This is a genomic window from Paenibacillus sp. MER 180 (assembly GCF_023713665.1).
GTDB classification, from domain to species: Bacteria; Bacillota; Bacilli; order Paenibacillales; family Paenibacillaceae; genus Paenibacillus_B; species Paenibacillus_B suaedae.
Genome location: NZ_JAMAVT010000017.1, coordinates 1 through 57671, shown reverse-complemented (window position 1 = coordinate 57671; position 57671 = coordinate 1). Strand labels below are relative to the sequence as shown.

Annotated in this window: 71 protein-coding genes and 1 pseudogene (1 of these 72 running past the window's edge); 2 read left to right on the top strand and 70 right to left on the bottom strand. The window is 43.4% G+C overall.

Annotated elements, in window-relative coordinates; genetic code table 11:
• From M3661_RS23405 to M3661_RS23340, 14 genes are all read right to left on the bottom strand, one after another.
• Positions 1 to 487 carry the 5' end (the start) of an S-layer homology domain-containing protein gene (locus tag M3661_RS23405; protein ID WP_251489107.1) on the bottom strand. It extends 2297 nt beyond the left edge of the window, so only the first 487 of its 2784 coding nucleotides appear in the window; the start codon lies at positions 485 to 487; its stop codon lies off the left edge, out of view.
• A gap of 190 nt (positions 488 to 677) precedes the next feature.
• Entirely contained in the window at positions 678 to 1205 is a 528-nt protein-coding gene (locus tag M3661_RS23400; protein WP_174808750.1) for a GNAT family N-acetyltransferase, read from the bottom strand.
• Between the two features lie 406 nt (positions 1206 to 1611).
• On the bottom strand, positions 1612 to 2274 hold the full coding sequence (locus M3661_RS23395) for a helix-turn-helix transcriptional regulator (RefSeq protein ID WP_251489105.1): 663 nt from the start codon (positions 2272 to 2274) through the stop codon (positions 1612 to 1614).
• Positions 2275 to 2404: 130 nt separating this feature from the next.
• On the bottom strand, positions 2405 to 3019 hold the full coding sequence (locus M3661_RS23390; protein WP_251489104.1) for a superoxide dismutase: 615 nt from the start codon (positions 3017 to 3019) through the stop codon (positions 2405 to 2407).
• A 280-nt stretch (positions 3020 to 3299) separates the two neighbouring features.
• Positions 3300 to 3797: a DinB family protein gene (locus M3661_RS23385; protein ID WP_251489169.1), complete on the bottom strand. Its 498-nt coding sequence runs from the start codon at positions 3795 to 3797 to the stop codon at positions 3300 to 3302.
• A gap of 140 nt (positions 3798 to 3937) precedes the next feature.
• Complete coding sequence (locus tag M3661_RS23380) at positions 3938 to 4510, bottom strand: cysteine hydrolase family protein (RefSeq protein ID WP_251489102.1); 573 nt, start codon at positions 4508 to 4510, stop codon at positions 3938 to 3940.
• A gap of 619 nt (positions 4511 to 5129) precedes the next feature.
• Entirely contained in the window at positions 5130 to 5669 is a 540-nt protein-coding gene (locus tag M3661_RS23375) for a histidine phosphatase family protein (RefSeq protein WP_251489101.1), read from the bottom strand.
• A 3-nt stretch (positions 5670 to 5672) separates the two neighbouring features.
• Positions 5673 to 6227, bottom strand: coding sequence for a GNAT family N-acetyltransferase (locus tag M3661_RS23370; RefSeq protein WP_065292904.1), 555 nt, complete (start codon positions 6225 to 6227; stop codon positions 5673 to 5675).
• A gap of 242 nt (positions 6228 to 6469) precedes the next feature.
• Positions 6470 to 6640 (bottom strand): hypothetical protein, encoded by a 171-nt coding sequence (locus tag M3661_RS23365; protein WP_251489173.1) that lies wholly within the window; start codon positions 6638 to 6640, stop codon positions 6470 to 6472.
• A 297-nt stretch (positions 6641 to 6937) separates the two neighbouring features.
• A complete protein-coding gene (locus M3661_RS23360; RefSeq protein WP_251489098.1) occupies positions 6938 to 7492 on the bottom strand; it encodes a TetR/AcrR family transcriptional regulator in 555 nt (184 codons plus the stop codon).
• Complete coding sequence (locus M3661_RS23355; protein ID WP_251489096.1) at positions 7485 to 7886, bottom strand: DUF5360 family protein; 402 nt, start codon at positions 7884 to 7886, stop codon at positions 7485 to 7487. The genes M3661_RS23360 and M3661_RS23355 overlap by 8 nt, the downstream gene beginning before the upstream one ends.
• Positions 7887 to 8127: 241 nt before the next feature.
• A complete protein-coding gene (locus M3661_RS23350) occupies positions 8128 to 8556 on the bottom strand; it encodes a GNAT family N-acetyltransferase (RefSeq protein ID WP_065292901.1) in 429 nt (142 codons plus the stop codon).
• A 75-nt stretch (positions 8557 to 8631) separates the two neighbouring features.
• Complete coding sequence (locus tag M3661_RS23345; RefSeq protein WP_397376547.1) at positions 8632 to 9147, bottom strand: DinB family protein; 516 nt, start codon at positions 9145 to 9147, stop codon at positions 8632 to 8634.
• Positions 9148 to 9238: 91 nt separating this feature from the next.
• On the bottom strand, positions 9239 to 10351 hold the full coding sequence (locus M3661_RS23340) for a Gfo/Idh/MocA family protein (RefSeq protein ID WP_251489093.1): 1113 nt from the start codon (positions 10349 to 10351) through the stop codon (positions 9239 to 9241).
• A 170-nt stretch (positions 10352 to 10521) separates the two neighbouring features.
• Here M3661_RS23340 and M3661_RS30570 point away from each other — a divergent pair.
• Positions 10522 to 10620: pseudogene (locus M3661_RS30570) on the top strand (exosporium protein C); the annotation flags it as partial.
• A 422-nt stretch (positions 10621 to 11042) separates the two neighbouring features.
• Here the strand turns inward: M3661_RS30570 and M3661_RS23330 are convergent.
• The 9 genes from M3661_RS23330 to M3661_RS23290 all read right to left on the bottom strand — a co-directional run bounded on the left by M3661_RS23330 (position 11043) and on the right by M3661_RS23290 (position 18884).
• Positions 11043 to 11579 (bottom strand): GNAT family N-acetyltransferase, encoded by a 537-nt coding sequence (locus tag M3661_RS23330; RefSeq protein WP_251489090.1) that lies wholly within the window; start codon positions 11577 to 11579, stop codon positions 11043 to 11045.
• Positions 11580 to 11671: 92 nt separating this feature from the next.
• On the bottom strand, positions 11672 to 12097 hold the full coding sequence (locus tag M3661_RS23325) for a GNAT family N-acetyltransferase (protein ID WP_065292695.1): 426 nt from the start codon (positions 12095 to 12097) through the stop codon (positions 11672 to 11674).
• A 173-nt stretch (positions 12098 to 12270) separates the two neighbouring features.
• Positions 12271 to 12837, bottom strand: coding sequence for a GNAT family N-acetyltransferase (locus M3661_RS23320; protein ID WP_251489088.1), 567 nt, complete (start codon positions 12835 to 12837; stop codon positions 12271 to 12273).
• A gap of 473 nt (positions 12838 to 13310) precedes the next feature.
• Complete coding sequence (locus tag M3661_RS23315) at positions 13311 to 16211, bottom strand: polysaccharide lyase family 8 super-sandwich domain-containing protein (RefSeq protein WP_251489086.1); 2901 nt, start codon at positions 16209 to 16211, stop codon at positions 13311 to 13313.
• A gap of 391 nt (positions 16212 to 16602) precedes the next feature.
• A complete protein-coding gene (locus M3661_RS23310) occupies positions 16603 to 16992 on the bottom strand; it encodes a nuclear transport factor 2 family protein (RefSeq protein ID WP_251489167.1) in 390 nt (129 codons plus the stop codon).
• Positions 16993 to 17106: 114 nt separating this feature from the next.
• On the bottom strand, positions 17107 to 17568 hold the full coding sequence (locus M3661_RS23305) for a GNAT family N-acetyltransferase (RefSeq protein WP_251489084.1): 462 nt from the start codon (positions 17566 to 17568) through the stop codon (positions 17107 to 17109).
• 16 nt (positions 17569 to 17584) lie between these two features.
• A complete protein-coding gene (locus M3661_RS23300) occupies positions 17585 to 17830 on the bottom strand; it encodes a class I SAM-dependent methyltransferase (protein WP_065292699.1) in 246 nt (81 codons plus the stop codon).
• A gap of 5 nt (positions 17831 to 17835) precedes the next feature.
• A complete protein-coding gene (locus tag M3661_RS23295; protein WP_065292700.1) occupies positions 17836 to 18132 on the bottom strand; it encodes an antibiotic biosynthesis monooxygenase family protein in 297 nt (98 codons plus the stop codon).
• 26 nt (positions 18133 to 18158) lie between these two features.
• Positions 18159 to 18884, bottom strand: coding sequence for a GNAT family N-acetyltransferase (locus M3661_RS23290; protein ID WP_251489081.1), 726 nt, complete (start codon positions 18882 to 18884; stop codon positions 18159 to 18161).
• Between the two features lie 228 nt (positions 18885 to 19112).
• Between M3661_RS23290 and M3661_RS30565 the strand changes: the two genes are divergently transcribed.
• The gene (locus M3661_RS30565; protein WP_251489079.1) at positions 19113 to 19910 is read left to right on the top strand and encodes a CPBP family intramembrane glutamic endopeptidase; all 798 of its coding nucleotides are present in this window, start codon (positions 19113 to 19115) and stop codon (positions 19908 to 19910) included.
• A 123-nt stretch (positions 19911 to 20033) separates the two neighbouring features.
• Here the strand turns inward: M3661_RS30565 and M3661_RS23280 are convergent, their stop codons facing one another.
• From M3661_RS23280 to M3661_RS23050, 47 genes are all read right to left on the bottom strand, one after another.
• On the bottom strand, positions 20034 to 21263 hold the full coding sequence (locus M3661_RS23280) for an MFS transporter (RefSeq protein ID WP_311279626.1): 1230 nt from the start codon (positions 21261 to 21263) through the stop codon (positions 20034 to 20036).
• 28 nt (positions 21264 to 21291) lie between these two features.
• Complete coding sequence (locus tag M3661_RS23275; RefSeq protein WP_251489075.1) at positions 21292 to 22107, bottom strand: MerR family transcriptional regulator; 816 nt, start codon at positions 22105 to 22107, stop codon at positions 21292 to 21294.
• Between the two features lie 298 nt (positions 22108 to 22405).
• Positions 22406 to 22996: a chloramphenicol phosphotransferase CPT family protein gene (locus tag M3661_RS23270; RefSeq protein WP_065292704.1), complete on the bottom strand. Its 591-nt coding sequence runs from the start codon at positions 22994 to 22996 to the stop codon at positions 22406 to 22408.
• Between the two features lie 125 nt (positions 22997 to 23121).
• Positions 23122 to 23586 carry an NUDIX domain-containing protein gene (locus M3661_RS23265; RefSeq protein WP_065292705.1) on the bottom strand — a complete coding sequence of 155 codons (465 nt, stop codon included), beginning with the start codon at positions 23584 to 23586 and terminating at the stop codon, positions 23122 to 23124.
• 97 nt (positions 23587 to 23683) lie between these two features.
• Entirely contained in the window at positions 23684 to 24124 is a 441-nt protein-coding gene (locus tag M3661_RS23260) for a histidine phosphatase family protein (RefSeq protein ID WP_083189387.1), read from the bottom strand.
• A gap of 4 nt (positions 24125 to 24128) precedes the next feature.
• Entirely contained in the window at positions 24129 to 24584 is a 456-nt protein-coding gene (locus tag M3661_RS23255) for an 8-oxo-dGTP diphosphatase (protein ID WP_065292707.1), read from the bottom strand.
• A 73-nt stretch (positions 24585 to 24657) separates the two neighbouring features.
• Positions 24658 to 25314, bottom strand: a complete 657-nt coding sequence (locus M3661_RS23250; RefSeq protein WP_251489073.1) for a 3'-5' exonuclease — start codon at positions 25312 to 25314, stop codon at positions 24658 to 24660.
• 230 nt (positions 25315 to 25544) lie between these two features.
• Positions 25545 to 27089 (bottom strand): SAM-dependent methyltransferase, encoded by a 1545-nt coding sequence (locus tag M3661_RS23245; protein WP_251489071.1) that lies wholly within the window; start codon positions 27087 to 27089, stop codon positions 25545 to 25547.
• 199 nt (positions 27090 to 27288) lie between these two features.
• Positions 27289 to 28110 (bottom strand): Cof-type HAD-IIB family hydrolase, encoded by an 822-nt coding sequence (locus M3661_RS23240; protein WP_251489069.1) that lies wholly within the window; start codon positions 28108 to 28110, stop codon positions 27289 to 27291.
• A gap of 86 nt (positions 28111 to 28196) precedes the next feature.
• Positions 28197 to 28673: a GyrI-like domain-containing protein gene (locus tag M3661_RS23235; RefSeq protein ID WP_251489067.1), complete on the bottom strand. Its 477-nt coding sequence runs from the start codon at positions 28671 to 28673 to the stop codon at positions 28197 to 28199.
• A gap of 100 nt (positions 28674 to 28773) precedes the next feature.
• Positions 28774 to 29268: a GNAT family N-acetyltransferase gene (locus tag M3661_RS23230; protein WP_251489065.1), complete on the bottom strand. Its 495-nt coding sequence runs from the start codon at positions 29266 to 29268 to the stop codon at positions 28774 to 28776.
• 106 nt (positions 29269 to 29374) lie between these two features.
• Positions 29375 to 29788 (bottom strand): NUDIX hydrolase, encoded by a 414-nt coding sequence (locus M3661_RS23225; protein ID WP_065292713.1) that lies wholly within the window; start codon positions 29786 to 29788, stop codon positions 29375 to 29377.
• Positions 29789 to 30187: 399 nt separating this feature from the next.
• Entirely contained in the window at positions 30188 to 30625 is a 438-nt protein-coding gene (locus tag M3661_RS23220; protein ID WP_251489063.1) for a GNAT family N-acetyltransferase, read from the bottom strand.
• A gap of 220 nt (positions 30626 to 30845) precedes the next feature.
• A complete protein-coding gene (locus M3661_RS30560; protein WP_251489061.1) occupies positions 30846 to 31727 on the bottom strand; it encodes a GNAT family N-acetyltransferase in 882 nt (293 codons plus the stop codon).
• Between the two features lie 207 nt (positions 31728 to 31934).
• Entirely contained in the window at positions 31935 to 32528 is a 594-nt protein-coding gene (locus M3661_RS23210; RefSeq protein WP_065292716.1) for a histidine phosphatase family protein, read from the bottom strand.
• A 52-nt stretch (positions 32529 to 32580) separates the two neighbouring features.
• Positions 32581 to 33432, bottom strand: a complete 852-nt coding sequence (locus M3661_RS23205) for a DMT family transporter (RefSeq protein ID WP_251489059.1) — start codon at positions 33430 to 33432, stop codon at positions 32581 to 32583.
• Between the two features lie 89 nt (positions 33433 to 33521).
• Positions 33522 to 34199: a formylglycine-generating enzyme family protein gene (locus tag M3661_RS23200; RefSeq protein ID WP_251489056.1), complete on the bottom strand. Its 678-nt coding sequence runs from the start codon at positions 34197 to 34199 to the stop codon at positions 33522 to 33524.
• Positions 34200 to 34249: 50 nt separating this feature from the next.
• Complete coding sequence (locus M3661_RS23195) at positions 34250 to 34471, bottom strand: DinB family protein (RefSeq protein ID WP_397376545.1); 222 nt, start codon at positions 34469 to 34471, stop codon at positions 34250 to 34252.
• A gap of 118 nt (positions 34472 to 34589) precedes the next feature.
• On the bottom strand, positions 34590 to 35072 hold the full coding sequence (locus M3661_RS23190) for a GNAT family N-acetyltransferase (RefSeq protein WP_251489049.1): 483 nt from the start codon (positions 35070 to 35072) through the stop codon (positions 34590 to 34592).
• Positions 35073 to 35159: 87 nt separating this feature from the next.
• Entirely contained in the window at positions 35160 to 35615 is a 456-nt protein-coding gene (locus M3661_RS23185; protein ID WP_251489046.1) for a hypothetical protein, read from the bottom strand.
• A 275-nt stretch (positions 35616 to 35890) separates the two neighbouring features.
• On the bottom strand, positions 35891 to 36760 hold the full coding sequence (locus tag M3661_RS23180; RefSeq protein ID WP_065292720.1) for a hypothetical protein: 870 nt from the start codon (positions 36758 to 36760) through the stop codon (positions 35891 to 35893).
• Between the two features lie 19 nt (positions 36761 to 36779).
• The gene (locus tag M3661_RS23175; RefSeq protein WP_311279620.1) at positions 36780 to 38024 is read right to left on the bottom strand and encodes an alpha-helical endospore appendage domain-containing protein; all 1245 of its coding nucleotides are present in this window, start codon (positions 38022 to 38024) and stop codon (positions 36780 to 36782) included.
• 34 nt (positions 38025 to 38058) lie between these two features.
• Complete coding sequence (locus M3661_RS23170) at positions 38059 to 39294, bottom strand: alpha-helical endospore appendage domain-containing protein (protein ID WP_285853226.1); 1236 nt, start codon at positions 39292 to 39294, stop codon at positions 38059 to 38061.
• A 94-nt stretch (positions 39295 to 39388) separates the two neighbouring features.
• On the bottom strand, positions 39389 to 40627 hold the full coding sequence (locus M3661_RS23165; RefSeq protein WP_251489044.1) for a collagen-like triple helix repeat-containing protein: 1239 nt from the start codon (positions 40625 to 40627) through the stop codon (positions 39389 to 39391).
• 323 nt (positions 40628 to 40950) lie between these two features.
• The gene (locus tag M3661_RS23160; protein WP_065292722.1) at positions 40951 to 41760 is read right to left on the bottom strand and encodes a class I SAM-dependent methyltransferase; all 810 of its coding nucleotides are present in this window, start codon (positions 41758 to 41760) and stop codon (positions 40951 to 40953) included.
• A gap of 10 nt (positions 41761 to 41770) precedes the next feature.
• Positions 41771 to 42052: a hypothetical protein gene (locus tag M3661_RS23155; protein WP_251489041.1), complete on the bottom strand. Its 282-nt coding sequence runs from the start codon at positions 42050 to 42052 to the stop codon at positions 41771 to 41773.
• 169 nt (positions 42053 to 42221) lie between these two features.
• Positions 42222 to 42755: a YfiT family bacillithiol transferase gene (locus M3661_RS23150; protein ID WP_021256427.1), complete on the bottom strand. Its 534-nt coding sequence runs from the start codon at positions 42753 to 42755 to the stop codon at positions 42222 to 42224.
• 114 nt (positions 42756 to 42869) lie between these two features.
• The gene (locus tag M3661_RS23145) at positions 42870 to 43043 is read right to left on the bottom strand and encodes a GNAT family N-acetyltransferase (RefSeq protein WP_251489038.1); all 174 of its coding nucleotides are present in this window, start codon (positions 43041 to 43043) and stop codon (positions 42870 to 42872) included.
• Positions 43044 to 43058: 15 nt separating this feature from the next.
• Positions 43059 to 43691, bottom strand: a complete 633-nt coding sequence (locus tag M3661_RS23140; RefSeq protein WP_251489035.1) for a CPBP family glutamic-type intramembrane protease — start codon at positions 43689 to 43691, stop codon at positions 43059 to 43061.
• A 103-nt stretch (positions 43692 to 43794) separates the two neighbouring features.
• A complete protein-coding gene (locus tag M3661_RS23135; RefSeq protein ID WP_251489033.1) occupies positions 43795 to 44301 on the bottom strand; it encodes a GNAT family N-acetyltransferase in 507 nt (168 codons plus the stop codon).
• 80 nt (positions 44302 to 44381) lie between these two features.
• Entirely contained in the window at positions 44382 to 44855 is a 474-nt protein-coding gene (locus M3661_RS23130) for a GNAT family N-acetyltransferase (RefSeq protein WP_251489031.1), read from the bottom strand.
• A gap of 11 nt (positions 44856 to 44866) precedes the next feature.
• Complete coding sequence (locus M3661_RS23125; protein ID WP_251489029.1) at positions 44867 to 45283, bottom strand: VOC family protein; 417 nt, start codon at positions 45281 to 45283, stop codon at positions 44867 to 44869.
• Positions 45280 to 45945, bottom strand: a complete 666-nt coding sequence (locus M3661_RS23120) for a hypothetical protein (RefSeq protein ID WP_251489027.1) — start codon at positions 45943 to 45945, stop codon at positions 45280 to 45282. Before M3661_RS23120 ends, M3661_RS23125 begins: the two co-directional genes overlap by 4 nt.
• Positions 45946 to 46262: 317 nt before the next feature.
• On the bottom strand, positions 46263 to 46691 hold the full coding sequence (locus tag M3661_RS23115) for a VOC family protein (protein ID WP_251489025.1): 429 nt from the start codon (positions 46689 to 46691) through the stop codon (positions 46263 to 46265).
• 1132 nt (positions 46692 to 47823) lie between these two features.
• Positions 47824 to 48207, bottom strand: coding sequence for a cysteine hydrolase family protein (locus tag M3661_RS23110; protein ID WP_251489023.1), 384 nt, complete (start codon positions 48205 to 48207; stop codon positions 47824 to 47826).
• Positions 48208 to 48420: 213 nt separating this feature from the next.
• On the bottom strand, positions 48421 to 48843 hold the full coding sequence (locus M3661_RS23105) for an NUDIX hydrolase (RefSeq protein WP_251489021.1): 423 nt from the start codon (positions 48841 to 48843) through the stop codon (positions 48421 to 48423).
• A gap of 35 nt (positions 48844 to 48878) precedes the next feature.
• The gene (locus M3661_RS23100; protein ID WP_251489006.1) at positions 48879 to 49406 is read right to left on the bottom strand and encodes a hypothetical protein; all 528 of its coding nucleotides are present in this window, start codon (positions 49404 to 49406) and stop codon (positions 48879 to 48881) included.
• Positions 49407 to 49635: 229 nt separating this feature from the next.
• Positions 49636 to 50559, bottom strand: a complete 924-nt coding sequence (locus M3661_RS23095; protein WP_251489001.1) for a DUF7638 domain-containing protein — start codon at positions 50557 to 50559, stop codon at positions 49636 to 49638.
• 338 nt (positions 50560 to 50897) lie between these two features.
• Positions 50898 to 51350 (bottom strand): YhfM domain-containing protein, encoded by a 453-nt coding sequence (locus M3661_RS23090; RefSeq protein WP_251488984.1) that lies wholly within the window; start codon positions 51348 to 51350, stop codon positions 50898 to 50900.
• A gap of 65 nt (positions 51351 to 51415) precedes the next feature.
• Positions 51416 to 52390, bottom strand: a complete 975-nt coding sequence (locus M3661_RS23085) for a phosphotransferase family protein (protein WP_251488982.1) — start codon at positions 52388 to 52390, stop codon at positions 51416 to 51418.
• Positions 52391 to 52446: 56 nt separating this feature from the next.
• Positions 52447 to 52923, bottom strand: coding sequence for a hypothetical protein (locus tag M3661_RS23080; RefSeq protein ID WP_251488980.1), 477 nt, complete (start codon positions 52921 to 52923; stop codon positions 52447 to 52449).
• Between the two features lie 60 nt (positions 52924 to 52983).
• Positions 52984 to 53292, bottom strand: a complete 309-nt coding sequence (locus M3661_RS23075; RefSeq protein WP_251488978.1) for a hypothetical protein — start codon at positions 53290 to 53292, stop codon at positions 52984 to 52986.
• A 193-nt stretch (positions 53293 to 53485) separates the two neighbouring features.
• The gene (locus M3661_RS23070; protein WP_251488976.1) at positions 53486 to 54328 is read right to left on the bottom strand and encodes an aminoglycoside phosphotransferase family protein; all 843 of its coding nucleotides are present in this window, start codon (positions 54326 to 54328) and stop codon (positions 53486 to 53488) included.
• A 203-nt stretch (positions 54329 to 54531) separates the two neighbouring features.
• Positions 54532 to 55164, bottom strand: coding sequence for a hypothetical protein (locus M3661_RS23065; protein WP_251488974.1), 633 nt, complete (start codon positions 55162 to 55164; stop codon positions 54532 to 54534).
• A 428-nt stretch (positions 55165 to 55592) separates the two neighbouring features.
• Entirely contained in the window at positions 55593 to 56135 is a 543-nt protein-coding gene (locus M3661_RS23060; protein WP_251488972.1) for a GrpB family protein, read from the bottom strand.
• Positions 56136 to 56219: 84 nt separating this feature from the next.
• Positions 56220 to 56642 (bottom strand): hypothetical protein, encoded by a 423-nt coding sequence (locus tag M3661_RS23055; RefSeq protein ID WP_251488970.1) that lies wholly within the window; start codon positions 56640 to 56642, stop codon positions 56220 to 56222.
• Positions 56643 to 56718: 76 nt separating this feature from the next.
• A complete protein-coding gene (locus tag M3661_RS23050) occupies positions 56719 to 57153 on the bottom strand; it encodes a GNAT family N-acetyltransferase (protein ID WP_065294491.1) in 435 nt (144 codons plus the stop codon).
• Between the last annotated feature and the right edge of the window lie 518 nt (positions 57154 to 57671).

Sequence of the window (57671 nt, the reverse complement as noted above, 5' to 3'; positions counted from 1 at the left end):
TAGAACTGTCGAAGAAATCGGCGACGATTGAAGTTACGTTATCCAAATCTTTGATGGGCGACGGAGTATTCATAGGGCTATGTATAATAGTGGCGTCGGCTTCGCCAGTTTTGGAGTCCCAATACCATACGGTTCCGTCCTTTTTTAACGCAACGTAGTTAATAATATCTCTACCGTCTATCTCACGCGATTTGTACCTAAATTGCTTCACATCCTGCAAGCCCGGAATGTGGTACATTTCACCTACATAGAAATCTAAAGTTTCTAAATAATCTTTGTTCAAGACCCAAGTCCAAATGCTACCGTCCTTTTTGTCCAGTAACACATTCTCGTCAAGTATGTCGTAATCCTCGCCGATACGTGTATATTGCTGTTCGCTAACGACACTTCCATTATTCCCTTTGGCTTGAACCGAACCTGAATGAGCTGTAAGGACTAACATAAGGCATAGCAACACTGACATTAATCGTTTCATTGTCGAATTCAATTTCGTTTCCCCCTCTTTTTCTATATTCCCTTACTTTCACTTTCATTTCATTTCATATTATCGGTTAAAAGCTACTTCGATTTCACGTTCGGCTACATTGTTCATATAAATACGAAAACTTACAAATACAAAAGTGCTGGCAAATTGCGCCAGCACTTCATCGTACAATCCTATCTAAGTAACATAACTTCTAAAGCGTAATCAGCATATGGATATCTTTCGGCTCTTTTTGGAAGAGCTCAGGATCTACTTCATCCGTCAACTGGCTGCCATTGCTCTTGTAAAAGGATACCGCCGAGCGAGTTTCCGTTGAAGAAACATAGAGGTGCTTTGCGCCCCTTCTTCTCGCTTCTTCCGCCAGCTCATTCATAATGCGCGATCCGATCCCTTGTCTGCGATGAGTCCGAGATACATACATGAGATCAACTTGAAGCTGGTCGTGCTGCTCCCCGCGCCATTGATGAGCCAATACGCCGAAGCCTACTAAGGTGTCTCCATCGAAAGCACCGACGGCCATTCCGCCGTTCTGCAGTTCGTATACATATCGTGCTTCCATTTCCTGCAGCTGCTCGATGTCCCAATTCGGACATTCGTGGTTCGCATGGATTTCCGTCATCTTGCCGTCATGCATCTCATAAATCAGCTCAATATGCTCCGAGCGATCGATTTCCTTCAATTTGTCCACTTGAGCTTCCGTCATTACTTGATAGTTTATCATTGTACTTCCTCCTATTTTTGCGTGAATGTGTCATTCCAAATCGCTTTTCATCAGCTGGTATAACCAACTGCGACTTATCATGCGGCATTCAGGCAAAATGCAGGACGGGCAGCCATTAGAATCCTGATTCTACAATTATGGATTACCCTTTCACCTCCCTCTTAGATGCTAATCTATTATTGCAATGACGCATTAATGCAATTGTTCTACTACTTGGATGCAGATTGGCCGCAAAAGGTTTCCGCAAAACATCATCCATTATTATACATCCATTCATACGCTAACGATAGTGTCATAATTCGAAACATGCCGATGTTATGAGTTAAATGTGAAGATAACAAAAAAGCATGCTCGAAAAGCCTGTTAGGGAAGCTTTATTGAACATGCTCCAATATTGATTTTACATTTACGAATCTTGCATAATGTGATAACTGCACACACTTCCACCTTCAGCCATGCATGCTGTACGCTCTACTTGGACTTGGAGCAAGGAACGAAATAATTGCAGCTCGCAGCGGCAGGCATGGCCGTACCTGCACGCCACTTTGGCAATCGGACAGTTCTTCTCTTCGAAGGAAAAGGAGCCATCTGCATTCGGATGCACGTTTGCCATGTAGCCTTGTTCATTTTGCACTCGAACGAGCGCCTCCAACCGATCCTCTAGCGTTTCTCCAGTAACTGTATCTTCATATCGTCGTTTCAGCTTAGTGCTTCTCTGTTCGAAGAACAAAGCCACACCCGTTTCCCCGTACAGCGCCTCAAGCTCATCGAACAGTTCAGTCGCTAGTTCATCATATTGACGTGGATACAGCTCTAATGCAGAATCAGTCAGTTGATAATAATGCGTTGGTCTGCCAACCTGATGGCGCTGCACCTTCGTTACGATGTGCCCCTCTTCTTGCAGTTCCGTTATATATCGCCGAATTGCAACGCCTGTCACATCCATCCGATCAATCAGATCCTGAACTGTGACTGTACCGAGCTTTTTCAGCCAGAACAATACTTTTTCTCTGGAGGTGCTGTCTTGGCCGGAAAGATTTACTACACTCCTATTTAGGCTCATACTCATGCGCATGCTCCTTTCCCTAATCATTCAATGCTCCAAGCGCCGTATATTCCATCGCTGTGATGCAGATGCAGCCCACACCTTGCAAAAGCAGCGTCCTGCTTCCGCAAAGTTTACGCACATCGTATTGTTGTTAACGTGCGGCTTCATTGTAGCGACGGTTCACTTCTTCCCAATCCACTACATTCCACCAGGAGGACACGAAGTCCGGTCTCCGATTCTGGTACTGCAGATAGTAAGCATGCTCCCACACATCCACCACCAGAATAGGCGTTTTGTTCTCCATTAGCGGTGTGTCCTGATTCGGTGTACTCATCACCTCAAGCTTATCTCCGTTCACGACGAGCCAGCCCCAGCCAGATCCGAATCGGCTGATTGCCGCCTTCGTCAGCTCATCCTTCATCTGTTCGAAGCTGCCGAAGTGCTTCTCGATCCCTTTAGCGATGTCTCCATATGGATTGCCCCCGCCTGTCGGACTCATAATCGACCAATATAAGCTGTGCCCGTAATGTCCCCCGCCTTGGTTGCGAACCGCAGCACGTATTTCTTCCGGTACATCGTTCAAGTTGCTGATTAATTCTTCAACCGAAGCATTTGCAAATTGCCTCTGACCTTCCAACGCCTTATTTAAATTAGCCACATAAGTAGCATGATGCTTCCCATGGTGGATTTCCATCGTACTTGCATCCAGATGAGGCTCTAGCTCATCGTATGCATACGGAAGTTCTGGCAATGTAAATACGTTCATGCGATCATCTCCTTCTTGGTTCGTATATCCGGATATACCTCTAATTATATATTTACCCAAAACTTTTGTATATAGTAAATTATTTTTCCTTAGGGAAACATTTGAGGAGAGATACATGGTTCACGTATTTCAATAAAAAAAAGACGCACCCTTCGAACGCCTCGAATGGATTGTCTTCACTCAACTACCTATTTTGTTGACATGCAATAGCTTCGTACAATAGAACAGGCTGGAAACCGGCTGTTCTTTCTTCGTCCCATTGCTGTAGGTAACATATCTATTACAAATGATCTGCGGTCATGTTTGGTTGAATAAGGTTTTTTCGAATCATATTAGCCGACACTGGCTGCTTCCCGACTTCTCTTGCCCAGACCGATAACTGACCGATATGGTGAATGTGATGGGAAATAGTATGCCGTATCACTTCTCCCCATGCATACACAAGTACAGTACCATCTGGACGATGATCATAAAAAGGACGTGTCTCCATGCTGTCATTCCATGAGCAAACAAATTCTTCTACTTCAGGCCGAAACTGTTCATCTAGCTGAATGATTTTCTCAAGCGTATTGTACTTCTCAAATCCTTCTTCAAAGTCCTTCTTTCCTTGCAGTACACGAATCCAGCTCCACTCCACGTCAACCACATGGAACAGCGTGGGCAAGATTCCACCGACTCCACCTATTCGCGGACGAACCAGTTCCTCGTAGGGGATATCTTTACACCATTGATACCATTGTTCTCGAACCGTCCAGTTATAACGGACAAAGGTCTGCAGGGCGATCCCTCCATATTCAATGTTAGGTCATTTGGAACACAGACATTTACGATCTGTCCTGTTTCATTGTCATTCGAATCATTTCCATATTGCATTTCATACTTCTTCTCCTGTTCGAAGCCGCTCCGTTCTATACGCCCCTAAGTCTCCCTTGACACCGAAGAATCTACTGACTCCGACTCCAAATTCGATCCGAAGGCATACTTGCTTTCTTTCACATCTGCAAATAATCGAAGTACAGCATTGTGGTGCGCAATGATCTGATCTGCGGTCAGCCCGCTGCTCGGCCATGTACGATGGGCGTCGCTCAATAGCGTAATCTTGTATCCATGGCTGTACGCACAGCGGCATGTCGTATCCACGCATACATCGGTCTGCATGCCTGCAATGATTAATTCACGAATGCCTCTATCATCCAGTTCCTGCTTCAATGTTGTCCCATAGAAGGAATCTGGCTTCCTCTTCTGAATCACAATATCATGAGCTTTCGGTTTAATGGCATGATGGATGTCCCATCCTGGTTGACCAGGCTCCAGTGGTGCGCCTTCGTTTTCATTATGCTGTACGTAAATAACAGGAACTCCTGCAGCACGCGCTTCCGCAAGCACACGACAGAGTATCTCTATTAGCCCCTCACCATCATGTACCGGATCAGATTCGTCGAACATTGCCATTTGAACATCAATGATAAGTAACGCTTTGTCTTTACTCACCTTTTTTCCTCCTTGGCTATTTCTAATCCGATGCATTAATCCGCGCTAACCACTATCTCGGTTTCTTGTATGTTTCTCGCGATTATTTCCTAGGTAATGATCAAAGATTACGATTCACATATTTTTTGTAGTATCCTCTGAACATCTGATAAATTGGATTCATGGCATCAATATCACTTCTGAATTTCTCAACTACTCCGAACAATTGGTGTTTTTCTAGTTCACTGCTATATTCCGATCTTTCAAAATCATTCAATAAATCATAAAAATACTCACATGGTTCCTTTACGCTTCCTGTCCCATCCGAATACTCCCCTGATTTGCATAAGAAAGAAGCCCATGATAATTCGTTTCTTGCATATCTGAGATATAAACATGCAATACTTATAACTAATGAATCTACTTTCCAACATCACACTTAATTTATATGCAAATGGTTTATCCAAAACGAGATCTCTTAAGGTAACTTCCTCATTCGGCACAGCGTATCCCCTTATTATTATGATACTTTCATCCTTACCAAGGATAACCTAATTGATCGCGCTTGATCCAATCTTGCATGTATCTTCATTACTGCATTTCAAGAACAAGACGACGCTTCTACTGCTTCCAATCTTCCCTAACCCTTCACATATAGATACATTTTCCCGTTTTGAGGCTTCCAATCTCCTTTGCCCTTGTAATCCCTTCGTATGAGCTCTTTATGCATAACCTTCATCAATGCTCCATGACATACGATCAGCACATTCGATTGATTTTCTTCCTCAATCCAATCAATTACTTTGCTAACCCTAGTTAATGTTTGCTGCTTCGTCTCCTCTTGTGATGGATGAGAGCATAGCCACGCCAATCGTGACAAAATCATCCATACAATGTGCGGCAGCTTGACATTCGATTGCAACACGGAACGCATTCCAATCTCTCGAAGACGGTGAGTTGTGATAATTCTGCCTTTATAAATATGCTCGGCGGTTGTCACTGTTCTTGATAAATCACTAGACACGCATAGATCCCACGCCGTGTTGTCATGAAGAGGATCGCCAAGAACAACCTTCGCTTGATCATACTGCTCAACCCAATGATTGAAATCCGCGGAGCTCATCCACTTCTTCTCCGGTTTGCACTGAACGGGAAAATGTCTCACTAGCCCAATCTTCATTCCCTACTCCATCTCCTCATTCAACAACACCATATGGATGTGGTCTTCCCATTTCCCATTAATTTTAAGATATTTCTTGGCTAATCCCTCGAATTGAAATCCCTGCTTCTCCACTACTCTAAGTGAAGCCTTGTTATGCGGCATGATGTTGGCTTCGATACGATGGAGCTCCAAATCACGAAATGCGATTTCAATCATCACGGTCAACGCCTCAGATATGTACCCTCTTCCTTGCAAATCCTTATCCAGCTTATAACCTAGATGGCAGGATTGAAATGCCCCTCTAATGATATTACTAAGTGCTATAGAACCAATAATTCGCTCCGTATCGTCTAGTTCATATATCCATAATTTGAACAAGTACCCTCTCTCATATTGAATGCGTTCTTCTCGCAGTACTTTTGTTTGCCACTCCATCGTATAGAAGGCTGGCTCTCTCTTAATCTCCCACGCTGACAGAAATTCTCGATTTCGCACCATGTAGTCTACCACCTGCTCGGCATGGACTTCATCAATTTGCTTCATGACTAAGCTCTCGGTTTGAAAAATGGTTGACATCTCACGCCTCCATTTCCATCTTGATTTGTACTTTCTCTGCTGCTTGATATGAAGTATGTTGAGTTATGAAAAAAAGAAAACCTTCACGAGTAGAGACAATGGCTTCTGTTCCCATTCATGAAGGCTGCATCGTTTTTCGAAACGAATTATGATATGTATAATTGAGAGGAAAATAGTTCTCTATATGCGATGGGATTTCGTAGTTTCGTATTCGTGTTCATGATCGGATCAAATGTAGACGTCTAAGAATTCTTCTTCTCAGATATGACGATAAAGAATGTTGCCAAAGGCCCAATCAGCAAGGAGATCAAAAACCAATTCAACCCTCTTCTATTTTTCGTTTGTGCCAATCCTGCATTAATCAGGGCCAACGTCCCCCATCCAAGTGTATATCCGCCATACATATTACTCACTGCTCGTAACACCTCAGTATCGTATTTTACATGAATGAGCCATGCTGAGCACCATATGCAGTCATTGCTGCTGCCTTTCCTGCTGCATTACAATAGGCCGGAGAAAGCTAACTCATACTACCATTAAGTATAACGCAAGTTCATTATATTGGAAACGACTGTGCAAGACGCTTCTTTACTCAAACCAACGAGTAATAAGCAGCAAACATGAATATGAGTGAAACAACTTATAATAAAGCAGCCTTTCACAGTTCGACGTGTTCAACGTCCTCCTGCAAGAGCTGCCTGGTCTCCGCTTTATTTCACTATCACTCCGTACATGAGCATATCTACGGTTCTTCGCAGCGCCCCGTCTAATGACAACTGATTTCCTTCCCTTGTCCTGCGATCCATCAATTGATATAGCGCGCCTATGTACATGTCAATGAATAACTCCATATCGAATGGACGAATGACTTGCGCTTGGATGCCCTCTTCTATTAGTAATCGAATATTATCCCAACCTTCTTGGACATAGGCATCTACAAGCTTCCATTGTTCAGGATACAGCTTCTTCAACTCGTCCAATGTACGGATGTCCGTAAACGCAAACGCGCTCGGAAGCATCATCAGGGCTTGCTCAAGCTTTTGTACAATCGATAAGGATTCATCTCGCATCATGCGCGCTTCAGAATCTCTCATCTCTTGAATCGATCGCTCAATTAAGCACGTAATGAGTTGTTCCTTGGATTCAAAATGCTGATACAATGTCTTCGTGCTAATTCCAAGTCTGCTTGCTACATCGCGGATGGCAAACTTCAAGCCTCGAATTTTAATCTCCTCAATCGCAGCTCCTGCGATACGATTATGCATAACAATTGCGCTCCCTTTTCATTACTTTCGCCAAAAAGAATAGTGGATAGAAGAGAAGAAACAGGTTCGGTGTCCACCACATCATATCGAAATCTTGCCGAATTGACCAGAATGCGATGGCTTGTAACCCCGAACAGGAAGTAAGCAGCAATGATGTGAAGCACAGCGCTGACCAAGCTGGCTTTTTCTTGTGATAATAGTAAATACTTAAAATCCCCGTCACCGATATGAACAAGTCCAACGGAATGAAAGACATATTCCATGCTACGAGCAGTTCATTGCTGTAATCTTGATAGAGATACTCCTTCGGAATCCATCCTATGAACGTAATCGTCCAATAGACAATAAACCCAATATCCGTGAACAGCATAAGACCTTTCAATGTTTTCCCCATTCTACTCTCTCCTTGAAAATGATGTAAAGAAATCGGCGTGGAAAACATTTAAAACATTACGTTTTCCGTGATTTCCATCATATCCTTCTCCGCATCATGAATCAAGAGGAAACGAAAAAAAAGATATCCGAAGGGAGAATGAACTACACCTAGCTCTTACACTCATAAGCCGAAAGTGGGGTTCGGATAGGAATGCGCATAAAAAAAACATGCCCTCACTTCAGGGCATGTTTGTCTATTATTATTGCAACTTGCGATTGTGAATCACGCCGAACATCCCAGTCATCCCATCATGGTTATGGAAGCCGTATTGCTCGTAGAAATTTTCTTTACCTTTCGAAGCAAATAATCCAACGAACGATTTATCTGGTGCCGCTTCTTCCAGATAGGCTTTGATCGTCTCCATAATCAGTTTACCGACTCCATTACCCTGATGCTCAGGAGCTACAGCGATATCCTGGATATAAAAATAAATCTGTCCGTCCCCTACAACTCTTCCCATCCCCACAATCTCTTCTTGATCACGCACAACGACGCCAAACAGAGAATTGCGAAGCGATTCCTCGACCACATCAAAGTTCATATACTCTTTCCATCCGACTGCACTGCATATTTTTTCATACTCAAGTACAGTAGGTATTCTTAGCTCGATTGTATAATTGCTGCTCATGTATGACTCTCCAATCATTAGATCTCCCTGCAAGTAGAAGATTTACTTCAGGATCATATACGTGATCGCTGCCAGCTACAAATTCTGAGGGAGTCTCTTTTTTATGAATCTCATCTGCCCGCGGTGATTTATTTCATCCTCAAACACATGGAACCATTTGAAATAGTTGTTCGCAGGTTTGCCATGCCAGAAAGGAGCCGCTTCATGCAGCCACTCATCATTTCTGCTCTTGAATCCATCGAGTGTACGCTGTCTAACTTCGTCCAACAACGTTATATAGAAGTTCAGATCATGCCCATGAATCATCTGCTGGCCTTTTTCCCCTAACTCTAATGCGGCTCCCCACGTTAACAGTTCCTGCTCGCTTAATTCACGATTCTCGAATGTAAATGCTTGATACGCATATTCAACAGCAGCCATATGGTATAGCAACGCTCCAATGGAATTGCTGTGTGGATCCATCACGTAATCCAATTGTGCCTGACTTAATCCCTCTACCGTCTTCATTGTTGTGTAGCGCGCATAATTCATCATCGAGATGAGCCTGCTCATTTCCGGAGTAAAGCCTGCCTTATCGGTGATCAGATACAAATCTTCCATATCCATTGTCTTCTTCCCCCTTTTATTGGTATACAGCCCGCTCCGCAGGATACTAATTCAACCTTTGTTTCCGTAAGGATATTTACAAATAACCGCGGCGAGTATCGAATATTGCAAAATCCAATTGACTCCACGGAGTAAAGGTTGTAGTCAACGGATACCGCTGTCCGGATTCTGCAGAACGATAAGCCCCGAACATAATCTCGTGGACATGCAACTGCTGCTTCGTGGATTGAATAGGCTGTTCTCCTGTACGAAGGCAATGAGCAAAGTAACCGATTACATTTTCACTTTGATGCAGTGCGAATTCGTCTCGTGGGAGATAACAATTCTCAAGTCCTCGCCAGCTTACTCGCTCCGCACCTCGAATTACTTGATCAGGCGAATGAATCACAAGCGGATAGCCACTATCATTCAATGCTATCGTCCCCTTGCGGCCGTAAATGATCGTGTTGTTCTGCTTAAATGCCATCCCCCATAAGGAGCGAATAACCGCATGCTGTCCTCCGGCAAATTGCAGGATCAGCGTCACATTGTCATCTACATCACTGGACACCTTCTTGCCATCACCGACGATTCGATTTGGTATCAGTGTATTCACTTCTGCCATAACACTGACGGCAGGCCCTAATAGGCCGACTAGGCGGCTAAGTGGATATACCAAACAATCCAGAACCGCTCCGCCATGCGCGACAGATTTATCATAATACCAGTTGTCTCTCCATGGCCCCGACAGAGACAACTGCGCCTCCGCACCGGTAATCTTCCCAATATATCGTTCATTCACATAATCGGCAGCCGTCAGATACACGGGATGCAAATCATACGGCAAGTTCACTAATATCACTTGTTTCTCTTCAGCTAGAGCAACCATACGCCGACATTCTTCCAGCGAGGTTGCCATTGGCTTCTCATTGAGCACATGAAGCCCTCTTTCAAGTGCAGCGAGCACGGGTTCCGCATGTATCGAATGAGGGGTTGTGACGACGACGCCATCCAACTGCTCCTTGTCCATCATTTCACGATAATCATCATACCAGCTAGGAACTCCATATTCTTCTGCTTTTCTCTCTGCATTGTACAGATTTCTGGAATAAGTAGCGACAAATTGCACGCCTTCCAGCCCAGCTGCTTGTTCAAAATAGCGGTTGCTCACATGCCCGCTGCCAATCATGCCTAGCTTAATCGTTCTCATGTGATATCTCCTCAAATGATATCATTTCACCAAATCCATGACATGAATTCCTCGTATTCTTCCAAACCGCACACAAAATTGTCCAAGCATTCGCTCTTAGTTCAGCATATCTTACTACTATCAAACAAATGGAGTTGATAGGTTTGGCACGTATTCTCGATAAAGCTGCCGTTCATACGGTCACAGCAGAAAACCGTACTGCAAATACAAGAGCCGATATCGTTGGGCCAATATCGTTTAGTGGTTTAGCTGTTAAAACAAGAAACTAATAGATATTTTTCTATATCTTCAATAGGATCGTTATATTCCTAAGGTTGTATTTGGATCTTATTTCTAATCTAAGCATACCGCATCATGATAAACACTAGCAATTGCATTATTCCAGCACTCAATCCTATTCAATCAATCTTATAAGAACTCACAAGCCAGCATATCGAACAGGATAAATTGAATAGTGGCGATGGCCTTGTATTACTTTTCATAAAAAACGGCATTCTGCTCTCATAAAACAGGGAGACAGATTGCCGCTTCAGCTCTATGTTAGCATGTCGAAGTGCCACCCATAGGGCTCATAACTTGTTGCGAATGGCCGAACAGGCGGAACGAAGGAGTCCGATACGCTCTCAGCTCAATTCGTAATGCTGCCAACCTTGCATTCATATCCGCAACCTAGCTCAGGAGGGATTCGTATTTATGATGATAGATGATACTCCAGCTGCATATCTCTCGGGTCGCTTTCATACAGCTTTTCATTTACTTCCGCTGCTTCCTTACATCCCAATGCGCAGTAGAATGCGATTGTATCCTCTGCAGAGCCGGCGCAAATATAAATTTTATCTGCTCCCCATTCTCTCGCTGTTTCGGCACAAGTCCGGAATAATACTTTGCCGATCCCCTTATTGCGATACTCTAAAGAAATAAATAAAGAGTCTAGCAGTACATACTTGTATGCTTGCCCAAACATCTCTCGATTGATCGTTCCGAACCCGACCAATTTTCCCGTATCCTCAAATACGCCAACCGCACAGCCATCCTGATTGATGGTTTGTTTCAATTTCGAGAGGTAATGCTCATAGCCATCAGGCCAATCATTCTCTTGATAATTGATTTCGATTAGTTGACGTACACCATCAACTTCCCGCCATGCCCTTTTGATGTACTGAGACGGATTAATTTCTTGGATTCGTTCACACTCATCAATCGTTAAACTGCGATATATGTAAGACATGTTCCATTCTCCACTCAATCGTGATTTATTGTTACGCTGTAGTTAGTAGTGCCGCATGTTCGCAACCGCAACCGATAAATGGATGGAAATTATTATTTTGCTAGCAGACCCTTCTTATAGAAGTGGTGCCGAAAGCCAATCGGTGCGTCCTCAATAATCGCAATTGCTTCATAGCCATACTTTTTGTAAAATTCCGGCGCCTGAAAGCTGAACGTATTCAAGGTTATGAAGGTGCAGTTCTTTTCTCTGGCGATGCGATCTGCTTCCTGCAGCAATTGCGCGCCATGGCCTTCTCCGCGATGTCCTTCATCCACCCACAAAATATCGATCTCCATCCAATTCCAGCATACGATACCGTTAAGTCCGGCGATAATTTCGCCTGTATCATTTTTGACACAAAGATGAACCTCTTCGAATCTAACATTTGGGACAATCTTTTTATTGAACTCAATCAGTTTATTTCGTACATATTCAGCTTCCTCAGTTGTACCACGTGAAACACTGTAGTTATCTGGCATATCTCATAGCCCCCATCTTTCATAGATTAGTGCCTACATTTCTGCATAAGCTCAAACAGCATATATCTTGAGTATACACGAGTATCATCCAAAACAAAGTGCATACTTCGATTCAAAAATGACCTTGACCCTGAATCCTTCCATGTCATTATAGAAAATGATCGATTCTGAGCTCAGCCCTGTTGCTCCCACTCTTCGCGCAGCATGCCCATACGAATAGAATCGTAATATAACCCATTGTATAACCGGCACTTTCGAAGTCTCCCTTCGCATGTCATGCCAAGCTTTTCGGCGACCCTTATCATCCTCTCGTTGCCGGACCAGGTCGTCAGACCGATTCTTACGAGCGGCAGTTCGGCAAATAAATGATCGATCCATAAACGCAATGCTTCTGTTCCGTATCCTCCATTCCAATACTGTGGATTATAGATTACAATGCCGATCTCCAGCCAATTGGATGGCTTGTGTTCCCAGTAATAGCTCACAAAGCCGATTATCTCGCCGTTCACTTCTATTAACATTTCAGGCGTAGGCTTCGGATCCATATCTATAAATCTTGTCATCTCTTCTTGATATTCTTCATAACTCTTGCTCTCAAGAGGATAGTACGGAGCGTCCCACTTCTTCCATTCCGGCGCTGCTTCACCGTATATGAACGAATATAATTGATGTATATCGTCTAATGTAATATTGCGTAAACGAACTCTACTTCCGATTCGAACAACCTGCTTTTCATTCATTCCCTCTCACCTCATTAATAGGATGTCATTACACGCTAAGAAATTTCGTCCCCTCATCCTTCCGATTGCCGACGATATTTCTTGTTTACAACATACACTTTATCCCAGCGTTAAGGTCAAGCATATAAAGGCAGATGAGGGGACTCTTAATTGTGCAAACGATGACGAAGGTAGCATTCTTATTCAACTGTTATCCCTAATGATGTATTGATATTGCCAATTGGCGTTCCAAAGTAGTAGCAACAACGGGATCAACGAATTTGAAGGAATAGGTGGTGGATTTGAGTGTTACCATCTGCTTAACGTTCATATTTCCAATTCTTTGCCTATCACCTTGTTGCATTGAAAAAAGTCCCTACACACATCAGCGATGCTTGATGTACGTAAGGACTTTTAGATTTACGCATATGACGTTACTTTCGTTGCAGATTAGAACTTGCTCTATTGCCGCTTACAGTTGACACTACCGGTCACTATTTCGTAAAACGAACAGTATGTGTACGTCCCTTGGCTCCCGCAGTATTCACCGTCAGTTTAATCGAAGGCTCTGTCTGCTGCACCGTAATCGTCGAATCCGCTGACGCTAGCTTCCATCCCTTGCGATTCAATTCCATCACGACTTGCGACTGGTTCTGGGTAGGATCGGATACGGCAATGATTAGCTCTGAATCCGTCTCCTTCACCAATGCGGATGCCGGTTGCTTGGACGCTATTCCGTCCACAACCGCAGGCAACCAATAGTTGATCGCAGTTATACCCAGCTTATGCTCGCAAACAGACTGCACGCTCGTGCCATTGCTAAGCACGGTAATGTCCGGTGTTTGGCTGTAGTGAAGCGTCGCTTGCGCATCATAATTCGGCAGCAGCACATATGAATAGGATCCAAGATTCGGATTCGTACCATGATCGAAGGCAAGACTGACATACTCTCTCGTAATCGGTGATGCAGAGCCGCCGTTATTGACGTCCTTCCACGCTCCAGTACGAGCCTCGCGCTTGCCTTGAAGCTTAGCTGCATTCGGGAAATAGTATCCAATATTCCCCTTGCCGTTCCCGTTTAAATGAGCCCATGACACGTCAGAAAACTTCTCCGACCACCCTGGTTGTACCGGTAGAACGGTACCATTTACAGTTAGTGCCCCACTACCTTCACTTACTTTACGGTTATCGACAATCGTCTCGACTTGACGCCCATCCCCGCCCGTAATGCCTGTACCAAGCGCCACGATTTCATTGTCGAAGGCAAACCATGACTTCTTTCCTGTTAAAGAGCTGTTCTCTACAGCCAGTTCCATCCCGGCTGCCCCATACTGACCGTCGAGGGAGGCTCCGCCTACCCATGATTTCGGACTAAGGTAATATTTCCAGTCACGCAAGGGACTGGACGAGCCGTCTGTGGTCGTGCCCGGCAATCGCAGCATGTCTGCAGTAGCCCAGTAACCGTCGCTGTACTGGGTAAGGTCGTCATTGTATAAGTAAGTCATACCATTGCCCGTATGCCATGCTTTCTTGTTCTCTCCATTGCCGTACTCATAGCTGGCTATTCGCTTGGAAGACATACTGATACCGAAGCCAAAACCAGGCCGCAAATGAATGACTCTATCCATGCCGGCAAATACCTGATGCTTGACCAAATCTTCTGCTGGTGAAATGGAGGAATCTTGCAGCAGGTTCTTCATTAAAGCGATATCGTATGTTCCTAGGCCAACATAGTAATTGTCGAAGGAGACATCCTGCTGAAGCCATGCTTTGACGGCAGACTTCATGCGAGTAGACTCCGCAGCAGGAGCGGCCTCGGACAGCCGCAGGATGCTCTTGATCGCGCCGCGGCCGGCAGTGTGATCGGTCGACAGTTCGCGGGATATTGCACGGCCGCGTACCATATCCATCATAGCTCCCTTGTATATAAGCGGCTCGAAGGAATCCTCAATCCAACGGTATATGTTCGCCGCCTGCGGATCGATAACCTGCCATGGCGATCCATTCAGCAAATAGAGCATCTCGGACAGCCGATCTAGCAATACCGTTCCATAGCTGCCTGTATATGCAATGACATCATGCTGCACGAATGAGCCGTCCGCATAGAAACCGTCCCCCCGAGTTACATATGGGAATACCGGATTTATCGCGTCTCTGCCTTGCATCAGCTTCGCGTCTGAAGCCCCCGTTGCTCCTCTCAGGATCACAACGAAGGCCTTGTCTACTAGGTTAGCGCCCGTTTCGATAAGGCTGGACTGCACCGTTCTTCTTGTCGGGTCTGGGACAAACGCATCAATCGCGCGATTGTAGCTGTTGATTTGAGCGGCAGACAGATCATCGAACAGCAACACCGTAATATCGTTCAAATATTGCGGAGAGCCGATCTCCCAATCCCACCAGTTTTTATAAGGAGCGACACGCTCATTGTAGCGATTGGCATACATCCAATCGAGTCCGCTTATGAGATCGGCTCGCAGCTGCGGATCGTGATACAGCGATGAGCCTTGTGTCGCGTATGCCAGCGCCATTTGCCGCAAACGTTGAAATGCGCCCGTTACATGAGACGATTCAGCTCGGCTGGACAGGTCGCTCCATAGCGAGCTGCGATCTGCCTGCTTGTTCATCGTATTCCAGAACCCTGTGCCGCTGCCATTGCTTACACTCTCCACTAAAGAAGCGATCGCCGCGTTCATATCCGAATCCACCGAATGATAACTGGCATTGCCGGTCAATTGCTGAATGCGCTTATCGCGCACAGCCTTGAATTGTGCGGCATCAGCTGGAGGATCGATTGGATTTCTGCCGCTACTGTTTAGGCGTATCTCATCGTACCATGCCTCCCCAGCCGCACTCTCATAGAACAGTTCCACCTTCAAGCGGGTTGCCTGCTGCGGAATGGACAGTTCCAAACGCTGCTCCGTCCAATCATGCGTTCCGAGTAGCGGCGATGAGGATGGACCAGAACTGATTTTATCATTCGAGCTGTTCAAATATTGCGTGCGAATAAAAGCCCCGCCATAAGAAACACTCGACTGCAAGTCCTTAGTCCGCAGCCAGCCCGTGAGTGTGTACGATTCGCCTGGCGTTACGTCAACGGTTTGCAGAACGTCTGCCCGCGCAGATTCAGCACTGCTGATAGTAAGCGACCGCTCCCCTTCATAATAGATATTCGAATCTAAGGACAGGATCGGCTTGCCGGATGGAACCCACTCACTCCAGTAGCTGGGCTGCAATGCGCTCCAAGGTCCCCCTGGAGGCTGTCCCGCTTCAAAGCTGCCGTTAAGCAGATTGCCTGCTTCCGCTCTAGCATTTGGCAGTCCCATAACGGGAATTAGAGAGCACAGCAAGAACACCGCTAACGTGACACGAATAATGCGATGTGGCCATTTTTTCATTATGTATTTCCTCCCAATGAGTTAATGATATAATTGTAAGCGTTATCATAATCGGATAGCTCAACTATAACGATCCGCCCAAAAGGAGTGTGTGTCTTATTTTGACTTCATTGTGCATAATTTTGCCCAATGAGAAATAGGTCAGCAAACATGCTGCATTTCTGCCTCATGTACGCCAACCTCCGTCACTGATTACTAAGCATATTGATTTTCTTCTACTATAGGAGAGAACATGCCTTGGCACAGGATATAATTCTGACCCCTATATGCATTTTTTTGACTTTCACATATAAAACCCGCCTTTCCGAAATCGGCTGCACGTTTACACAGCACAACTTGTAAGAGACGACTTTTTGAAAAATATATGAGGTTAATTGCCCGTATGCCATCGTCAACTATGATCTTCAATACTTGATATTTTCCCGTTTGTGAATGTAAAAATGGATTTCCCTGTTAGCTGAATCTTATCTCCAGCCTTCAATCCGGTCGGAAGATCAACAGCCAAGGTGCCTTCGTAGTCAATATCTATTTCAATGCAGCCATCACTTTCAATATATTGTAGAATGGTTTGTCGGCGACTCGAAAATAATCCCGCTGATTGCTGTGCGAGCTGTTGGAAGGGTTCAATTCCATGTGTCTCTATAGTTACTTCTCCATTGGCAACATTCCGGAATACGATGTCTGGATGCAGCAGCTCGACCATCCCTTTTATATCGAATGAATTATAAACTCTCACATATTCCTCAATGCAAGCAACTTCCTCTTTCCTATTCACCAACATCCCTCTCTTCATTAAGACTAACTCCGTTTGAGTCTTGCTGATCTTTATGTCATACAGCCATTTTATTTCGTGGAATCCCTGCTCATTCCAGGCCGCGATCTGTTCGCTTTCCCCTTATCTCCCAACTCGCAGAAAATAATGGGAATACTCTTCATCTCTCTCGAACCCATTGCGCTCATACAATCGCTGAGCCTGTACATTATCAATGGCTGTCGACAGCTCAAGTCCTTTGGCATTCATCTGTAGTGCATAGTTCTCCGCTGCCTCCAACAGGAGTTGTCCAATCCCCTGCTTCCGATGTTCAGACCGCACAAATAGATCATTGAGGATATAAGTTCTCTCCATCGAAATGGAGGAGAAGGAGGGATATAATTGCGTAAAACCAGCTATTTCCTTCATATCATGATCTCGGGCTATAAAAACAACCGATTCTCGATGCTCAAACCGCTCGAATAAAAAACGACTGGCTTGCTCTACATTTGAGTCCTGACCATAGAAAACGCGATACAAATTAAATATCTCCGCAAGCTCAGGCAAATCTTCGATTGTGGCTAGCTTTACTGCGTATGCGGTCATGTTCGTCCATTCCCTTCTATATCTTCTTGCCCTTCATTATGGTTGCATACTTGCTCTCTGTCTCTTCTACCATCTCTAGTAGGAATCCCGTCTGCTTATACAACTGCCTGTACGTATCAACGCTAGCAGGATAGAGCTGCAATTTCCTATCGTTGAACTCAAACCATTCCGAATCCTTGCTTACCGACAAAATCAAATATCCGCCGAGTTTTAGTGAAGCATATAAATTCCGAAAGGCCTGTTCTTTATTCTCAATGTGCATAAACGTTATCCGAGCTCGATCTTCTCGTAATGCTCGACTACCGGGAATGGATCATAATAGTGATGCAAGAGTGCCTTCCAATCCTGATATTCCTCCGAACCCCTAAATCCAATTGTATGATCCTCTAGCGTCTCCCATCTGACTAGCAATATATATTTATTCTCTTGCTCCATACACTTCTGCAGTTCATGATCGATGTAGCCCTTCATACGAGAGATGATCTTGGAAGCCTGTTTAAAGCTTTGCTCAAACGCTGAGTCTTGCCCCGGAATGATATGTAATGCGGCCACTTCGAGAATCATATTGATTTCCACCTTCTCGCATTGAGTTATGCAATGGAATACTTCAGCGAGACCACCGTTGCTTGCTGCACGCATCCATTGGCTTCCATAATCTTTCGCATCGGAGCATTTTCGATTTCCGTTGCCCCGAGATACGATTTTGCTTGAAAGTCATGCTGCAAACGATACAGCCCGATTGTATGTAACCCTCTTCCCAATCCCTTCCCTTTATACGCAGGATGAATGCCTATCCAAAATAGGCGTCCTTCTTGGTTCGTATCTGGTTCGATATGAGGAAACACGACGCCTACGGGCTCGTTATTGAACATGTAAACGGTATACATGTTATCTACTTGAGATGGCAATTCAATCTTCATGGTATCAAGAAATTTTGCTGCATCATGCCTACTCGTATCCATGACTTCCGCTAGAAAAGCGATAGCCTTTGGTTCATTTACGGGCCAAATTTCATAGGCGGGAACAGATATGCCTAACTGTTCTCTAAGTTCCCTGGTATATATCGCTCGTTCACCAACGAGGCACATTTTTTGCTGCACGACGGGCAGCTCATGTAATAGAGTGTGAGAACACTCAAGCAATATGGATTGCAGTTTATACCTTGTCATGCTAGACAACAGCTCATTGATCAGAATATCGATTCTAGCTGCATCCTGTGTGCCATGTAACATTTCCAGCATGACAGCAGCATCGCTTTTCAGATGATGCACACCGACCTCTTTTAGCTGTTTCAATATTTCATTGATTTCAGTCATTTCATCTCTACCTTTCTTTTCTTGATGAGAGGATTCCAGCTTACCAGCTTCCTTATTCTATCTTCTTCCATTCGACCCTTATTCTAAATCTCCTTCTGCGCACACTTGCAGATAGACCTTGAAATATTGATAGATAATCATATACTTGATTAAGTGCGCAAATTTTTCCTATTTCAGCAAATGCAATTGATTTCGGACAAATCGAATGAATGACTACGGAGGGATGATGTGTTACCTACCAAAATAAAAGGCAGAGAGACATACGTAAAGTTTGTTCTCTTCACCTATATGCTGATGGCACTTGCAGGCGGACTCGCAATTGCTCTCGGTTACTCGGGGCTCACGACCAAAACAGCTTCGTGGATGTATCTATTTATTCTTATCGGAGGATGGTCTCCTACGATCGTCTCGTATTATGTTTTAAAACGAGACGGGCAAGTCTCTTCCTTGAGAGAATGGCTGCGCAATCTTTTTGACGTTAAGCACAGTCTAAAGTTGTATTTACTGCTGCCATTATTTTTGCTTCTTCATTTCGGTGTGCGAGGATTTCTCTCAGATGTTGATATCGTGATGCCTTGGTATTATGTCATTCTTTTGATACCTGCGATGGTGATTGGAGGTGGCTTGGAAGAAGCCGGATGGAGATATATTTTGCAGCCCGCACTCGAGAAGAGGATGTCCTTTATTCCTGCAACGCTTGTAACTAGTGTGATCTGGGCGGTATGGCATTTGCCACTATTTTTTATCGTAGGAACAGGACAATACGGAAAAAGTTTTCTTGTATTTACTTTTCAAATCATCGGTCTAAGCTTCGCATTGGCATGTATTCGAAAGATAAGCAATAGCGTCTGGCTCTGTGTGTTATTCCATAGCTGTTCCAACGCCTTAGCGAATGTATTTATCGTAAAATCATCCGTAATGGCAGCGATCATCACTGCTGTTGTAATGGCAGTTGTTTCGATATCGATCATCATGTTCGAAAACAACAAGAGATCGAACGTTCAACATCCTACGCGATCCCTATAATTGAAAATTAGTAAAATTCGAAAGGGACTACCCCTCAAGCGTTAGGATTACAAATCCCGCTTCTGTGGATAGTCCTTATTTTATTGACTTGTTATGAAGATAACCTTCATTCAGCTCATCTCATTAACATTTTGAATCACAATGGCCCTGCACAGGAAGGTTTTGCGAACGCATCAATAACGCTTTATGATCAAGCGAGTAGCTAATAAAGGCGAGAAGTGAGGCAGCGATTGCAACAATTCCTCCAACCCATGAGACATCGATAAGCTTCATGTTCGTCGAAACGAAGCCCCCCAATGCCGATCCGATTGCGATCCCGACATTCACAGATACGGGAGCTAACGATGATGCGAAATCTTTAGCAGACGGAAATTGTTGATTAGCCAGATCAATAAAGTACAGCTGGATCGTTGAGGTCATGGTGTACATGGCTAGTCCAATGAATGAAATACTAATCAGTCCCGCAATAAGCGATTGGGATGTTGCATACAGCGATGCAAGAATGACGGCTTGAATGAGAAATACGTAGCGCAGCTTGGCGATCCCGTTGCTTGCAGCCAATTTCCCACCGATTAGTGTGCTGAAGACGGTGACGATCCCATAGAGCAAAAAGACAAGTCCAATATACTGCTCCGGTACCGCTAACACCTGTTGGAGAAAAGGTGATAAATACGTATATACCGTATATGTCGCCCCAATGCTTAATGCTGGAATCAGGAAGGCGATAATGACACGGGGATTGGCGGTGAAGCCAACTTGCTTCCGCAGCGAACTGCGCATGCCCTTCAATCCCTTAGGAATCGAAACTGAGCTCGCTAGCAGAGACAAGACGCCCAATCCCGATGTAAACCAAAACGTCAGATGCCACCCGCCCCATTGGCCGATATACGTACCAAGCGGCACCCCGACGACACTCGCAACCGTGAAGCCTGTGAATATGATGGCAATGACTGTACCCCGTTTGTCAGCAGGAACCGATTCACTCGCAACCGCCATTGCCAGCGCAATTAGTACTCCTGTTACGATAGCTGTTATGAGCCTGGATATAAAAAGCAGCGCATATGTCGTAGACAAGGCAGTAAAGATATTGCCGATGATAAATATTCCAAGCAAAGTCAGCATGAGCGGGAATTTCGAAAAGCGGCTAAATACAGCCGTTAAGATTGGTGTGCCAATGGCAAAGGCGAGTGCAAAAGCAGATACGACAGCACCCGCAGTCGAGATTGCGATATTCAGATCTGTCGATATTTCCGCCAGCAATCCAACAATGACAAATTCACTCGTACCTAATACAAAGGTAAGTGCAAATAAATTCAATGTGAGAAGCCTTTGATATCTGGTCAAGGCTTTCACTCCTTTTCTACGTAATTCTACTTCTTCGTTATACTCGCTCAATGGCAATTTGGATTTCCGCCACGTGAGCTTCTATATCATTGTTTTGGTCATGCGGCACACAAATTTCGCGCCTCGGCTCATTTTCTACCATGCGATACCCATTTTGTTCAATCCACAGCGCCACCTCTGAGCTTGCTGAACATGGAGTTGTTGTCGGACAATGATGAATTAGTGTGGCCATCATCGGGATTTCCGGCAATCGTTTTACTATAAAAGGCGCACAGCTTGGGATATCTTGCGTTAGCACGCGCGCCACTTCAATGTCGATATTGTCCTCGCATTCCTCGCAGCTATGCCACAGTGTTAATTTTGATAGCAGTGATTGACCATAACTCTTCACATAATCATCCAATAGCCTAAATAGCTCAGGAATTTGCTCCAATGAGGCTTTTTGTCGATAAGAGGCCACCAACTGAGATTCGCCCCGCTTCAGAACGACGTCATGTACCGTTGAGCTCTTCTCTTCCCACTCGATACAGCTTAAGCGTGCCTTGATACGATCCAGCTTTGCCTGCTCTCTTTCCAGAATGGACTCGATCTCGCTCTGCTTCATTCGGAACATCCCCCTAACTTGCTCAAGCGGGATATGCTCCCCCATCAGTTCGCGAATCTGCTCTAACGAAAAGCCAAGCTCTTTATATCCCAATATGCGATTAAGCTGAAACATTTTATCTGCCGTATAGTAGCGATAACCTGAGAATTGGTCAATGTGAGCTGGCTTGAGCAGGTTCAATTGATCATAATAACGAAGCGTCTTGACAGACACCTGACTGAGCTTCGAAAATTCGCTGATTTTAAACATTCATGTTCCTCCTGGCAACAAACATTTCTTGCTCTTCTGTTCTGTACCGAGTATAACGTTCCAGTTAAGGGGAGAGTCAAGGGATCAATTTTCATGCTGCTTGCACGATAAAACCCAAGCGTTGTGCAATCTTACAGACTGCGCATCGCTTGGGTTTCGATCACGTTCCTATTGTTCAGAAAATAAACGATAAAACTGAGGGCAAGATCTTGAGCGCGGTGGAGCAAATCCGGCCGCAGCTAAGACTTTCGTTCAATTTATGATTGGCTGACAAACCGCATCGGAAGGATTCGCTTTACTATGAAACACTAATCTCCCTTTTACTTAATTTTCTAAATGCAGCGTAATCCTGATCGGACTTAATAAAACTTAATATTTTTTCGGCACACTCTGTTGGACTCAACTCTTCAGTATTTACTTCAAGGTCATATTCAGTAAAAGAATATATTTTGTCGTACTGGGAATTTGCGAGTCCAATCTCTCGATCTCCTCTGATTTGCTCTCTTCTTGTGAGTTCTTCTTTCGAGCATATTACACCTACAAATAATGTAGGATAATCACAAAGTACATCAAGATAATCATTAAACCGCATGTCATTGTCGATTACGGTATCGACGATTACATTCAAACCCATTTCTGAAAACAATTTAATTGTTGCATAGTACACTGAGTTTATGGGATCAAAAATGATTTGTCCGATATTATCCACTTCTTTTTTAGGTTCAGTATCTGGAAATTTATTATTAATAAAATCAAAGTAATTATGAAAAAAATCATCTATGGATAAATGATGAAACGGAATCTCTTTCTGGTTTTTTAGTTCCATAGAAATACTAGTCTTTCCTGAACTTGAAGTTCCGTTCAAAAACACAATTAGTCCTTCCTTCAAACGAATTCACCCTCACATATAAGATTTGCGTATCATTCAGACAACGTTATATTCACAACATTCATTAAATCTTAACCTAAGTACTAAGAAAACACTTTATTTTCTTCTGCCGCCTATGATGTTGTTTAGTTTACAGGCGCACCAATTTCAAGAGCCACTTGAAGCACGAGCAAGGCTAATTCATGCTCCTGAATGACAAAGGGGACTTCGTTCGGCTCCACCCAAATTCGTGTTGTCGTTTCATTCTCTCTGGAGAACGGATGACACTTCGTAATATCCATTCGATAGAACAGCTGATACCCGATAAGCGGGTATTTGCCATTCGGATCGTATAGTGGATTCTCCTCTGCGCTTACTTCAATCATGCCTATATATTGAATCGTCCCTTCTACGGAGCCTTCTTCCAGTGCTTCCCGGTGGAAAGCCTCCTCCGGCGTTTCCCCATTTTCCACATGTCCACCTGGCAAATTAAAGCCTCTTCCCGCTACATTTACGAGCAGAACTTTATCTTTGTGGAAGCAGCATCCGTGTACGCTCGTTACCTTCGTAATATCCGGTGCTTCTTCAAAAGGAATCCACGTCAGCTTCATATGATGTCCGTTCCAATCGACATAAATGGTTTGTTCTCAACATCGCTTGCTCCCCCAAGTGACGGCAGCCCTTAACAGGTATGGGCTGCGCGTTCATTTATATCTGCACCTTCCGCTTAGCCTGAAACGGATACATCTTGTACTCGCCATTACCAGATGAATATTTCAAGATGTTCCAATCATCCGGCACCCCATTGTAATACGCGCCAATGCATCCAGTCGTACAGCGATGACCAGCAATTAAAATATTCACTTCTTGGAGACTTTCGTCCTCCATCAGCTCATTCATGAATGCAAATACCCTCTTCGCATAACTGCGTGGTTCTTCGACTCCTCCATATACATTGGGATCAGGAATCCCCCCTAGCAGCTTTACCTCATTCTTTAGCAGACCATCGGCTTCCCCTAAATCATACACATCCAGTCTTGAATCAATTGTGGGATTTATCCCTGTCGCAATCTCTGCGGTCTGTACAGCTCTCTCTTGCGGCGAGGAGAATACGTAATCAAATGTAATCGGTTGAAGACTGTCTCGCAGCTTCTTATCGCAGCTTCAATACTCCTGCATCCTGCTCATTCCACACCCCGAATGCCTCAGAGAGATTATCATCCCAAAACATCGGGAGCCTCTCCTTCAACCCTTCTGACAGCGGCAAATTCGGCAGTTCATCCTTGTCCACCCAATATATAGGGCCTTCCTCCGTCCGCTCTATCAGTTGTCCTTCAAAAATGCTCGTCCGATAGCTGAAGACGAAGTATTTATCGCCTGTTTCATTGTTGTACCAATAGACGATTCCACATAGTTTCAAGTCGGATACCGTAAGTCCTGTCTCTTCTCTCATTTCTCGAATCGTGGAATCTACCAGACTCTCGCCTTCTTCCACATGACCTCCTGGAAACGAAAGGCCTTTCCACGATTTCACACGTTCCTGCACCAATACCCGATTTGTGTCAGGATCATAGATCATGCACATATTCGTCAACTCAACCTTGGACATACTTACAATCTCCTCTTTCTCGTATGCAGCAATTTACTACTCAATAATAGATATGTATACAACCCTACTGACCTTAATACGGTCTCCTAAACCTCTTCACCCGCAGGGCATCTTCTATGATCACATCACCCAGTCTTCGTTCCTTATACTCTTCAAGAATCTTTACGAAAAGTCGACTGATCAGAACGCTGTCTCCCACTGCATCATGTCTGGCTATGTCCGTATCGTCAATCTGATAGTACTGGATGAGGAAATCAGTTGAGGGGATATCGGCAAGCTCTGGATGAATGTTCGTGAACATGGCCTTCGTATCCAATACGAGATTGTTAATCATCGGCAATCCGGCTAGTTCACATTCCTTGCGCAACAGAGGAATATCGTATTCATAACCCGCCTGCGTCACGAGAATTCGTTCGCCAATGAACTGCGTAAATGCCTCATAGACCTGAGCAAAATCTGGCGCTTCATGAATCGCCTCATTCGTGATTCCCGTAAGTTCTGCAATATGTTCAGGGATTGGCTTCGGCGAACGCACAAGTGTTACAAAGGGTTCCTCCTCCTGAATCCCCCTTGCATCCATCTTCAATGCACCTATTTGAGTAATATGGTCGAGATGATGGTCGATGCCGGTTCCTTCAAAATCAAACACACAATACTGCTGATTCATAATACTCTTAATCGTTAATCCACTTAACTCATATTCTTCATTGGAAATGTTAGATATGTTCATTGGTGCCACCTCTCTATCGAATTAACAATATTATACACTCGATATGCAATCGCTTACTAGAAGTCCTAACCAAATAACCGGATCAGTCCACTCCTCCAACGGAGCGACTGATCCGGCTCATCATAAACGTTTTCCCTGTATCCTCAAATGGTACATGGAATTCTTCCCATCTTACTATCATACACTGCTACTTCACCTTACGTATACTCTATTCATGAAGCAAGCTTTCCTTACTCGAAGCATCTCAGCAGTTCCAGAGCTTCTTCATTATCTGGCTCCAGTACCAGTGCTTCGCGAGTGTACTTCAGCGCTGTGTCCTCCTGACCGAGCTCATAGCAGCAAATCGCCAAGCAGAATATTACAGTCGCAACAGGATCATCATCACTTGCTACAGACGTCTCCAAGAACTGCTTCGCATCCTCATACATCCCCATTTCAAAGAGGATCAGTCCTGAATCCAGAGCCACGTCATACTTCTGTTCCATGAAATAAAAAGCGGACCACATGATGTGAATACCCTGCTGAATATCGAGCATCTCCTCATCGTTGGCGTCAGGGAGCAAGCTTGAAATTTGCTTCGCACTCTGTATGAAAAATTCCGCGTCATAGCCGCCTAGTCTCCAGAAGGCTAAAATATGCTGCAAGTCCATCGTATCCAGATGCCGATCCACCCACACCTTCAGACTGAAGAAATCATCCGGCCCGAATCGTTCAATTCCTTGACGATACGCTAATCGGGTATTCACATAATTGTTGGGATCCTCCAGCATGAAGATGCAACCGACATTAATATCCTTATAATGATTCGGCGGGAACAGCGCCAGAGCGCCTCTCTGCTCAAATGCATATTGGAACGCATGATAGTTCGCTGTCAGTGAGAAGCTGCCGCCGTGGTGAACGATTTCAGGCGGGTCATTAAACTTCCAGTTATCCAGTCTATGATCGCCTTTATCCGCAGTAAGCAGCACAAATCCCTGCTGGGACAACTTATTTAGTCTATCCAAGCATCTCAATCCTACCTCTGGGAACAAGACATGAGAATCCTCAAGCTCCTGCTGGTACAGCGCGATTACTTCTCGATAGGGATAGGCTTCATCTTCGTATGCCGGAGCACGGCGATGCTCATAGGTCAGCGTCATATTTCTAAGCGGATCTACTGGAGCAGTATCGTCCTTTTCCTTGAACTCAACGAGAACATCACATTCATAGATCTCGCCATTTCCTACATAAATCAGCTCTTGCGGGATACTGTCAAAAAAATAGTTCGCCAAAATAAGCAGCGGCTGTGTCAAATCGCCTGGACGAATCGTTTCTTGAGCAATGTTGAGATTCAATTCCTTATCATGAACTGCGTCGTATGTGGCAAAGTCGAGTATCCCCTGTTCCACGAAGCGCTTCAATTGAGGATGCTCCCGCCATCCTTCCACATTCTTGGCAGCTAAATCCGTCATTACATACCGGAATGGGGGCAGCAAGATTCCTGCATCATCACGAAGTTCACACAGCTTATGAAGAATATGAAAGGCAAGCCTTCCTGCTCCCGCTCCCAGTTCCATAATGATAACGGGTTCCGAGCGCTCTCCACGTTCAGCCCGATCCCGAAGAAAACCGAAAATAATGTCCGCATATCCAGTAGCGATCATCGGATTGCTTGTGATGTATTGGGGCACCTGATCATTATTCCATGCCTTGAGCCCTTTGCGTTCGTAGTATGCACGCTGTAAATCCCATATTGGTGCTTCGCTAAAGCGGTATCGTTGTTGTCCCTCTTCCATTCCTTGCAACCCTGCTCTCTATATGTCATAGTAACCGTGCCAATCATCTACAACTTACTCCTTGTTGGCACGGCAATCGTAACCGAATCTATCTTATGAATGGTACCATAATTACCGCCAGAACCAAAATCTCAGTTTTTAGTTTAAGCGTGATAAAAAAAGAGAACCCGCACAAGGTTCTCCTCCGATACGCTGACCCTTACTTCGCAACAAGCTCGCAAAGCACATATTTCTCAACAACCTTGGCTACGCCATCGTTCATATTCGTATCCGTTACATAATCCGCTAACGCTTGGATATCTGCTGGGGCATTTCCCATCGCTACACCGAGACCAGCAAACTTAATCATGGCAACATCGTTATAACTGTCGCCCATCGCAATGACTTCCTCCTGCCGAATTCCTAATTTCTGAATCAGTTCATGAAGGCTAGTGCCCTTGTCTACACCATGCTCGGTGAATTCCAAGAAGAACGGTTTAGAGCGCATGACACTTAATTGCCCCTCCAGCTGCTTCTGCAGTTTCTTCTCGATAATGGCAAGCTTGTCCGCATTCCCGACCATCAACACCTTTACGACAGGCTGCTGTACTGCATCTACGAAGCTATCCACTTCCAAGATCGGCATGCCAGTAATTTCGGATTCCTTCTCGACGTATTCATTGCAAGCTTCTGTCACAATATCATCGCCCACATAGGTCAAGACAGACATTTCCTCTTGCTGGCTAAGCGCGTATATATCACGAACCGTTTCTACTGGCAGCGTACTGTTGAACAGTTCTTCTTTCGTCGAGAAATTCGTAATCTTGGCACCGTTAAACGATAAAATAAAACTGCCGAATCGATCCAACTCCAGTTCCTCTGCAATGTCAATCATGGCATAGGTTGGTCGCCCTGAGGCGAGCACTACCTTGACCCCAGCGGCTTGCGCATCAAGAAGCGCTTGCTTCGTGCGCGGGGATATCGTCCGATCATCACGCAGCAATGTATCATCCAAATCAAGTACAATCATTTTATAGTTCATCTGTCAGCATTCCTTTTCGTCGAATAGATTAGTATCTCTACTATACCATTTTCACGAAGCAGATGGCGAATCTGCGAAGGAACAGATCATACCAATGCTATAAATATATCAATTTCATTGTCCTGACTGTTAGGCTTGTAACGTTCATCCCATTTCTCAAAATCATAGAAGCGCGCTGCATTGCCTGTCTCACGCAACCATTCGCCATATAAGAACTCATACGTCCGACTTAATTCGGATTCGAGACCATAGTGTGTGCAAGTCACATACTTACTCTCAGGGATGTTATGGCTTATCATTTGCGGAGGAATCGTTCCCAGACTCGCCACTTCATATCCAAAAATTTGTATAAACCGATCCTTTAGTGGATCAAAGTCGGATTTCTCAGGATAGATCTGCACCATAAGCACATCATCATTGTTGCGATATTGAATTTCATCTTTTTGTGTCACTAGCTTTTGATAGGTACGCCTGCCAAGACCCGATTCGAACTCCTCTATCGTGGCCTCAACCTGATATCCTACAAGTTGCATGGCCTGCAGTGTAACCACTGTAGCTTGCATTGTATCTCCTCCAGTTGCGATGCTATTGCCAGTTGACATGCATCGAATCTTCAATCATATAAGCTGTATCGTTCCTTCACTCGTCGCACTATTTGGCTTACTATGCAGGAGAATATCTCATCGCTACAAATTCAGTGTCCTGCTCCCCTATTTTACTTGTGAACGAGATTCCCCTAACAAACCCAGTACGCTCATACACTTTAATCGCTCTTTCGTTGAAGGCAGCGACAACCAATTGAATCTTCTCTCCTCGATTCAGCTTCCGAATGTAGTCCAAAACCTGAGCTAGGAACTCCACCCCTTTTCCCTGCCCTGTATAGTCGGGTCGAAGTCCGAGACCGATATCAATTGCTTGCTCATCTTCATAGATACCAGCCGCATAGCCTCCCGGAACACGGGCAGAGTTGCCAATACAGATGTAGCCGATTAGTTCATTCTCGTCATCGACGGTATAATAGAATTCTTCTTCTAGCATCTCCTTGATGGACTCGTCATCCCCATCCATACTGTACAAGGAATAGATACCCTCATATTTCCACGTACAAATGATAGCAGCTTGCTCCTCCGTCATCGGGTGAAAATGATAAGTTGTCATGTTGAATCAATCCTCTCTCTTAGCCAATTTATTTTCCCATTCATACGCCAGCTCATTTCGTCATGTACCAAGTTGCGTAGGAATCGGTATGCATATCAATTCAATATCAACGATGAAACTCTATCATGAATGGCCCCTCCTGATTCAAGCAGAGATCAATCTGTTCTCGAAACCCTGGCCAAGTGATCTTGCTTCGCGCTTCCTCTACAGAATAGTAACCGACCTCGTCACTTTCCTCGGTCGTTTGGAGGGTTCCTCCAATAGGATTAGCGAGAAACAGCGCTGTGCACACGGAATCCCTTACATGTTGAAATAGTCCACAGTACTTGATGATCTCTATGTCGATGCCTGTTTCTTCCCTAGCTTCGCGAACGGCTGCAGCTGTAATAGATTCCCCTTCTTCCACCCGTCCAGCTGGAATCTCCCATCCCCGCTTCGCACCACGAATGAGCAAAATGTCATGATTGCTGTTCCTTACAATCACGGCTGCAACAAGTGTATGCCTAGGTGATGCATTCATCTGTGAATCGCTCCTTTCCGCTCTGTTCCACCATATAGAGCTGCTGTGTTTTGCAATCCCATCACCATTCTCTTCGCGGACTCATTTGTCCTTTCATTCGATCCCGTCTTCCTTTTCCTGAATGTACAGATCCAATGCTCTGATTCCCCGCCGTGCTAGCTTAATAAAGAGAACAAGACAATAGATTGAGATGACAAATGCTCCTATGTAGAAGACAAAAGATAAAAAAGAAAAAAACATAGCTATACCCATACCAGATCACTCCTGTTTCATGATTAATACGTGAATATCAATCTTCAGACAGTCAGCCATGAATCGCTTCTTCCTCTTACCTTGTGAGATCGTAACAATAACGCATTTTATTTGCCAAAACATTCTCTCATGTACGATATCAGCGCTCTAAGTTAGATGCTTCCGATACCCTTCTACCTTCTCATCCTTGAAGCCGAGCCGTTCATAGAATTGATGCGCCTCTTTGCGCTGCTCGCCAGATACAAAGATGATGTAATAACAATCACGCTGCCGCGCCATGTTTTCAATTTCCTGCATTAGCTTCTTACCAACACCTTGCCTGCGAACCACTGGGGATACAATCACATTCTCAATTACCATGAATGGCTTACAATCTCCCACAAGATCATGACATATAATGCCCATCAAGGAACCCACTAACTGCTCCTCGTCAAATGCTCCCAGAATGATGTATTGTTCATTATGCTGGATCGTTCGGTATACCTGCTCCAGCTTCGCTTGGTTCGTCTGCTGTCCCATTAGCTCTCGATAGAGCTGGCTTAATGCCAGCAAATCATTTTCCGTAATTGACCTTATTGTAATCATCGTTATCCTTCTTTCCTACCGATTCCCATATATTTTTTCAATGCGATCTCCTTACTGTCGTTGTAGCACACAATGATAATCACTGCTCATTACATCTGCTTGCCATCTTAGAAATTACAACTCTTATCTTCATGTCAAGAATATGTATGATATGCCCAGCCCATTCATCCGTACTGCTAAACCCGCATTAAACAATTACGTATACGCTGTACGCTGTCCGTTATTCATTGTGCCAATAGAAGGAGTATCGTGAATGCTGGACAAATCCTATCGCCTTGTAAAAGGGATGATCTGAAATGACATACGCTTTGTTCGCTCCTAATACACTGCAGCGCTTTAGCGCTTCTACTACAACCGCAGCACCAAGCCCCTTCCCCCGATAACTCGGGATAGTGACTACAGGTTCGATATACGCATAATCGGTTTGGGGACTATACCATAATCCGCAATAAGCCACATATTCCCCGTCCTCATTAACCGCAACAATATGCAAGGATGGGTTCATATGAGTTGCAGACAGCATCGCTTTCTGCTTCTGTATGGTTACTTCATCTATGGGAACTGGGCCATCGTGATCGAAGCCTTTCCACAGCACGGTCTTGTGCTTATATACGTCTGTTTCTGCATCCAAACTATTGAGCGTAATGCCCGACGGTAGCACGGAATGATGTTTGATATTTGCAATGGAACACGCAAGAATATTTTCACTCTGATCATGTTTTACAAATCCTTTATTTTGCAAGCGTTGAGAACGTTCCGAGTCAGTATCGTTCACTGCGACTCCAAGCCCATTTTCATCGCTGAAAGTCTTCACAGCGTATTCGACAATTTCATCTTCCAGTTCTTCATATCCTTGCTTCGTTGCAAAAAATGCTTCACCCGAATAGTGATCATAGGTAGCCAAACCCACTAATTCAAGTTCATCAAACCATAAACCGATTTTTGACCGTAAGCTTCTATCGAAATCGGGGTGGAAGTACATCCACTCCCATCTAGCCCAATTCCAATTTATATGCTTGCGATGCTCTTGCGAGATGTCGATTAAAAATTGAAAAACCTCATTATAATTACCATCATGATACGTTTTACATTGAATGTTCACTTGTCATCCCTCACTTATGCTGCTGTAGTTTCTATGATGAAATGCTAGAAATTTGCATCCGTATATGGATTGTAACCTCATTCCTAGCTGGTGGGAGATAATAAACAGACCAAAAACGATTTTTACATATTTTCATTCATTCGTGCGAACCAATTTTCATTTGCTTTCTTAACTTGCCATCATCCACACTGCTCTACTTGGTAGAGTTTAACGTGCAGTTACTCTCCACAATCTCTGAACGCCTATACACTCATCTTTCTCATTCAATTCCATTCTGTAAATGTCGGGTTTGGAAGTCTGGAACAGAAAATCTACATCATATTGACTATCGAAGCAGCTCATCATTAATGTCATGATAGCTCCATGCGTGCCAATCGCAATCTTTTTGCCTCTATTGGTATGTACGATTTGTTGTAATACGCGCATAGCCCGCTCCTGACAAACCGCAATCGTTTCTCCTCCAGGTAGCGAATAAGCGGCATCCGCAAACATCCTTCTGACCACAGGATACAGCTCATCGTTCGCTACAATGCGATCACCGGGGACAAACACCATTTCTCTCAAATCTTCAAAGACGTGAATCTCTTTCCCTTGGGACTTCGCCAGACCTTCCAAAGTGAGGACTGCTCTCGAATATGGACTAGATACGAACGTATCTATCCCCTCTTCTTGTAGGATATCCGCGACAATACGAGCATCTTCCTTGCCTTTCTCCGTCAAGCCACGCGTTCTTTCATTTCCTTCCGTCTTAGGCGATTCACCATGACGAACCATATATATGGTTGTAATTACTTCCTCCATAACTCCTCCAGTCGTGAACAGAAGTCATCCGTATTATCCCTGCTCCATACCTTCACATCACAATACACACTACACCAGCAAAAATAAGAACGGCTCCCCCTATTTTCTGCAATTGAAATCGTTCCTTCAAGAGATAAATGCCAAGGAAGGAGCCGATAACAATACTGGTTTCTCGCACTGGCGCAACATAACTAACGGGAATTTCCGTTAGAACGATCAATACGAGAATATATGATAATCCAGCTAATCCCCCTGCAACCGCCATACTGCCCCAGTATTTTTTCCAATGTGTACGAACTCGTTCCCACCCTCTCACTTGCAGACTCCCAAGTATGAGCACCTGTCCCATATTTTCGATTACATTCAAGGATACCGGGTGTATGATAGAGACCGCCAGCTTATCGAATAAGGTGTAACCAGCAATGGAAAGGCCGACAAATAGCGGATAAGGCGACGTTAGCATAGAACGAATCGACTGCCTCCCGCTGCCAAGACCAGTGTACAACACAAATATTCCTATGAAAATAAGTACACTTCCTACGATACTCATCCATGTAAAAGGTTCTTTGAGCAGCGTAATCCCAACTGCCACAACGATTAGCGGGCCTAGCCCCCTAGCTATGGGATATGTTAAGGTAAAGTCATTCTTCTCATATGCCTTGGAGAGGATAAGGGCATATAAGCTATGGAGCACAATACTGCCGAGCCCCATAAGTACCCATTCCCAAGTTATGTGTTCGTCCTTAGGCCACAGCACTATACTAACGGGTAGAAATAAGATGACAGACCATACCCGCAGCGACCACAGAAATATCGTTTTGTCCTCACTTTGCTTCAACATGATGTTCCAGAATGCATGCGATAATGAAGCAATAATCACCAGCAGCAACCAGTAATTTCCCATTTGAACCTCCACATGTTCGCTCAATCCGCTATTCCTTCTCATTCATGCTGAATACAGCTGCCATCATACGCTTGCATCACACAGGGGTGCTAACGGTTCAACGACCTTGCTAGGCGGAATCCAAGATCCTCGATACGGAATGTGGGATGGCTGCGCCGACGGCATGTTGCTCCGCATCCTCTTGCTTCTTCAGCCCAGCTTCCCCCGCGAAAGACTCTATAAGAGCCGTACACCTGCTCATCATAAATATCCCAGCACCATTCCCATACATTGCCGAGCATATCGTACAATCCCCATGCATTCGGCTCCTTGTTCCCAACCTCATGGAGCATGCCTTGTGAATTATCATTGTACCAAGCAATCTGATCCAGCTCGCCATACTGGTAGCTAGAATTCCCTGCTTTACATGCATATTGCCACTCTGCTTCGTTCGGTAGGCGATAGCCGTCTGTCTCCACATTCCATTGAACCGTCTCCCCATCGCTCCCTATCGAGTAGCATGGCGTCAATCCGGATCTTTGTGATAGTAGATTACAAAAGACAACAGCGTCCTTCCACGAAATATTCACTACGGGCATGTGATGATAATGTGAAGAGTTAGCAGCGGTATCCGATTCTCCTACAACCGCCTCATATAACCCGTTCGTAACCGGATAAACTCCAAGAAGAAAGGGTGGAATGGTTACTTTCCATTGAAGCTTTTTGCGATCATCTCGCAAATCTTCCTCTCCGCCTGGAATTTGCACCATCGAATAAAGTTTGGACATATCTCTCACCTCAATGTTCGAATCTAATATATCAACATACGTTTACGTTTCTACATCTGTTCGCTAGAATGGATGTAAGCAATGTAATCAGTCAATACCTCTTCGTGTCCCAACAGTCTTAGCATAGTAGAAATGTTGCCTCTATGGTAAGAACCGTGATTCACGATTTGGTACACGATGTCGGAAACCGTGTTGTGAACCTCTACTCCCCTCCGTGTTCGGTAGGTCATGATCTTCTCTGGATCAGGAATCGAACCTACATATGCACGCATTTGAGTGTATAAGTTATTCGTGTAATCAATTGCTTCCTGAGTTCACATGTTCCCCGCCATTCCAAGCGTACTCTCTGCTTCGTCATATAGCCAACAAGAACCAACACAACTTATACATCTACTTGCAGGCAAAGCGTTGATATCTTCTTCCGTTCTCCATTTTTACCGTTACTGTGCCATCAGAGATCTCGTCGATAACTTTATCCCAGAACCTCTGCGCGGGAACGTTATTCTCTAATTGATGCAGTTCCCACTCGCCGCCATATTGCTTAAATATATGCTCCGCTGCAATCTGACCTACTCCCGTACGTCTAAATTTACGCATAACAAACAAATGTGCAAAATCATAGTAGTGCCTTTGCTCATCTCTTACCCTGATCAATAGAAATCCCGCTGCTTCACCATTTATCGTAATGAGGTAAGGATGATGCATTATGGGATCATCCCAATACTTATCGATGTCCGGCATCGGACGATATGTACCATCTTCTTGAATGGACGCACCAGTATATTCTGTAAAATCATAAATATAGAACTGGATTAGCTGTTTTATTCGCTGCTTTTCAGCTTGGGCGGCTCTAGTCACAACAACCTGATTCATATCACCACTCCCTCTCACTCCGAACTGATGTGTCTCACCACCTAGAATTTTCAATCCTCCGCCTCAACTATCCTGAGCTGTAGTCACTCAATTCTCCAACCGAAATGGGCGGGACTTTATGATTTCTGTTCCATCTGCAGCCTTAATCTGCAGCACCATTTCTCGGGCCTCAGCAATTCGAACGGGATTGATCATGGAAACAAACAGATTCCCTTTTCCATTCGACTTAAATATCGTTTCATCTTCGATGGTTCCTAGCCGTATCACTACATTTTCTTTCGGGCCAAACATTACCCCTTTCCCATTGGCATCTGCTACCGATATGTTATATCCCTTCCCTGCCTGAAGTCCTCTAGCCGACACAACAAAATCTACGGTAGATGCATTGTAAACAACGGTAACTCTGCCATTCTTCTTTTCCTGAAATGGAACGTCTACTGTATCGCCTTGCTGAACAATAAAGAGCTGATCATATTTCAGAAAGGTGCATGAGGTAATTACGAGGAACATAGCCGCAACAAAGATGATTTTTATCGTGCGCATTCTTCCCCTCCTCTCATCAACGAATATCCTTGTCTCTATTATATTTACCTTGCCAATATTCGCCAACAGCGTACCGTTATGAGCATACTTGCTGCGGGAGACCAATCGCTTCCACGACCTCGATCTCCTGTCAAAAATAAGAGATATACGCATGCGGCAATAAAAAAACAAGGGCGAGCTCAGAGGGTACATACCCCTTAAACTCGACCTTGTTCTATTCCAGAAATCATCCCACAAGAGTAATAAAAACTACTGATGTGGCACTTGCAATTTGTTTAACCAATTTGGATAATATTTACATTTGCAGAGACAAACTTAATCTCCTGTATATTCATATTCATAAGCTGCAGTTTATTAGTTCCTGGCCCTGTATTGAATACGGCGCTCCCCGCTCCACCTGATCGGGATACTCCGTCCGCTAATGATGGGGCGACCGATAAGCTCTGATCCAATGGAATCCCGTTCAATGTCAACTGAACAAGGACAGACAAGTTAGCCATTAATGGACTCTCGATGAAGCTATAGGATGCAAAATAGGTTGCATTCGGAGCCAAATCAATCACTGTCCGATTGTTCGTAGAGAACGTTATGCCGCTGCCATTCGTCACCTTCGCCGCTAAGAAGGGAACCGGTGAAACCGGCCCTACATTTTCATAGCCATAGCTAAAAATTGCAGCGTTATTCCTTGTCACCCCAGCAGATGCAAAATTGTCGATTTCCGTCACACGTACGTTAACGCCGCTGAAATTCGATCCAGAAGCTTCAACTGGTGAAAAGCCGATCAGCTGCAAAATACTCGGATTCGGACTGGAGGGAGTATTGAATATCGCTCCTCCGGTCGCATTCGCAGTAGGCGTATTCTGTCCAAATGGAATTGTGGTAGGAAAAGAGAAGCTTTGCGACCCCGGTATTAGCTTTCCGTTCAATCTAAGCTCTGTAGCGATGATGTGGTTGCTCGATGCCGTGGTAAAATCAGCATTATATTCGACTAAATACGCTTTACTCGCATCAAGAAGAATGTTTGTCATTCCTTGCAGCCGTATGGAGGTACCGTTCTGGACAATGACTGATAACATCGCAGGGGCGCCATTGACCGGAATCGATCCACAGCCGGCCGAACAACCGAAATTCGCACTGCTTCCCATCTCTATTCGCCCCCAGCTGCTATTGTAGCTTAATGATCGTAATCGACGTCTGGTCGAAGGTTCTATCATTGGGTTCAAGATTAACTAAAGTCAGAATACTTGAACTAGCTCCTGTATTAATGATCGTATTCGATAATAATGACGTAATGGCTTGAGAAGCTCCTGGCAAGGACTGCATCTGTGAATCTGTTCCCGGAATCGTTGTTCCATCCAATTGCAGAGCAACATGTGCGGTAATGTTACCCGCTGTGAGCAGCTCTGCCTTCGTCCGGTAGGCGATATAATAGGTTTGATTCGGTGCCAACACGATATCCGTCGAGGCAGGAGTATGCGTAATGGAGGTGCCGTTCAACGTGAAATTCTCCTCGAACGGAATTGCGCTGCCAGACGTAACCAGAATAGAACCAGGAGAACGGATGAATGCGTTGTTCGCCGTGATCTGAACTCCGGTTGCTCCGGTCGCTCCGGCTGCTCCAGTTGCTCCGGTTGCCCCGGTACTTCCGGTTGCTCCGGTCGCCCCGGTAGCTCCGGTTGCTCCCGTCACACTTGCCCCAGTCGCTCCGGTTGGCCCAGTAACACAAGGGCATACTCCAGTTGGCCCAGTGGCTCCGGTCGCTCCAATCGGGCCTGTACCGCCAGTTGGGCCTGTACTACCTGTGATACCTACGGCACCTTGTGCGCCAGTTGCTCCGGTTGCTCCGGTTGGCCCCGTTGAGCCTGTGCTGCCAGGAAGTCCAGTTGCTCCGGTTACCCCAGTAGAACCAGCTGCTCCTGCAGCGCCTCCCGCCCCCGTACTGCCAGTAGCTCCTGTTGAGCCCGTCGAGCCAGCAATGCCAGCTGCACCTGTATCGCCCGTTGAGCCCGCCGCTCCGGGCACCCCAATTGACCCAGTAGGGCCAGTAGCTCCTGTTGCGCCAGTTGCCCCCGTTGAGCCCGCTGCTCCGGTTGCTCCGGTTGGCCCTCTTGTACCGACTGGTATCTGCAGCACCTCTTCCAGCTTGTTATTAAGCACGAATTCGAGCTTAATCGCTTCTCGCAACGTATTCACGATACTGTCGTTTACTGCCAGTACATCACTCACTGTAGCAGGCGTAGTTAATCCCGGCAGCGTTCCTAGCGTGAATTGGAGCTTTTCTGCCTCCGCATTAACAATGTGGCTTAGTCCTAACTCCTCTAACGCTATTGAGGCTAACAGCAAATTCACCGCTTCGTTCGTCGACACAGAAATATTCGGCGTAATATTAGGGATATTGGCTTGCGACACGATTTCTCACTCCCTTGCTGACATCATCAGATTGCTAATTTAGCGCAATAATGCTTATATTTACGTTTCGATTGCTGTTGGAGCGTGAGAACAGCATGATGCTGGACGGTGCTCCGGATGGTGCATTCACGATGACACTTCCCTTTAACGTTGCGAAATCCCCCGCAACGGTACTCATAAATATCGTTAGGATGCTTTCCCCATTAAAAGTCAGAATCACATCGAGTCCTCCTGAAGGGTTGCTCGCATCAATATCAACTTGTGCCACGATATAGTACGTATGATTGGGTTGAAGCAATATCGTGCTCGAACCCGGAGTGAACGATATTAAGCTGCCGCTCAGCAATCTTGCCGTAGCGAACTCCAAAAATCCCGCCGGACCTGCAGGTCCAGGTGTAATGATACTCGCGAAATTCGCCGTAGCGAGCGCCATCGCCCCTGTTACCCCCGCTGCCCCTGTCGCTCCGGTGGCTCCAGTGGATCCCACTGCTCCGGTCACACCCGTTGCTCCCGTTGCTCCTGTTGGCCCCGGTATTCCCGTTGCCCCTGTCGCTCCCGTTGGGCAGCCAGTAGGGCAGATACCTGTAGGTCCCACAGGGCCGGCGTTGCCTGTTATACCGGTAGGGCCAGTAGGACCGACCGGACCTGCAGCTCCTGTATTACCAGTGAGCCCGATTGATCCGGCTAGACCAGTAGAGCCAGTTGCACCTGTCACGCCTGTAGTGCCGGTTGCTCCGATCGAGCCCGTTGCTCCGGTCGCTCCCGTCGAGCCTGTTGGCCCAGTAGCACCTATCGTGCCTGTTGCTCCGGTTACACCAGAAGAACCGGTTGCTCCGGTTGCTCCAGTCGCACCGACAGGCCCTGTGATGCCAGTAAGCCCAGTTGCTCCAGATGGACCTGTAACCCCAGTTGCACCAGTCGGTCCATTAACCCCTGTGGGTCCTATGGATCCCGTAGCACCAGAGCTTAGCAAGGGAACAAGACCCTCTACAATTCTATCGAGTTTCATCTGTGATACAATTTCCTGCTGCACGACCACTTTCAATGTATCTAGTGTACTGCTGTTCAGCGCTAGCAATTCTGGAATTGTAGGCACTGTGGTCAAGCCTGGAATTGTTCCCAATGCAAATTGAATTTTCTCGCCTTCAGCGTTAAGAATATGACTTAGCCCTAATTCCTCCAATGCGATCGAAGAGAGCAATAGAGGAATTATTTGATCCCTGGAAATCGAAATAGTAGGTGTAATATTGGGTATGTTTGCTTGCGACATTTCACTCACCCCTTATGAAGTGCCATAATAAGAGACCTAGCATCATAGCTGATGTGCTCGCCATATGGGAAAATACTGAGCCTCATCTTGTGAATTACAATATAGCAATAACCGATATCGATACATTCGTGAAATCCGTTGCCACACCTGACGTATTGATAAGCTCTAACGTACCTGGAGTCCCCCCGGTTTGAATGATCGTGTGTGAGGACAGCTCTACGATTACACCTGCAACGGTATCGTAACTTGCAGTCGTGACGATGACATTAATTCCATTGAATTGCAGAGTCGCGGATGCTGTCGTTCCAGCGGTCGTAGCCTGCGTCTCGTAATCAACGAAGTACGTATGATTTGGAGCAAGTACGATTGTGGATGTCAAAGGTACATGTGTGATTAATGAACCATTTACAGTTAAATTCGTTTCTAATATAAGCGGAGCGCCGTCCGCTACCGTTTGTGTTCCGACAGTGACAAAGTCGGCGTTGTTCACCGTAATCAAGCCTCCGGTGGCTCCAGCTACTCCGGTGGCTCCGGTGCTTCCAGTCGCACCAACTGCTCCAGTCACACCTGCCGCTCCCGTTGCTCCTGTAGCGCCAACCCCATTAGGACCCGTCGCTCCGGTCGGCCCTGGTGGACAATCCGGACACGGCCCGGTAATTCCCGTTGCTCCTGTTACTCCGGCGACTCCCGTTGCTCCTGTTGCACCCGTATCGCCCGTTGCTCCAGTAACACCTGTTGGCCCGGTCGTTCCCGTTGCTCCAGCTGCACCAGTCGCTCCGATGGCCCCTGTAGGGCCAGTCTCGCCAGTTGATCCAGCCGTACCCGCAGCCCCGGTGGCTCCAGTTCCACCTGTTAACCCAGTTGCCCCTGTCGCTCCGGTCAGCCCAGTTGGCCCTGTCGGGCCCAATGCCCCCGCTGAACCAGTCTCGCCTGTTGCCCCCGTGCTTCCAGCGGCTCCGGTGCTTCCGGTAGCTCCAGTTGGCGATAAGCCGGTAGGCCCTGTTGGGCCGGTAGCCCCCGTCGCCCCCATTTGCGGAGCAGCTGCCGCATTCAGTACCTGCTCCAATTTGTCCTCAATAATCAATTCCTTTTGAATCGTCGCAGCCAACACGTTGCGAACGCTGGCATTGGTTTGCAATACATCGCTAATAGTTGCAGGAGCTTCTAACCCAGGAAGCGTCCCAAGGACATATTGAATTTTCTCTGCCTCCGCGTTCACTAGATGACTAAGCGAGAGCTCTTCCATAGCCATTGAAATAAGCAATAAATTGATTGCATCGTCTCTAGTAATACTTATTTGGGGTGTAATGTTCGGTATATTGGGATTTGACATCCAGCTTCCCTCCCTCAGGAAAGTAGTTCCTGATAGATTGTGAAAACGTACCATGTAATAGGAATCTACTACCTAGCGATTGAACAATATCGCTATCGCTCCTTTTATTTTATGTAAATCGATTTTTATTGCGTGGGACAAAATAGAACAAAAAAAATCGATTCTCACGAATCGATTAAAAATAAGAGTTTGCCATGGAATCGCCATGCACAAAATATATAGATAAAATTGTTTCATCTAGCCTCGCTCTCGATACTCCTCTTCAGTCAGCCCAACTTAGAGCCGGTCATGATACTTGCCATTCATGTAAACGGAGTTACCAGTCACGATTTTCTTGCCTTAACTACATAATGAAAATTGATTGCTCTTAATCCTTTGTCAGTTGCATGCTCTGCAAATACCTGTTCAACGCCCCGAAGACAAGTTGACCAGACATATTCACGAACTTCCTTCCTCTGCCCAAAGCACTTCTTTATTAGCACATCTTCTGGCCTTGTCAAATACTCTACTTCCTCAACCAGTTGAACCTGAAAATCGGCCAATCCGGCTGATCGCTGAAACTGATATCTCGTGACCAAATCATCCAAATCGTAAGGATCATAAGATAGCAGGGTAAACAATCCAGGGAGCAGGCTTCTAAGCCCACCATCTGTCCCTCCATGATATAAACCCATCATCATCCCATTCGGCTTTAGAATTCGAGATGCCTCCTCGTATAACCACGGCCCCTTCTTCGTATAAACGAGGTCGAACGTGTTGTCTGCAAAGGGCAGCAATGCATCCTCCGCATTTACGAGCATGAAATGTACTGACTCACTTCCATTGAGCTGCTGCGCCTTTCGAATAAAATTCTCTCGATTATCTATTCCAACAGCTTCCCTCACTCTATGATTCCAACGTCTAGTAAATTCACCGTGCCCACATCCAACATCTAATATCCGTGAATCACTAGTGAGATGCGACATTATCTCCTTTTCATAAATCATTTCCGCCGTTGGTTCTTCAAAGGTAGATTTCCACGGATACTGGTATTCTCCTACGATATCATTCAGCTCTGCATACCACTCAGGGCTATGCGGTTGTATCCACTCAGGATGCAGCGATGGATCGGGAAACATTACAGTTCTATTCATGATTACACCTTCAGCCTTTCTCGCTCATCACATCAATCAAGAGCGTTGGTTCGAATATGATTTCTTCTATTTCGCCATCATGGTTCACTTTGACTGCTGTAAGCCCAACAGGTCGATATGCCCCTGTATCGATAATCAACGTGCTGCTTATGCGATCAAATTCCGCTTTCCCTAACTTGCAAGGCGTGTGTCCGATAATTTGCAATTTACCAATATTCTTGAGTTTCCCTCGATTCCACAACACGCTGTCTGGATGAGAACCATGCACATCACCAACAACCAACAGTTCCATATTCGTCCTCCATGAAGTGGCAACACTCACTGGCCATCGATACCCATTATATTCCTATAGAACATGTTCGATCCTCACTCTCATTTTCCTCTATCAAATAGAAAACGTACCCCGATAACCCGATAGTTCGGTTACTTGGATACGTTTCATCTTCTTGCATCATGTGCACTTATATATTCTGTGTTTTTCTTAACGCGGTAATATGGGCAATATGATGATTGCCATGCCAAGCGTACAATCCCACATTATAATCTAATCGAATTACTTCTTTGGAACCCGGGTGGTAAAACTGTTTTTGAAAATCAGCCTCAGATAACGATCGCAATAACACAACCCATCTCTGATGCAATGCTTCGAGCAACTGAATCGATAATTGGATATTTGTATGTACCGAGTCCGGCAATTCAGCCCATCGTTCTTCATAATAGGGCTTAATCTCAGGTGTATCTTCCGTTAGAGCAAGCTTGAATCTGATAAAACTATTCATATGACTATCTGCAAGATGGTGTACAACTTGGCGTATTGTCCATCCACCTTCGCGATATTCCAGGTCTAACTGCTCTTCAGATAAGTCTCTTACGGCATCCTTCAGTCTAACAGGGAACTCTTCAATCTCGTTGATCCAAAGATCGCGTTGCGAAGACGAAATCTCTCCGGTGTGCTCAAATCTACCAATGGGGTATCGCTTATCCAACTGATTCATCAGGGATCACTCCTATTTTTACTGCATATTACTCAAATCGTATGTGAACTTCAACAGCTTACGCCTTGGATGAATCCATAGCTGCTCTTAATGTAAAGTACATGAGATTGTCCTTCAATTTCTTCCCTTGATCAAATCCCATTTTCTTAAGCAGCCTCTGCGATTGAATATTATCTCCATAAATCTCGTAACTTCTGGAATGGACAAATGTCTATATACGGCATCCGCATCTTCCATCGTTAATTCCCGCATACTCAATCTTTCCGTTTCTAGTTCTGGGTATATCATCTGTAATTCTCCTTTTCAACTGCCTACCGACATTCTTCTTCTGCTAAAATAGACACTTAGTACATTAAACTCGATATGCAGCATAAGAGGCAACCATATGGAATGGGTATGATCAGCGATTATGCCGAAGAAAATACCGCCAAAGAATGCAAATAGCATAAATCGGATACTCATACGTGACAACCTATAATATTGAAGGTGGCAGATGGCAAAAAGAAAAGCTGTTATCAGAACAGCAGGGGTAACAGATAACCCCATTATGGTTAAGGATGAGCTTGTGGGCAAGCTGCTGCTTAATAGCGGAAGCACTAATCCTCGAAATACCATCTCTTCAAGCAGAGGATAAGTTAAACAAAAGTGAATGGTATCGTAAATCCCGATCGGACGATATCCTGACCTTTGAGCCAAGAATACATTTACGATTGCAACAATGAAGAATAATGTCATCACTGGCATGACGCGTTCTGGTATTTTGTAAATATACTGCTCCCCATACCATAGAGCTATTACGGATACTACAATTACGGTCATTCCCCAAAAAATGATTGTTGATTTCTCGACATCAACTTGAGTTACTACTTTCAAAATGCTCTGAACGATTATGAAAGAGAACGTCAATAACAGAGATATGCCAATCGCCAATAACAATGCTCTTCACACCTTCCATCTAAGTTATGGTCACCATCCGATCGACATGAGGAACAATATTATTTCGCTTGCCATTCACAGCGGTTGCGGTTGCTAGATACTCTTAATGCAGTTGCAAGACCATCCAGTCTTCGTCGAAATATTGCCCATTATATTTCAAGGCTCGGCGCTCAATGCCATAGGTCTGGAATCCGACCGTGGAATACAGCCTCTTAGCTGGTTCATTGCTTGATACCACTGTTAAATTGATCTGCTCTACGCCGTCGATTTCGCTCGCCCTCGCAATTAAAGCAAGCAGCAGATTTTTCGATACCCCTTTCCCACGCATTTCTTCTCTTACATACATCCCGAACAAATTTCCTTTGTGGGCAGTTTTCATCCCATTCTCTCGCACAAAAGCAGCCATTCCTATCAGCATTCCTTCGTCATCAAACGCACCCATCACAAATTTTTCCTTACTTGGTTTGACTCTCTCCATTACCGTTTCCAGTGTGAATTTCGCTTCCCGCTCATAAGTAGAACCAAATGCTTCAGGATTTGTCCGCAACCCTATTAATCTAAGCTCCTGATAGGCCTGTGCATCACTATCTTGAAGAACTCGTATATTCATTCTCCTGCCCCATTCCTCTCGAAATGTCACTAGTCTTTGTTTCATTGCTTCTTTGGCATACCCACTACCTTTGGATATTGCTAAAATGTGAATCGATAAACAATCTCATCCTCATATACAACCCTAGTCTCACAAAACCCGAGCTTTTCATACAGCTTTCTAGCTGCTACATTATCTACACATACCGTTAGATTCACACACACACTTTGCGAGTAATTTTCTCTTATGTAACGAATTGCAGAATTGATCGTTTCCTTTCCATATCCCTTACCTTGTTCATTTTTATCAATGATCAATCCATTTAGCCAATAGGATTGGGTTGTTGTATCATCTACCGTAATCATGACAAAGCCCACTAATCGACCCTCTGCATTATACACACAAAATGGTAGATATTGATATTCATCGCCATCTGGACGGATATGTACCTTGGCTAAAGACACTGCTACTGATGGGACAAAATGGTTTTGATGTGCATGAACTTGCAAGTTTAATGCATCTTTCCAATTCTCACGTGTAGTCGGAATTAATCTGATCATCACTACATCACTCATCTCCATCCGCCTTATGAAAGCCCCGTCGTATTTTGCAACACAATTCTCCATCCATCTGGGTCACAAATGGTTATCCCATTTTGCTGCCAGTAAGGATTTTCTGGTTCCACAATAGGGTAGCCCATGGTGACTAATCTAGAAACGATATCATCCCGTTCCTGTACGTCTGGTATATAGAACACCAGCAAATTATCTGAAGAGGGTGGCGGTACGGGCACTGCATGTACTTCCTGCGTAAACTCCAAATGATAGTGAACATCAGGAAGACCGATCATGACGCCATCGTAGCCATTATGATTTACAAATGAACCTACAACTTCGAGACCAAGACCTTCCGAGTAGAATTCAACAATCTTCTGTAATTGATGGGTAGGCCTTGCCACTCGAAATTGAACAGCGGGCATATTCTTCGACCATGTCTTATTCATAACATACAGCCTCCCATATTCATCCTCTGACTCACAATTTCGCATAACAAATGAACGGTATGATTCACAAACCCATCAAGATCTTCTCGTGTCAGATAGATAAACTCATGATCTTCTGCAATTGAACTTTCATGGTAAAACTCCGTTATATTTCTGATCTGCTGACTCGTTTGACCTGCAGGGAAAAAGCTCAAAAACTCTGGATATTCATCTATATGCTGAAATTCAGTCCAAAAAATACTCTCTTTATTCTCTTTGAGATATACGAAGTCATGGCCGTACCAATCTTTCTTAACTAATGGAGTATACTCTGGTGTATTTAATATCGATTGAAATACCTCCTCCTTTTTCTTTCGATTGGCGAGTTTGATCCACTCTTCATCCGTCACCAAGTGAAAATAATACCCTAAATAATAGGAGCCCTTGGGGGAAGAGATATCAATAGGATCTAGAAGATACTGCTCATAAAATGATTCTGCGGTTATGACTCGATTCATCATAAAATGAGTAATTTCCTTCGGGGGCGTAGGTTTTCCATCCTCACCAATGAGCCCACAGTCTGGGCCGATATTCCCTACTAGAAAATCAATTTTTGATACCGGTAGATCTCTACTGATGAATGCTTCAGCAATTCTAAAATGCGTAACCCAAGTAGCCATCATACACGCTCCCTCAGCTAGAATTTATCACTTTGCACATTGTTTCTGCTTAACCTGGAATGTAAGTATGCTCTGCAAAACTGGCCAGTTCCTCAAAGTGATTTCGTATTTTCTGCCTCTACTATTTCCATTAGCAGCCTCACTTCTTAATTGACTTTATTGGTGCTGTAAATACAACACGACCCAGCCTTTGATAGCTGTCATCTCGGACTGGGGCGTTATTTTTATCTGAGGTAATGGCCTAAGTTCATCCAGAATGAACCTTTTTACCTTCAATTATGATTGTAACAATGTAATTTTGCTTGCTTTCACGATTTCATTCACTCACTTAAATAAGGCACATATCCGATATCTTGAGGCTGATCTGGCAGCCATGCAATCAGTTCAAGTTCATTATGATCAGGATCATTGAAATAAATGGCTGCCGCTGGCATCCATGTATGTACAATCGGTTCCGTTGGCTCTTTGCCAAGAGCTTGAATCGGCTCTATCCCTTTTTCCTTTAACCAATCAATTGCTGTTGTTAATAACTCCACATCTGTTCCGAATGCAAAATGTCTTCTTTGCACCTCATTACTCTCCGGAACTTCCCAAAGCCCAAGCAATTGTCGATCCTTCCCAATATAAAAAAAGGCAACTCTTCTTTCTCCATCGAGTAAAGATAGTTCAAGACCTAGATTCTTATAGAATTCAATCGATTTATCCAGGTTCTTCACTTGTAAATGTGTCTCATATAAGTTCTGAATCATGATGATGATCTCCTTAGGCTTATGATGTACTAATTTGTGAAATTAGTAATTTCCTACTTCTATGCTATGCATAATAGCCACCTTCTATTAAATAGGTTCCTGTCTCTTTATAATGCTTATAGATCTTACTAAATGCCCTGTTTGCTTTATGCTGATAAGCTCCGTCACTTAGACAGGGTCGAACTACCTTCACTACTTGTGTCATGCTCGTATCACCCGGAATCTCACCAGTGAATAACTTTTCTAGCTCTAATTCAAATATCCCCTCAAAATTCTCTGAACAATCCCCATATACATAGATGGCTTTGTTATCATTCTTTTCAAGTAATTTGAATTCAATACAGAATGCCATAACATTACCGTCTTTCTTGGATTTCTTAATAGCCGTTTAGTCCTATTGAGTTGTTGTATCCATCAATCTGGAACGCTCAAAGTAACACACTGCTGTGTGGCTTCGTAAAATAGTCTTGCTGATTAGATGTCTGGCCCAATTTCCCCAAAATTACTTGCTTAGATCAAAGAGCAGTTTATCAGCGCGGTGTGAGTGCGAGATCTCCAGATCTTATCGGACTCACAGGTATTTCGCATTCTTTAAACCATGCATAAAGGTCGTAAGCGATTAAGCTGTAGCACTTAACCTTCCATGGTTGTTTGCATTATTTTTCTTCTCTGTTTTTTGGTGTTTCTTAATAAATCAAAAATGCTTACTATAATAACAGTTAATCCTACTATCACTGTGACCAATCTCATTACGGTTAATGGAAACGCTGCTTCGAAGAGCACTAGTCCATATAGTATAAATATTATATGAAGGAAAATAATCAAAAATGAAGTAAGCAATCTACTTACATATGTCCCCAATTGAAATTTAGATAATGATATAAAAAGTAAGCCAGAACTTATAAATAACACAGTAAACATAACGGCATCTCTAGTAGGTCTTAATTGAGCATCAATGAAGCCAGCGGATTGTGTTAGGTACTCTTCGGCGTGTATAAAGTAGGAAAAAGCAAAAATAGAAACAACGAAAATCAAGGTTATTAGACATAAATTCAATCCGAACCAAACAATATGTTTCATTTTTCCCTCTACTATTATGAAATCGGTCGAGGCATTCATTAAATACCTTATTTCATTTATTGATCATATATTGAATTACGGGGTACGAAATGATATTCCGATCTCTATACGTTGATGTGATTACATCCTGATGTTTGCTTACAATTCCATTTTGTAATATCACCGCATTAAAGCCTCTTTCACGAGCGCCATTATAGGTAAACAATACGCAATGTTCTGCAGCATACCCTGCCAGGACAATGAATTCAATATCATGATTCTTGAGAATCTGCTCAAGTTCTGTCTCCCAGAAAGCATTTGGATTCTCTTTTGTCAAAATGATATCCTGATCTTGAATTTCAATTTCCGGAATCGTACGATAGTCATCACGATTTGTATCCGTAATTCCTTCGATGTCCTGAATATGTATGACAACATGATCATGAGAACGAATCATACCCGCTACATAATTGATATACTCGCATGCTCTGTTTAATAAAACGATTGAATTTGCGAAACGCCCCAACCCTAGATAGCTTTTATCTTAGGCTGAGGCGCTGTTTTTCTGCGCTGCTTCCATGATTATACATCCTAAATCCTAAGGAGGATAGACCCAAACGCGTAGCCCTACTACCACTTCACCACAGGGAATCACGATACAAAAATCCCTTTATCTTTTCAATGCTTCTCTTACTCTTATTGCACTTTCTAAAGCACTCTTATCTCTGTTTCTTCCATTAATAGATTTTGTCAGTTGAATCATCTCAAAAGCTTCTGCTACATCAACCCAGCGTACCTCTTGAGTCTCAGCATCATGCTCCGTCACCATGCCTGTTGGTTCCATCATGAAATATTTTGTCCTACACGTATCCGATTCAAATTCCCCAGGAACTGAAGCTATAATAATACATGTATACCCCGTTTCTTCTTGTACCTCTCTTTTTGCTGTTTCTTCGGGAGTCATATCTTCTACATCCGGGCCTCCCTTTGCAAATGTCCATACATATCCACCCCAATGATTCTTCGGGCTCCGTATGAGCACTTTACCTTCTGTATTAAATACAATTCCTCCATATGCCATTTCTTTATCCATATCACTCAGCGCCTTATTTGCATGATTATATTTTCCTAACACCTATTAGTTAGATTCTTGCATTCGATTGCTATTACCTTGTTGTCTTGATCCGCTAATAAATGCACCGTAGGAACAAATCCTGCAATGAACCTCAAAAAAATAGATTCTTTTAACGCATCGCTCAAAAACCATCCAGAAGGAAGGAATACGAGCTCCTCATTCTCATGCATAAACTCCCTACATATGTACTCCTTCATACTCTCCGTATGATTCACTTGCAGTGTTTCGATAGCTGCTGCATCTATATGGTAATGCTGAATTGGACGATGTGATGAATGCATCGGATTGGTCAAATCAACTGTTCGGTATAAGTCTCTGACGATTTCGATCATTTCTACGTCACTATTCAAAAATAATTGTTTCGATTCTTCCTTCATATGCTGCATATTGATGTTATCAAGTTGATTGTCCCGCCAGACTAACTTGATATCTCTAAAGTGTGGCGCTACTTCTTCTAGTATTTTCGTTCTTGAACAGTCATTCCTTGTTGGCAGGCTAACCATCGTGCTCTCAGATCCCAAAACGCAACCAGCCACAAACAGTATTGCAAGCTAGCTTATTTTATCAACGGATGCGAGTTCTATCCGTTCTATTCGAAAAGGTTTCAATTGCATTTCTTGTATTCGCATTATTTCTTCTGGATCGAATTTGATTGGTTCAACTTTGGATAACCAATCCACCTATTTGAAACCTCCTTGTACGAGTTGTTTGATACGTCGCTTCCTGTACTCTGGGGCTCTACCGGTTTAATTACACTTCACGCTTCTCATCGGGTCTGTAGATGATTCTCCGATAATCCCAATCTTTACTGTCCATATCACCTAAGTACATTCTCTCATGCTCTGGTACAAGCTCATATTTTACTTTTAGATTTTGGCGGTAAAACTCAATCGGATCCTCTAGATATTGGTAATATGCTTCTCTACACTCTTCTAAAGATGTCTTCTCGCCTTTAGCTTTTTTATACATATCGATCAGCTCGGTATATTTATCCTCGATATTTGTTGGATAGATGGCTTGTGAGAAGGTTACTTCACCTAAATCAGATAATATAACTTTTGTTGGTTCATCAAAGTCAGTAAAGAAGGTGCCATTTCTAAAAAGTTCAGCAATCTCCTCTAAACGATAAGTCAGCTCATTCTCCTGGAAATAGCAAACCACTACCCCATTTTCGTAAACAACTAGATTTACCAAATGATTATTATCTTCGTACTTCATGAAGATAGAGAACTCATCGCCAGTTATTGTTTCATAGAACATTTCACGAACAACATAATAATTAATGGCTGTAGGCGAGTACGTAATTCGTCGTTTCTCCGCCAATTCTTTTTGCCAAGAAGTGATTTCATAGATATTTTCGAAGTTAGGATTAATCGTTCTAATTTTGCTTTCTATGTGTTTGTAGTATGCGGGCTTATCAAATTTCCATTCGGCTTCTTGAACGATATACATTCCTAGACCATGTATAGAGAGTTCTTCCTGTTCTGGGATTGTTGGAGTTAACCAACCAGAACGAAGCTTTTCTTGAAGTCCAATCAAATCTACAAGTTCCCAACAATTTGACATTCCGTCCTCATAAACATCAACATTAATATAGAAATAAGAACCACCATTATTAATGATCCCTGGAACTGTTACACCTTCTACCACTTTTGTTCTTCGTATTTTCTGCATATGATTCACACCCTCGACCATTTAATGTTTCACTTTCGTTTAGACTCCTTGAAGGCAATTATAGAATATTTCATTAAAAGAATTCTGATTTTCCGTGTAATCCTCCGTATATCTATTGAACATTCGCACAGCTACCGCTTGAAACTCTGGCACAACTACACAGTGGCAACCTGCTGCACCCGATGCATAATACCACTTATCCTGATAGTACCATCCAAAAATACGCTTCTTATCCTCCGTATCCACCCGCAATTGTTCAATGAGCGTGAATACATCAGCAGGTATTAACTGACTATGATTATTGAAACCTCTATTGAGATGAAAATTTCCCCACTGTGCTAGGAAGTTTCCGCTTTGGGAGCTTTGTATATTAGGTCTTTCAAATCTTTACTTATATTCTCTGGGATTTCATAGCCTTGTTCCGTATTGGGAAGCTTTAATAGGAGACCTTTTTGCGGATATTCAATATTCTCTATATTCAAATGATAGGTACGTAGACTTCCATCTACAGAATACACAGTCATAAGAAATATTGCTCCGTAATCCAGAATTCCATTCATTTTTTTCGATTCATTAATAGCCTGCATAAAAAGAGCTATTGAATCTAAATCTTTAAACTGTTTATCTTCAAATGGCTTTTCATTCATCCTTAAACAAAGTTGTATACATTCCAGCTTAATACTACTAACGTCTTGATTATTGCGATCACTGTTATTTTGTAAACTGCATCCTGATATCAAATTCATAACAATAAATAGCACAAATAAATTGATTGTATTTAGCTTGTTCATGGGTTTTAACCCCCTTTTTAATCCTTTAGGGAAGTTATTATTATCATGTTTCCGTTAGTCGAATTTTATTGTACAGTCTTAATGAGAAGCTGTCTTACATCCGCGATTCTGTTCGGCATTTCCGAAGTCGAACGATTCAGTAAATCACACAAGGCAATCAAATCCTCCAGCTTAGATAATAGAACCCAATTCTCATCCAGAAATCCACCTGAACCCCGGTATGCCTTTATAAAATGATGTTCGAACAAGGAATTGTCGTCTTCATACCGAAGCATATTCCCGATATCAACATAGCGTCTTCCTGAAAAGGCAAACTCCCAATCCAATACCGCCGATACTTCGAACCCATCTTGCCCTTCAATCACCAAAAGATTTAAACCATTGAAGTCCGAATGAACGAGGACTGGCGGTTCATGAATTTCGGATATTAGTGAACGGTGAGAATCACAGAATGATCGAACCTTCTCCGTTGCTTCCGCTCCCAGCCATTCCCCAGTTTCACCCTTTTCCAAGCTTTCAGAAATAAAAGAGATAAATTCGTTCTCATCCATGTTAAATGGGGTGGAGATGGTAAGATCCCTTGCAAAAAAGCCTGGACATTCAAATGTATGACTGTGAATACGAGCTAGTACACTGCCGACAGATTCCGCAACTTTTGCAATCTGGCGTTCTTCTCCACTTTGCAGAATATCACGCAGTAACACCCCCTCTTTCCACTCCATTAAAGCCCAATCATATTCTACTAACTTTCTGCTTGTATCCAGATATATATAATCGGCAACTGGCACGACGCCGCGCAATCTCTCAGCGATTGCTTTTTCTTTTGAAGCTACGTCTGAACCTCCAGCAAAGATCCTTAAAAAGTAAGGTGTAATAATTCCTTCAATCTCCACTTTATAGGTACCATTACTAAGTCCTGTTTGTGTTCGTTTAGCTTTGATGAGACGCTTGCCTCTGAAAACTTGGCTAATCATACTATTTAAAGTCTCATATTCGATGTGCATACTACTTTGACTTGATCTTTCCCATGCTTCTTTCACCTTGTATCACTCCTAGCCACTTAGTTGCCCGGATCCAGTATTATTCGAAGTGCTGCTTAAAGAATCTCCATATGCTCTATAAATTCTTCATTCTTTAATCTTAACGTTTTGTCATAGGTTTTTTCTTCAATCAGATTCCAAAATATTCTTCCATCTGATGCTTGATCTTTCAAACAATAATATGTTTTTCCTTTCTCAATACAAATGGTTTCTCTCTTATTGATATGTATTTTAATATCTTTAACTAATTTGCTCCTCAGTGTTTGTTCACTTATGGAAAGTTTATTATCTTCGATCCACGGTTTTATCCCATCTTCAATTACTTCAAAATAATCACTCATAATGCTATTCTTCATTCGATGTTCAATAGTTCCATTACTTCCTTTTGGACAAATGATATACGTCCATCCAATAATATCAACAACTCTGCATTCCTTTTCTTTAGGTACAAATAAATCATTCCAAATAAGGTCTCTAATTAATTTCAATCTGGCTTCGTACCCACAGTATAATGGTGGTAAATAAATAGCCATGTGCTCAACTCCTGTTATTAAATTTTTTATGAATTTCTTGTGGCCACATATTCGTAATTATCAATTATTACCCGCTGCAGATATATTGTGATACACATTCATCGCAACTTCAGCCATCACTTTCAAATTGATAGTATTAAAACCTTCTATCCCAAAATCTCCAGCAATACTTTCAAAGTAAGCCCAATCGTTATTATCCTTAACAACCTGTATCTCTTTGATCAATTGAATAAATCCATTAATACCTTCTATTTCTATGTATAACCTTGCTAGTTTTTCGAATCCTTTTTCATCTAGTGTGCAACCTGTGGTTGAAAAGCTAACAATGTAGTGTTCAAAGAAATTCTCGGGATACCTATTACCTTCCATCAAAAATCCCCCTCGACCCTCAATTTCAGAATGAATATGTAGAAATGAAACCTTAAGCGTCAGACTTAGCCAGTGCAGGGTTGTCCGCCTGACTCAAACTCCCTGAAAAACCTCTAGCGAACCGAAGAGAGGAGCCGGATGGCTCCTCAGCGTGAATACTGTGTTAGCTGATGTCATATTTTCATAGAGTTAACTACCCTTGTTTCTCCATTAAAGTCCTTCTAATCTCTTCAAGAAGCTTCTCTTTTTCCAAATCGGAAACAGTATCTGCAGATAATTTCCTAGCAGCAATCGGTGTTAACCATGGGACAACATCATCATAAGTAATTCCTGATAATTTTGTGTATTCATCCATAAAAATAGTAATTAATTTCTCTCGGATGAATTCAAATTCATGTCTAATGTCCTCACGAAAATGAAGGGGTAAAATCGCATAACGAATCATAAGAATATATTCAGCTATATCAGCCTCAGGATTTCCAACAGTGGCATTACTCCAGTCTATCAAGACAGCCTTCCCATCGTTCTTAATCATTATATTTCCTGGATTCGGATCTCCATGACACATACATTGTCTGGTTGGCAAAGAATCAAGTAATGAGATTACGCTCTCTTTCTCATGCGCTGTTAAGTAGTTCACACTCCAAACGTGCGATTTAATAACGTTTTTTTGATTCGGTAATTCGTGCCCGGCAAATAAAGTTTTATGTACGTTATACAATTGTTGGGCTGTCAGTCGAATATCATCCTGGATAATTTCATCGTTTTTGATAGCACTTTTAATAATACGTTCCATCATTGTCTCACCAATAATATGTTCAACTATAATCCCTGGCCTGCCATTCACTTCTATTAAATCAAAAGGTTGAGGCACAGGGAGACCACATTCCCAAGCGATAAAATTATTGAGATATTCCCTTTTTGCAGTTTCGATACTCGTATTTTCCTTGGCAAGTTTAATTATTTGATTGTTCTCTATTTCAAATACTTCAGAGCAGCCTCCTTCACCGATCTTGTTACCCAAACTGATTGTCATGATAGTCTTCCTTTCTTATATATTCTTTTAGCGATTTCAATTCATATCTCATGCATTCAGGTACCCTTCACTGGCTTGGACAAATGTCCTTATAGAGACTTATTGAACAATTCACTCGATTTCTAATTTCTTCATTATGAATCGTCCCAAGAAGACCAACGATTGTCATTCATTAACTCTCCTTTGTATGCGAGACTACTTTGTTAGGCGAAGTCCCCGTCTTCCATGATTACCCCCGCATACTTGTCCCATTCTTTATTATCCGTATTTATTTCGATTGTCGGCACAATTGATTTGTACGCTTGAATCCTAAGACTATTTTGCGTATCAATCAAATCTTTGCATGCCAGATCGATTTCTTCCCTTGATTTGTTAATCCAAACCTCAGGATTTCTACTTTTTATTCTTTCCTCGACTATATCGTCGGAAATAGTCAGCAATAAACATTTAGCTCCTAATTTGATTAAATCATGCTCTATACTTGTTATTTCTACATCGTCTGAATCCGAGAATGCGACTCGGTGATTTAGATGGAACCGTTCTAAGATAAAGAAAAGGCCTCTTGATTTTCTTTTTCCTGGACCTAAATAGGCTGCCCAATCATTTAGATTCTTTAGCATACCAACTCTATTTCGCAAAAGTTCGAGATGCTGGCCTCTTGATAATCGAACAAATTCACCTTGAACGTTATTCAGAATCTGAGAGTAATGTTCCCCAAGTATTACGACACTCAACTCTGCTGATTCATCGAGTGCTTGAGATTGTTTTATCGCTTTGAGCAGCGAAGTCTTACCCGCGTTTGAATATCCTTCAAGAATAACTCCTCTAATATTCATCGATTGAATTTTCCTTTTCATAAAAAATACTTCGCCTATCGTCCTTGTATCTACGAACCCGAGAGGCTTAAATCCAAGTCCGACGGACTAACTTTGCATCGCAAGGTTGTGAACTAAATACGTCTAAATAAGTTAATTCATAGGGTTCTGGTGTTTTAATGATTTTGCCTTGTTTATATTCAAATATGTCAGCCGTCCTACCTTGACCAATAGGCTTCATAGTTAGCTCCCTTGTTGTGAGCAATGAGTTGGCAATATTGCGCAAAACGTTCTTGTATTCACGAAACGACCCAGCCTTAGATAGCTCTTATCTTTGGCTGGGTCGTTTGTTGTCTGAGCCTCTTCCATGATTTATACATCTGACAACCAATGCACAGTAGTCCCAATATGTGAAAACCGGTGTTATGAGAAGTTCCTGGTTTAGTCACCTACAAAATACTCTTGTATTCGTTCAAAACAGTATTTACAAAATGAGTTTTTCCATCCGTATATGCTGTACGGTTATTAGTAAATCTCTCTGCAAGCTCTTTCTTTAAAGATGAGTATGCGGCTACTAAATCCGGCTGTTGTCTTAATATATCTCTGAATGTTATGTGCTTCTGCAATGCATCACTTTCCTTGTTGCAGACATAAAGATGATGTTTCGGTTTATGATTCATCTCTTTATTATGAGGAACTTTGTCATCAATTCTTGCAAAAGCCTCCCTGTTCTCTACCCCTAAATTCCCTTCATGAAAGTAACCTAATTCACTCAACATTCCAACGACCTGAGGGAGTAATGACTTAGAGTCTATTACGATATCAATATCAATAATTGGTTTGGCTGAAAGGCCAGGAACAGAGGTGCTTCCAACATGCTCTATGGTTAAAGCTAACTCTCCTAATTTATCTCTTAATATATCTTTCAATTCATTAAACATCACAGGCCATGCATCATTATAATCTTCAATAACCACTGGTCTCGAACCCATATTAAATAGCCCTCCACTCTAATATGTCTTTACGAAGATTTCCGATAACGTCTCTCGTATTCATGACGCCCCACCTTCCTAGAATCACGGAGTGACCGCCGAATAGTTATAAAACCAATCTCTATGCATTAGAAATATATGTTCAATAAATCTATCGATTTCTGTTTCATTACATCCAATCCAATTATCAACTTCGTTCATTATCTCTTCATTAAGATAATTATCTATACCTTTACAATAATTCTCTAAAATAATTCTTTCGTCGTATTCTCGAAGAATACGTATCAGCACATTTGCCGAGTCTATTTCTAACACTTCATAGTAAGTCCAAACCCCAGATCTTTCAGACATCGATTGCCAATTCATTAATTGGTTTAACGCCATAACCCATCTGATGTTCTCAGTCTTTTGCATAAATGAATTTGCTAAGATTAATAATTCAACTTTTGACTGATATTCATTTATCGAATTAAAAAATTGATCCAAGTAGAATTTTGAATACTTCATTAAATCACCCATTAAAATTATTACAGTTTCAAATTATGCTCTTGCCTAACCCTATTGGTCTATCTCTTGACTCTGCTTAATACTCCAGTTTATAAACGATTTCCCCATCTATTACTCGGCCATCTTCTGTAAATCCTAATTTTTCATATAGCTGTTTTGCCCAAGCATTCTCCGGTTCAAAGCTTATGTATATAACCCGATGCTGTATGTCTTCTTTAATCCTTTCAATGAGCAGCTTCATAGCAGCCTTCCCATAACCATTTGATTGATACTTAGTATCAATCATTAACCGATAAATCCAATATTCATGATCTTCTTCATCTATACAATACATCGTAAATCCCACTAGAACTTCATCATGATAAATAGCCAAGCAGACACACTCTGGGAATGCCTTAGCCTGTGCGAGCGAAAACAAATTTGTTGCTACAAACTCACTTTGTTCATCAGCGACACTCAACTTAATGACATCAAAAAAATTACTACGATCTATTTCCTTAAGTGCTATCATAAATGCTCCCCTTTTCTTCATTATCTTAATCTTGGATAATATACGCTCCTCCGGCTGCTAGAAGAATGTTCTCCACTTTCATAATTACACGGAAATCAAAATTTTTCCACCACTTCTCTTATACGGATTGGACGAGCGACAAAGATTTTGCCTAATCCTTTGCCAAGCCTAAATATACCCAAAAACAAGCGATTTCTGCAGCAAGCGGAAAGGTTAAATCCATATTCAATGTCAATTTGGCCGGATATAAAGTTACTGTTAAATTGAATGAATATATACATTCAAGAAAGACAAACAACCTACAATCGTGGGCAAGATCAACAAGAAAGGGTTTTATTTCTTTTCCCTTACTCCTTAAGTTGGAGCGCTACTGTCAGCAGAAAATAAAGTATTAGACGCCCATGCCGCTAACGCGACACCATCAGATGATGAAAATGGGCGGATTGCGATATAATTTACTTACGGCTGGCGAAGGCAGGTCGGCAGTCAATGGTGCTTCGAGCCCGAGTCTTAGACTG

Excerpts from the sequence above, each read along its gene's own strand:
- M3661_RS23400 (WP_174808750.1), bottom strand. The coding sequence starts at position 1,205 with ATGATAAACTATCAAGTAATGACGGAAGCTCAAGTGGACAAATTGAAG.
- M3661_RS23395 (WP_251489105.1), bottom strand. The coding sequence starts at position 2,274 with ATGAGTATGAGCCTAAATAGGAGTGTAGTAAATCTTTCCGGCCAAGAC.
- M3661_RS23390 (WP_251489104.1), bottom strand. The coding sequence starts at position 3,019 with ATGAACGTATTTACATTGCCAGAACTTCCGTATGCATACGATGAGCTA.
- M3661_RS23375 (WP_251489101.1), bottom strand. The coding sequence starts at position 5,669 with ATGAAGATTGGGCTAGTGAGACATTTTCCCGTTCAGTGCAAACCGGAG.
- M3661_RS23370 (WP_065292904.1), bottom strand. The coding sequence starts at position 6,227 with ATGTCAACCATTTTTCAAACCGAGAGCTTAGTCATGAAGCAAATTGAT.
- M3661_RS23360 (WP_251489098.1), bottom strand. The coding sequence starts at position 7,492 with ATGCATAATCGTATCGCAGGAGCTGCGATTGAGGAGATTAAAATTCGA.
- M3661_RS23355 (WP_251489096.1), bottom strand. The coding sequence starts at position 7,886 with ATGGGGAAAACATTGAAAGGTCTTATGCTGTTCACGGATATTGGGTTT.
- M3661_RS23350 (WP_065292901.1), bottom strand. The coding sequence starts at position 8,556 with ATGAGCAGCAATTATACAATCGAGCTAAGAATACCTACTGTACTTGAG.
- M3661_RS23340 (WP_251489093.1), bottom strand. The coding sequence starts at position 10,351 with ATGAGAACGATTAAGCTAGGCATGATTGGCAGCGGGCATGTGAGCAAC.
- M3661_RS23330 (WP_251489090.1), bottom strand. The coding sequence starts at position 11,579 with ATGTCTTACATATATCGCAGTTTAACGATTGATGAGTGTGAACGAATC.
- M3661_RS23325 (WP_065292695.1), bottom strand. The coding sequence starts at position 12,097 with ATGCCAGATAACTACAGTGTTTCACGTGGTACAACTGAGGAAGCTGAA.
- M3661_RS23320 (WP_251489088.1), bottom strand. The coding sequence starts at position 12,837 with ATGAATGAAAAGCAGGTTGTTCGAATCGGAAGTAGAGTTCGTTTACGC.
- M3661_RS23315 (WP_251489086.1), bottom strand. The coding sequence starts at position 16,211 with ATGAAAAAATGGCCACATCGCATTATTCGTGTCACGTTAGCGGTGTTC.
- M3661_RS23310 (WP_251489167.1), bottom strand. The coding sequence starts at position 16,992 with ATGTTGGTGAATAGGAAAGAGGAAGTTGCTTGCATTGAGGAATATGTG.
- M3661_RS23305 (WP_251489084.1), bottom strand. The coding sequence starts at position 17,568 with ATGACCGCATACGCAGTAAAGCTAGCCACAATCGAAGATTTGCCTGAG.
- M3661_RS23300 (WP_065292699.1), bottom strand. The coding sequence starts at position 17,830 with ATGCACATTGAGAATAAAGAACAGGCCTTTCGGAATTTATATGCTTCA.
- M3661_RS23295 (WP_065292700.1), bottom strand. The coding sequence starts at position 18,132 with ATGATTCTCGAAGTGGCCGCATTACATATCATTCCGGGGCAAGACTCA.
- M3661_RS23290 (WP_251489081.1), bottom strand. The coding sequence starts at position 18,884 with ATGACTGAAATCAATGAAATATTGAAACAGCTAAAAGAGGTCGGTGTG.
- M3661_RS23275 (WP_251489075.1), bottom strand. The coding sequence starts at position 22,107 with ATGTTTAAAATCAGCGAATTTTCGAAGCTCAGTCAGGTGTCTGTCAAG.
- M3661_RS23265 (WP_065292705.1), bottom strand. The coding sequence starts at position 23,586 with ATGAAGCTGACGTGGATTCCTTTTGAAGAAGCACCGGATATTACGAAG.
- M3661_RS23255 (WP_065292707.1), bottom strand. The coding sequence starts at position 24,584 with ATGTCCAAGGTTGAGTTGACGAATATGTGCATGATCTATGATCCTGAC.
- M3661_RS23250 (WP_251489073.1), bottom strand. The coding sequence starts at position 25,314 with ATGAACATATCTAACATTTCCAATGAAGAATATGAGTTAAGTGGATTA.
- M3661_RS23245 (WP_251489071.1), bottom strand. The coding sequence starts at position 27,089 with ATGGAAGAGGGACAACAACGATACCGCTTTAGCGAAGCACCAATATGG.
- M3661_RS23240 (WP_251489069.1), bottom strand. The coding sequence starts at position 28,110 with ATGAACTATAAAATGATTGTACTTGATTTGGATGATACATTGCTGCGT.
- M3661_RS23235 (WP_251489067.1), bottom strand. The coding sequence starts at position 28,673 with ATGCAAGCTACAGTGGTTACACTGCAGGCCATGCAACTTGTAGGATAT.
- M3661_RS23230 (WP_251489065.1), bottom strand. The coding sequence starts at position 29,268 with ATGACAACTTATCATTTTCACCCGATGACGGAGGAGCAAGCTGCTATC.
- M3661_RS23225 (WP_065292713.1), bottom strand. The coding sequence starts at position 29,788 with ATGAATGCATCACCTAGGCATACACTTGTTGCAGCCGTGATTGTAAGG.
- M3661_RS23220 (WP_251489063.1), bottom strand. The coding sequence starts at position 30,625 with ATGATTACAATAAGGTCAATTACGGAAAATGATTTGCTGGCATTAAGC.
- M3661_RS23210 (WP_065292716.1), bottom strand. The coding sequence starts at position 32,528 with ATGGAGGAAGTAATTACAACCATATATATGGTTCGTCATGGTGAATCG.
- M3661_RS23205 (WP_251489059.1), bottom strand. The coding sequence starts at position 33,432 with ATGGGAAATTACTGGTTGCTGCTGGTGATTATTGCTTCATTATCGCAT.
- M3661_RS23200 (WP_251489056.1), bottom strand. The coding sequence starts at position 34,199 with ATGTCCAAACTTTATTCGATGGTGCAAATTCCAGGCGGAGAGGAAGAT.
- M3661_RS23195 (WP_397376545.1), bottom strand. The coding sequence starts at position 34,471 with ATGCGTGCATATGTAGGTTCGATTCCTGATCCAGAGAAGATCATGACC.
- M3661_RS23190 (WP_251489049.1), bottom strand. The coding sequence starts at position 35,072 with ATGAATCAGGTTGTTGTGACTAGAGCCGCCCAAGCTGAAAAGCAGCGA.
- M3661_RS23185 (WP_251489046.1), bottom strand. The coding sequence starts at position 35,615 with ATGCGCACGATAAAAATCATCTTTGTTGCGGCTATGTTCCTCGTAATT.
- M3661_RS23180 (WP_065292720.1), bottom strand. The coding sequence starts at position 36,760 with ATGGGAAGCAGTGCGAATTTCGGTTGTTCGGCCGGCTGTGGATCGATT.
- M3661_RS23170 (WP_285853226.1), bottom strand. The coding sequence starts at position 39,294 with ATGTCGCAAGCAAACATACCCAATATTACACCTACTATTTCGATTTCC.
- M3661_RS23165 (WP_251489044.1), bottom strand. The coding sequence starts at position 40,627 with ATGTCAAATCCCAATATACCGAACATTACACCCCAAATAAGTATTACT.
- M3661_RS23160 (WP_065292722.1), bottom strand. The coding sequence starts at position 41,760 with ATGAATAGAACTGTAATGTTTCCCGATCCATCGCTGCATCCTGAGTGG.
- M3661_RS23155 (WP_251489041.1), bottom strand. The coding sequence starts at position 42,052 with ATGGAACTGTTGGTTGTTGGTGATGTGCATGGTTCTCATCCAGACAGC.
- M3661_RS23150 (WP_021256427.1), bottom strand. The coding sequence starts at position 42,755 with ATGAATCAGTTGGATAAGCGATACCCCATTGGTAGATTTGAGCACACC.
- M3661_RS23145 (WP_251489038.1), bottom strand. The coding sequence starts at position 43,043 with ATGATATACCCAGAACTAGAAACGGAAAGATTGAGTATGCGGGAATTA.
- M3661_RS23135 (WP_251489033.1), bottom strand. The coding sequence starts at position 44,301 with ATGAATATACGAGTTCTTCAAGATAGTGATGCACAGGCCTATCAGGAG.
- M3661_RS23130 (WP_251489031.1), bottom strand. The coding sequence starts at position 44,855 with ATGAGTGATGTAGTGATGATCAGATTAATTCCGACTACACGTGAGAAT.
- M3661_RS23125 (WP_251489029.1), bottom strand. The coding sequence starts at position 45,283 with ATGAATAAGACATGGTCGAAGAATATGCCCGCTGTTCAATTTCGAGTG.
- M3661_RS23120 (WP_251489027.1), bottom strand. The coding sequence starts at position 45,945 with ATGATGGCTACTTGGGTTACGCATTTTAGAATTGCTGAAGCATTCATC.
- M3661_RS23115 (WP_251489025.1), bottom strand. The coding sequence starts at position 46,691 with ATGATTCAGAACTTATATGAGACACATTTACAAGTGAAGAACCTGGAT.
- M3661_RS23110 (WP_251489023.1), bottom strand. The coding sequence starts at position 48,207 with ATGATTCGTTCTCATGATCATGTTGTCATACATATTCAGGACATCGAA.
- M3661_RS23105 (WP_251489021.1), bottom strand. The coding sequence starts at position 48,843 with ATGGATAAAGAAATGGCATATGGAGGAATTGTATTTAATACAGAAGGT.
- M3661_RS23095 (WP_251489001.1), bottom strand. The coding sequence starts at position 50,559 with ATGCAGAAAATACGAAGAACAAAAGTGGTAGAAGGTGTAACAGTTCCA.
- M3661_RS23090 (WP_251488984.1), bottom strand. The coding sequence starts at position 51,350 with ATGAACAAGCTAAATACAATCAATTTATTTGTGCTATTTATTGTTATG.
- M3661_RS23080 (WP_251488980.1), bottom strand. The coding sequence starts at position 52,923 with ATGGCTATTTATTTACCACCATTATACTGTGGGTACGAAGCCAGATTG.
- M3661_RS23075 (WP_251488978.1), bottom strand. The coding sequence starts at position 53,292 with ATGGAAGGTAATAGGTATCCCGAGAATTTCTTTGAACACTACATTGTT.
- M3661_RS23070 (WP_251488976.1), bottom strand. The coding sequence starts at position 54,328 with ATGACAATCAGTTTGGGTAACAAGATCGGTGAAGGAGGCTGCTCTGAA.
- M3661_RS23065 (WP_251488974.1), bottom strand. The coding sequence starts at position 55,164 with ATGAATATTAGAGGAGTTATTCTTGAAGGATATTCAAACGCGGGTAAG.
- M3661_RS23060 (WP_251488972.1), bottom strand. The coding sequence starts at position 56,135 with ATGGGTTCGAGACCAGTGGTTATTGAAGATTATAATGATGCATGGCCT.
- M3661_RS23055 (WP_251488970.1), bottom strand. The coding sequence starts at position 56,642 with ATGAAGTATTCAAAATTCTACTTGGATCAATTTTTTAATTCGATAAAT.
- M3661_RS23050 (WP_065294491.1), bottom strand. The coding sequence starts at position 57,153 with ATGATAGCACTTAAGGAAATAGATCGTAGTAATTTTTTTGATGTCATT.